This is a genomic window from [Clostridium] polysaccharolyticum (assembly GCF_900111595.1).
Taxonomy (GTDB): Bacteria; Bacillota; Clostridia; order Lachnospirales; family Lachnospiraceae; genus Clostridium_AI; species Clostridium_AI polysaccharolyticum.
Window position 1 is genome coordinate 173,014 of record NZ_FOHN01000005.1, and the last position, 41,604, is coordinate 214,617.

General features: G+C 37.7%; 31 protein-coding genes and 2 tRNA genes (1 of these 33 only partly in view). 2 read left to right on the forward strand and 31 right to left on the reverse strand.

Annotated elements, in window-relative coordinates; genetic code table 11:
• The 27 genes from BMY85_RS04960 to BMY85_RS05090 form a co-directional block, all read right to left on the reverse strand.
• Positions 1-83: the beginning of a D-alanine--D-alanine ligase family protein gene (locus BMY85_RS04960; protein ID WP_092477081.1), read on the reverse strand. It extends 961 nt beyond the left edge of the window; 83 of the gene's 1,044 nt are visible here — the first part of the coding sequence; it begins with the start codon at positions 81-83; its stop codon lies beyond the left edge, outside the window.
• A gap of 212 nt (positions 84-295) precedes the next feature.
• Positions 296-1,108: a hypothetical protein gene (locus BMY85_RS04965; protein ID WP_092477083.1), complete on the reverse strand. Its 813-nt coding sequence runs from the start codon at positions 1,106-1,108 to the stop codon at positions 296-298.
• An 8-nt stretch (positions 1,109-1,116) separates the two neighbouring features.
• Positions 1,117-2,061: an AAA family ATPase gene (locus BMY85_RS04970; RefSeq protein WP_092477085.1), complete on the reverse strand. Its 945-nt coding sequence runs from the start codon at positions 2,059-2,061 to the stop codon at positions 1,117-1,119.
• Complete coding sequence (locus BMY85_RS04975) at positions 2,036-3,145, reverse strand: GmrSD restriction endonuclease domain-containing protein (RefSeq protein WP_177180644.1); 1,110 nt, start codon at positions 3,143-3,145, stop codon at positions 2,036-2,038. The genes BMY85_RS04970 and BMY85_RS04975 overlap by 26 nt, the downstream gene beginning before the upstream one ends.
• 135 nt (positions 3,146-3,280) lie before the next feature.
• Positions 3,281-4,951, reverse strand: coding sequence for a formate--tetrahydrofolate ligase (locus BMY85_RS04980; RefSeq protein ID WP_092477089.1), 1,671 nt, complete (start codon positions 4,949-4,951; stop codon positions 3,281-3,283).
• A gap of 67 nt (positions 4,952-5,018) precedes the next feature.
• A complete protein-coding gene (locus BMY85_RS04985; protein WP_092477091.1) occupies positions 5,019-5,894 on the reverse strand; it encodes an ATP-grasp domain-containing protein in 876 nt (291 codons plus the stop codon).
• Positions 5,895-5,906: 12 nt separating this feature from the next.
• A complete protein-coding gene (locus BMY85_RS04990; RefSeq protein WP_242939677.1) occupies positions 5,907-6,785 on the reverse strand; it encodes an ATP-grasp domain-containing protein in 879 nt (292 codons plus the stop codon).
• Between the two features lie 81 nt (positions 6,786-6,866).
• Positions 6,867-9,890: an FtsK/SpoIIIE family DNA translocase gene (locus BMY85_RS04995; RefSeq protein ID WP_242939678.1), complete on the reverse strand. Its 3,024-nt coding sequence runs from the start codon at positions 9,888-9,890 to the stop codon at positions 6,867-6,869.
• 246 nt (positions 9,891-10,136) lie between these two features.
• A complete protein-coding gene (locus BMY85_RS05000; protein WP_092477093.1) occupies positions 10,137-10,868 on the reverse strand; it encodes a ClpP family protease in 732 nt (243 codons plus the stop codon).
• A 72-nt stretch (positions 10,869-10,940) separates the two neighbouring features.
• Positions 10,941-12,188 carry a M16 family metallopeptidase gene (locus BMY85_RS05005; RefSeq protein WP_092477095.1) on the reverse strand — a complete coding sequence of 416 codons (1,248 nt, stop codon included), beginning with the start codon at positions 12,186-12,188 and terminating at the stop codon, positions 10,941-10,943.
• Positions 12,189-12,282: 94 nt separating this feature from the next.
• Positions 12,283-14,367, reverse strand: coding sequence for a polyribonucleotide nucleotidyltransferase (locus BMY85_RS05010; protein WP_092477097.1), 2,085 nt, complete (start codon positions 14,365-14,367; stop codon positions 12,283-12,285).
• Positions 14,368-14,605: 238 nt separating this feature from the next.
• The gene (gene rpsO, locus BMY85_RS05015; RefSeq protein ID WP_092477099.1) at positions 14,606-14,872 is read right to left on the reverse strand and encodes a 30S ribosomal protein S15; all 267 of its coding nucleotides are present in this window, start codon (positions 14,870-14,872) and stop codon (positions 14,606-14,608) included.
• A gap of 199 nt (positions 14,873-15,071) precedes the next feature.
• Positions 15,072-15,467, reverse strand: coding sequence for a hypothetical protein (locus BMY85_RS05020; protein WP_092477101.1), 396 nt, complete (start codon positions 15,465-15,467; stop codon positions 15,072-15,074).
• A 135-nt stretch (positions 15,468-15,602) separates the two neighbouring features.
• Positions 15,603-15,869: a 30S ribosomal protein S15 gene (gene rpsO, locus BMY85_RS05025; RefSeq protein WP_092477103.1), complete on the reverse strand. Its 267-nt coding sequence runs from the start codon at positions 15,867-15,869 to the stop codon at positions 15,603-15,605.
• Positions 15,870-16,069: 200 nt separating this feature from the next.
• Entirely contained in the window at positions 16,070-18,598 is a 2,529-nt protein-coding gene (locus tag BMY85_RS05030; protein ID WP_092477105.1) for a heavy metal translocating P-type ATPase, read from the reverse strand.
• Positions 18,599-18,607: 9 nt separating this feature from the next.
• Positions 18,608-18,925: a metal-sensing transcriptional repressor gene (locus BMY85_RS05035; protein WP_092477107.1), complete on the reverse strand. Its 318-nt coding sequence runs from the start codon at positions 18,923-18,925 to the stop codon at positions 18,608-18,610.
• A gap of 225 nt (positions 18,926-19,150) precedes the next feature.
• Positions 19,151-22,426 carry a cellulase family glycosylhydrolase gene (locus BMY85_RS05040; protein ID WP_242939679.1) on the reverse strand — a complete coding sequence of 1,092 codons (3,276 nt, stop codon included), beginning with the start codon at positions 22,424-22,426 and terminating at the stop codon, positions 19,151-19,153.
• Between the two features lie 281 nt (positions 22,427-22,707).
• A complete protein-coding gene (locus BMY85_RS05045; RefSeq protein ID WP_092477111.1) occupies positions 22,708-23,625 on the reverse strand; it encodes a bifunctional riboflavin kinase/FAD synthetase in 918 nt (305 codons plus the stop codon).
• A gap of 17 nt (positions 23,626-23,642) precedes the next feature.
• The gene (truB, locus tag BMY85_RS05050; RefSeq protein WP_092477113.1) at positions 23,643-24,539 is read right to left on the reverse strand and encodes a tRNA pseudouridine(55) synthase TruB; all 897 of its coding nucleotides are present in this window, start codon (positions 24,537-24,539) and stop codon (positions 23,643-23,645) included.
• A gap of 1 nt (position 24,540) precedes the next feature.
• Positions 24,541-25,518, reverse strand: a complete 978-nt coding sequence (locus BMY85_RS05055; RefSeq protein ID WP_092477115.1) for a DHH family phosphoesterase — start codon at positions 25,516-25,518, stop codon at positions 24,541-24,543.
• Between the two features lie 16 nt (positions 25,519-25,534).
• Positions 25,535-25,930, reverse strand: a complete 396-nt coding sequence (gene rbfA / locus BMY85_RS05060) for a 30S ribosome-binding factor RbfA (protein ID WP_092477117.1) — start codon at positions 25,928-25,930, stop codon at positions 25,535-25,537.
• Entirely contained in the window at positions 25,930-29,154 is a 3,225-nt protein-coding gene (gene infB / locus BMY85_RS05065; RefSeq protein WP_092477119.1) for a translation initiation factor IF-2, read from the reverse strand. Before infB ends, rbfA begins: the two co-directional genes overlap by 1 nt.
• Positions 29,155-29,166: 12 nt before the next feature.
• The gene (locus BMY85_RS05070; RefSeq protein ID WP_092477121.1) at positions 29,167-29,469 is read right to left on the reverse strand and encodes a L7Ae/L30e/S12e/Gadd45 family ribosomal protein; all 303 of its coding nucleotides are present in this window, start codon (positions 29,467-29,469) and stop codon (positions 29,167-29,169) included.
• Positions 29,456-29,731, reverse strand: coding sequence for an RNase P modulator RnpM (gene rnpM, locus BMY85_RS05075; RefSeq protein WP_092477123.1), 276 nt, complete (start codon positions 29,729-29,731; stop codon positions 29,456-29,458). Before rnpM ends, BMY85_RS05070 begins: the two co-directional genes overlap by 14 nt.
• A 23-nt stretch (positions 29,732-29,754) precedes the next feature.
• A complete protein-coding gene (gene nusA / locus BMY85_RS05080) occupies positions 29,755-30,879 on the reverse strand; it encodes a transcription termination factor NusA (RefSeq protein WP_092477125.1) in 1,125 nt (374 codons plus the stop codon).
• Positions 30,880-30,963: 84 nt separating this feature from the next.
• Positions 30,964-31,455 carry a ribosome maturation factor RimP gene (locus BMY85_RS05085; protein ID WP_092477127.1) on the reverse strand — a complete coding sequence of 164 codons (492 nt, stop codon included), beginning with the start codon at positions 31,453-31,455 and terminating at the stop codon, positions 30,964-30,966.
• Positions 31,456-31,663: 208 nt separating this feature from the next.
• Positions 31,664-32,845 carry an eCIS core domain-containing protein gene (locus tag BMY85_RS05090; RefSeq protein ID WP_242939680.1) on the reverse strand — a complete coding sequence of 394 codons (1,182 nt, stop codon included), beginning with the start codon at positions 32,843-32,845 and terminating at the stop codon, positions 31,664-31,666.
• Positions 32,846-33,100: 255 nt separating this feature from the next.
• On the opposite strand from BMY85_RS05090, the gene BMY85_RS05095 reads away from it, so the two are divergent.
• Positions 33,101-33,172: transfer RNA gene (locus BMY85_RS05095), tRNA-Glu, on the forward strand.
• A 405-nt stretch (positions 33,173-33,577) separates the two neighbouring features.
• Positions 33,578-35,602, forward strand: coding sequence for an endo-1,4-beta-xylanase (locus BMY85_RS05100; RefSeq protein ID WP_092477131.1), 2,025 nt, complete (start codon positions 33,578-33,580; stop codon positions 35,600-35,602).
• Between the two features lie 187 nt (positions 35,603-35,789).
• Here BMY85_RS05100 and BMY85_RS05105 read toward each other — a convergent pair whose 3' ends face one another.
• From BMY85_RS05105 to BMY85_RS05120, 4 genes are all read right to left on the reverse strand, one after another.
• Positions 35,790-37,496 carry a methyl-accepting chemotaxis protein gene (locus BMY85_RS05105; RefSeq protein ID WP_092477133.1) on the reverse strand — a complete coding sequence of 569 codons (1,707 nt, stop codon included), beginning with the start codon at positions 37,494-37,496 and terminating at the stop codon, positions 35,790-35,792.
• A 175-nt stretch (positions 37,497-37,671) separates the two neighbouring features.
• Complete coding sequence (locus BMY85_RS05110; RefSeq protein WP_092477135.1) at positions 37,672-40,053, reverse strand: cellulase family glycosylhydrolase; 2,382 nt, start codon at positions 40,051-40,053, stop codon at positions 37,672-37,674.
• Between the two features lie 237 nt (positions 40,054-40,290).
• Positions 40,291-41,424, reverse strand: a complete 1,134-nt coding sequence (gene fliB, locus BMY85_RS05115) for a flagellin lysine-N-methylase (protein ID WP_092477137.1) — start codon at positions 41,422-41,424, stop codon at positions 40,291-40,293.
• Positions 41,425-41,512: 88 nt separating this feature from the next.
• A tRNA-Val gene (locus BMY85_RS05120) sits at positions 41,513-41,585 on the reverse strand.
• Between the last annotated feature and the right edge of the window lie 19 nt (positions 41,586-41,604).

Sequence of the window (41,604 nt, forward strand, 5' to 3'; positions counted from 1 at the left end):
AATGCCTCATATACTTTGGTTCCTGTGATTAGGGATACATCTCTTTCTGTACTGGTTCCCCCTGCTAAAACTACGATATTCATAGTATGCCTCCTAGTGTTACAATTCAAATTTTTCCTTGAAATATCTTGATTCTGTTATTTCTATATAATATGAAAATGTGTATGGAAATACTACATTTTGTGGGTTTTTATGTGGTTTCGCATTATTTTTGGAATAATACTTTCGCCAAATTTAGATTATAGCACAATAGGTTTTAAAATGCCACTTCATTTTTTGAAGTGGCATGGTGTCGTTATACGATTCTATGTAAAGCCAAATAATTTCTATACAACTCTACGCAATATTCCACTCTATTCTCAGGTTTAATGGTCTCTAATATGTCTATAAATAAATCTACAATATAATTCGCATGGTACTCTCGTTTCTTCAAATATTTTCCTTCTGCGTTTATTGTCTCTTCTAAAAAATGAAATAAAGCCTGTGTTCGCATTCCTTCGTCATTTAACGCAAATTGGTTTATGTGATCGATAATAAACTTCTTCTCATCTTCTGAGTATTCACCATAATCTATACTTGGTTCAAACTCAGCTGTGGATAGATTGTATTGTATTCTTAAATCATGTCCTGTATCTTTCCCTATAACTCCTTGTGGCTGTAGAATAATATGAGCCCTCTTATTACTTAAATATTTATCCCTTAGCTTTTTATAATCTGAACACATACTTTTACATTTTGTTTTCTTACAATCCTTTTTGCTCTCTAACAGCTTACGATCAATTTCAATACACTCTTTCCTCTCTTTTTCACCGATTCTTTTAAACGATATATTACATTTTGAGCAGGCAAGACCAATATTCGGAACGCACTTAGCTAATATAGAATCTTCATTCCCCTTTTCTATTGCGTGTTCTAAATGCCCCTCTGAAATTTCTCGATCATTCTTTAAATTCGTGTAACAATACATACAGTGTTTTTCACTGGTCACTTCTAATAACTTATATAAATTATCATGAGCTGCTTTTGGACTTTTATAACCATATTCTGTATTATCATCGTACTTTGGTCTGAAATCTGGTAACGTCAAGTAATTCTTATTAGTTGCCATAACCTAAATCACCCTTCTATTTGTTTTAACATAAATTTCTGCGTTAATGTTAATTCTCCATTTTTTAATTCATATAACATTTCTTCATCTTCAGACTTCCACACGCCTGACATTTTATTATTTAATAAATTACGAATTAAAATATCGTTCTTTTCCTTAGGTGTTAGCTGATTATCTGAATACGATTTTACGCTAAATAATGAATTGGCATATGAAACACTATTATAATCTCCTGAATCCAATCGTTCCCATGTGTCACCCGATAGCACGATTAAATTACAATTATCTATACTTGCAACCAGATCCGCAGAATGTGTGGTAATCAGAAATCTGATATCCTGAAATGTATTTACAAGAAACTGAAAGAAAGCTGCATTTGTTTTTGGATGCAGATACTCATCTATTTCATCAATAATAACCGTTCTATCCTTAATCTCTTTTGTATAGGTATCAAAGAATACTAATTCCAGCAAAATTCGTATTACAGCCTGATAACCATTGGATAAGGCCATCTCTTCTTCATTAATATATGAAGTCTTAAATATTTCCTGTTTTATGGTCAATTCTATATTCCAAAATTTCTTCAATAGTCTGTTTAATGATTCAGCAAAATACGGATAAATCTCCCCAATGTGATTGGTCGCTTGTCCATTCCAGAAAAATGTATCTTTTAAATTATAATTTTCTTCAAGAATACGGTTTTCATTAATCTTTTCAGAATAGTGTAGCTTAATTATATCCATTTCTTTTAAAGATACTTCACTAATATTAAAGCCTCTATTAACAGAATCAATAAAATAGTACTCATTTTTATCGCACTGTTCCATGACCATTTTCAGAATCTGCGATTTACCACTAGCATTTTCACCAAGCATAATCGTATTTCGATATGGCAGTTCTTTTTTCAAAATCGTTTCTGTGATTGACTCAATCATTCTTTGATAAGAACTCATAAATTTCACCCCATCTTCTAATCATATTATCACGTTGTGCGGTTCTTTTATCTAATGTATCTAAAACTCTGTTCTTTATTGTATTATATGTTTCAAAAGATATCTTTTTGCAGACACTAGTCTTATCCATTACAACAAATATCCCTTCAAAAACTATTAAAGATTCGATTTTTCTATCAAATTCAAACTTATCAATAAAATTCTCTATACTAGTTCTATATTCTTTCACTTTTTGCTCATCAAATTCCATTGAAATTGCTGAAAACTCGTCTAAAAACTTCCGCATTTTACCAGAGTAATTTTCAATATTGAACTTACCATTCTCAAATTTACAGTAATATTTATAAGCACATAATTTTAATAAGCATTCCATATCTTTCTCTTTATTATCTATTTGTTTACCATATAGTTTTCTCCACCTAATGTTATTTGCATTTATATCTTTCAGCATATTATAAAATTTACCCGCAAAAATACCATTTCGTATTTCCTGTGTTTCTAACTTTGTTCCCCCTGCATTTAGATTAGCAAAAATTCTATGAATTGCATCCTCAACGCCATCATCTGAATTTACTTTAATTTCTATAATAGAAATCGTTGTATAATCCACCTTTTTCCTTAACTTAGCTGGCAAAGAACTATAAGATATATCATACTTCTCGCCATTATGTTTCATTTCAAATGCTTTATTTTTCAATGGAAACGTATTCGACAATGCTAATTCAAAATTATCAAACTCTTTAATATCAATTAATCTATAATCAAAACAGCTTTTCTTTTCATTACGAAAATACTTTCCTACATAATACAAAAACAGGCTAATTACCCTTTGCTGCCCATCTATAATCTCCAAATCGCCTGTCATTGTATTTCTCCATACATAAATTGGAGGAATAGGCAATCCTCTAATAAGCGATACAGCAAGTTCCTGAACCTGTTCCCATTTCCATTTATATTTTCTTTGGTACTCTGGAATTATATATAAATAATCATTCACGCCCTCTACTAAGGTTCTAAAACCAATATCCGTTTTATATTGATCAATACTTATATTATTATAGATATCTTCAATATTGTTTCTCACTATAAAATACCTCCAACTTAACACCAGTCATATTCCTATATTATATAATAAACATAACATAACCACAAGAAAAAACGCCCAGCACTTTAGCTGGGCATTTCATTTTCCTACTACATAAACTATATTTTCATTTCACTAAAACAATCCCGTAATAACTCCATCCTCATTTACGTCAATGTTCTCTGCTGCCGGCTTCTTAGGAAGTCCTGGCATCGTCATGATGGTACCTGTAATCGCAACTACGAACCCTGCCCCAGCGGAAACATAAATCTCACGGATGTTAATATTAAAATTCTCTGGTCTTCCAAGAAGTGTCGGATCGTCTGATAAGGAATACTGGTTTTTCGCCATGCAGACAGGCATATTGCCGAATCCTAGCTCTTCTAAACGATTCATAGCTTTTAACGCTAATGGATCGAATGTCACACTAGCAGCTCCATATATCTCTTTTGCAACCGTTTCGATCTTTTCTCTGATTGACAGGGAGTCATCATAAAGCGGCTTGAAATGGCTTTCTTTCTTTTCAAGGGTTTCCATAACCTTATTGGCTAATTGGATACCGCCTTCTCCACCTTTTTCCCAAACCTCAGACAAAGCAAATTCACAGCCTCTGGATTCACAGAATTCTTTTACATATGCAAGTTCCACATCAGAATCTGTCACAAAACGGTTTAAGGTAACCACACAAGGCACTCCATATTTCTGAACATTTTCAATATGTTTTTCTAAGTTCACAATTCCTTTCTTTAACGCATCCAGATTTTCAGCACTTAATTCCGTTTTCGGAATACCGCCATTGTATTTTAAGGCACGTACTGTAGCTACTAATACAACTGCATCTGGTTTCAAACCAGCCATACGGCATTTGATATCAAAGAACTTTTCAGCTCCTAAATCCGCTCCAAAACCGGCTTCTGTAATCGTATAATCTGCAAGCTTTAAGGCAGTCTTTGTAGCACGCACACTGTTACATCCATGTGCAATATTGGCAAATGGACCACCATGTACGATAGCTGGTGTATTTTCCAATGTCTGAATCAAGTTAGGCATAATGGCATCTTTTAAAAGTGCCGCCATAGAACCAACTGCATTCAGTTCTTTTGCTGTGACAGGAGTTCCTTCGTATGTATATGCTACGATAATTCTGCCAAGGCGGGCTTTTAAATCTTCCATATTTTCAGCAAGACAAAGGATTGCCATGATCTCAGAGGCCACCGTAATAATAAAATGATCTTCCCGAACAACACCATCTGTCTTTTTTCCAAGTCCTACTACAATATTTCTTAATACACGATCATTCATATCCAGACATCTTTTCCATACAACCTGATTTGGATCAATGTTCAACGCATTTCCCTGCTGTATATGATTATCTAACATAGCCGCTAATAAGTTATTGGCAGAAGTAATTGCGTGGAAGTCACCTGTAAAATGCAGATTCAGATCTTCCATTGGCACTACCTGTGCATAACCGCCTCCTGCTGCTCCACCCTTAATGCCAAAACAAGGTCCAAGTGATGGCTCTCGCAATGCAATAACTGCTTTCCTGCCAAGCTTGCCAAAGGCCTGTCCTAACCCTACTGTTGTAGTGGTTTTTCCTTCTCCTGCAGGTGTTGGATTAATTGCTGTTACAAGAATTAATTTACCATCCTTATTTGTTTTCACTTTATCCCAAAGTTCATCCGACAACTTTGCTTTGTATTTTCCGTAAAATTCCAAATCTTCCTCTGCAATATGTAACAGCCCTGCAACTTCTTTAATGTGTTTCATATTGGCTTCCTGAGCAATTTGTATATCTGTCTTCATGCTTCGTGTCCTCCCAAATCATAAAATCAATAAACTTAAAATTGATAATATCATAAAAGCCGAGATATTACAACCTCTTGTATAGCTGTTTCTTAATATACTCTAAATATAGTGCCACAATATTTATGTCTGAACAGCTGTATAACATGCGTGATCCTACAACATCTTCTATTTCATTAAATATCAGCGCACCATTATCCCCAATGATAAAATCAATTCCTGCAAGGCCAAAATCAAACAAGTCTATAATACGTTCCACGATTTCTTTTTCTTCGTCCTCTAGTGTATAAAATTCTGCCTTTCCACCAAGAGAAAAATTAGAACGGAATCCATCTGTTCCTGTACGAAGCACAGCTCCTACAATTTCATTTCCAACAATATAAACACGTAAATCCTGTTTTCTAGAGCTTGCGAAAGGCTGAATTACCACATGGTCATCAAGCTTTTCATATATCGGCATAATCTCCTGCCCTTCTTCCACTAAAAACACCTGTGAACCACCATGGCCTGATACAGATTTTACTACAAATGGTCTTGGGACAGAAGAAATCTTAGACAACAGAAAATTCTTGTGGACAAACTGGCTATCTACCATTGCCACCCCCGTCTTTGCCACATACTGATAAGTCTGTGCCTTGTCATTGCAGACAGATGCCACAAACGAACTATTGAAAACCGGAATATCCATCAATTCTAACTGCCTGCTAAGGAGTGGGTAATTCATCCGGACAATTGCAAAATCAGGTTTTTCTAATTCTTTCCCTTCATACAAAAGGTACCATTCCTCATACTGAACACCAAATTCCATATCTTCAATATACATAAGCTCTATGTCAATGCCTAGCTTCTCCCCTTCCACTTTATGAAACTCAATATATCCTTCATTCCTTTTTGCATCCTCTTTGTTATATAAAATCCAGCCATGTAACTTTTTTTCTTCCATGCCATGCTTCTCCTAAACCATTTTCTTAATATATTCCATAATAAAATCTGCTGTATTTACTCCCGTACAATCAAAAATATTTTTGAAATGTGCATTGGAATTTACCTCACATACCATTGGTTCCTCCTGCTTGCCAAACAAAATATCTACACCAGCAAAATCCAAACCGATGGCCTTCACACTTTTTATTGCTAATGCCTCCTGCTTTGCAGTCCATGTATACGGTTTCATCTTTCCACCATTGGAAATGTTGGCACGAAAATCTCCGTTTTCTGAGTACCGGTACATGCCCGCCACCACCTGTTCCCCAACTACCTGCAAGCGAATATCCCTGCCAAAGCTAGAAGAAATGTACTCCTGAAAAATCACATTCCGTCCCATATGTTTTACTGCTTCTTCTCGGTTATGGCATAGATAAACCTGCTGCCCAAATGATCCGAAACATTCTTTTACTACCATTGGATACCCTAAGCATTCTTCTATCCTTTCAAGAAACCCTGCATCAGGATATCCAATATTTTCATAAGTCATAGGACTAAACCATGTTCGTGGCATAGGAACCTGCGCCTTTTCCAATGCAATATGCGTCAAGGCTTTATCATCACATGCCGCAATGGCATCTGATGAATTAAATACCCGATACCCTCTCCCTTCTAGGACTTTCGCTAATTTAATATCTTTGTCCCAGAACAAGACAAAGGAAACCTCTGGTTCTTTGACAGCCCCCGTCCCAAGACAAGTCATCAATTCCACATTTGTTTTAATTATAACCTGGATTCCTATTCGCTGTCCCGCTTCCACAAACCACTGATACAATTCCTCAAACTTCTCTGTTCTTAAAAAATGATTTACAACCAGATATCCTTTCATCCCATCACTAATCCCTTCCAATCTATCTTGTACACCTAAAAGGATTGCCCCATAGACCAAACTTAATCTATGAGGCAACACAGTATTCTACCTTATTGTTCCTTATACGTATTCATCTATATATTCTTCTAACTGTTCCATAGACATAACAACTTTACGTGGCTTTGTTCCTTCTTCTTCTCCTACAACACCTGCCTCATAAAGCTGATCCATAATCCTGGAAGCACGGTTAAAACCGATTTTAAACACCCGCTGCAGCATTCCAATGGAAGCTTTGTCTTTCTCAATAATAAACTTTGCCGCTTCTACAAAATACTCATCTCTATCGTCAGCTGGACCGCCACCCGAAGTCCCAGAAGATTTTGCCTGAGAAGATATTTTCTCCACAATAGAATTATCATAAGTGGCTGCAGCGTCTCTTGTTAAAAACTCCACAACATCGCTAACTTCCTGATCCGATACAAATGCTCCCTGCACACGGATAGGTTTTGCAAAACCTGCAGGATAGAATAACATATCCCCCTTTCCTAACAGTTTTTCCGCACCCGCACTATCAATAATGGTTCTGGAATCCACAGCAGAGGAAACTGAAAATGCAATTCTGGATGGAATGTTGGCTTTAATAACACCTGTAATGACGTTTACAGACGGTCTCTGGGTTGCAATGACAAGGTGAATTCCCGCAGCACGTGCTAACTGTGCTAATCGGCAGATAGATTCTTCCACTTCCCCAGGAGCAACCATCATAAGATCTGCAAGTTCATCTACAATAATAACAATTTGAGGCATTTTCTTAAACTGTTCCTGATTAAGATCGGCCGTTTTTTCTACCTTCGCATTATATCCTTTTAAATCACGAACACCTAACTGTGCAAATTTCTGATAACGCTCTGTCATCTCAATTACCGCCCAGTTTAAAGCACCAGATGCTTTCTTCGGATCCGTAACGACTGGAACCAGCAAATGCGGAATTCCATTGTATACGCTAAGTTCTACCACTTTCGGATCAATCATAATCAGCTTCACATCATCTGGATGGGCTTCATACAAAATACTCATAATCAGGGTATTGATACATACCGATTTGCCAGAACCCGTAGCACCAGCAATTAATAAATGAGGCATTTTTGCAATATCGGAAACAACCGTTTTCCCTGCAATATCCTTTCCGACTGCAAATGCAATATTAGAACTGTGATTCTGGAATTCGCTGCTTTCAATTAATTCCCGAAGCATAACCGCTGTATTTTCCTTGTTAGGCACTTCAATTCCTACTGCTGCCTTTCCTGGAATTGGTGCTTCAATACGGACATCTGCTGCCGCCAGGTTCAGCTTAATATCATCTGCTAAATTGGTAATTTTACTTACCTTTACCCCTTGTTCCGGGTGTAATTCATATCTGGTAACAGATGGCCCACAGCTGATATTGGATATGGTAACCTTAACACCAAAACTTTCTAATGTCTGATGCAGTTTCCATGCAGTTTCTTTTAATTCCTTCTCCGACATTCCTTTTCCCGTATTCTTTGGTTTCTTTAGCAGATCCACAGCCGGTGTCTGATATGGAATTTCTATAAGCTTGTCTGCCTCAATATCAGGCATATCCATATCCGGTTTTCTTTCTGCTTCCCTTTTCTTCTGTTCTGCTTTCTCAGTAACAGGCTTATTTTCAGCCGTTTTTACTGTTTTTTCCATAGAAGACTGCAGACGTTCAAGATCCGAAGAAGACGGTACATCTTCCTGCTCCACTGCATCATAATTAACTGTTTCAACTGAAGACGACTCTAACGTAATCGTACTCGGTATGGTTTCTTCTAGATATGCCTCTGTACTGTTTCGTTTTCCATCCCTAGAAGATCCAAAGGAATCACTGCTCTCAGACTCTGGTGCCATTTCTTTTAAAGCAGTTTCTTCTGGATTAACCTCTATTGAAGAAACTGGAGCAATTTCATCTGGTACTGCTTCTTTTGGCGTTACTTCGATCATGGATGCTTTCTCTACAACAGTTTCTTTCTGCTTCACTGCCATAGCTGGCTTGAAAACTCCAGCTGATTTTTCCTTTCCTTTTTCAGCTTCTAAAGAAACTGCCTTATTGGAACCAGTTTCTTCTTTTCCTTCAGCCAAGTAACTGGAATTCTGAATTGCCTTTGCAAACGAAGAATTAAATTCTTCTAAATCCGTTTCTAATTTTGCATGAACTGGATTAAATTTATTTTTCAATTCTTCTTCATAAACTGGTATGGATTCTTCACTCTTTGCTGTCTTCTGGGAAACATTCATTGCCGGAATGCCTGATGGCGTAATTTCTGCCATATCAACAGATGTTTTCTTTTTCCCCCTCCGACCAGGCTTTTCTTTCTGAAGCACACCATTTTCATTTCCTGCACTTCCATTCCCAGCATTTTCAGAAGGCTTTGAACCTGATGTTTTCTCCTGTTTTTGCACTGGATCTCTCTCAATGGTAAATGTCTTTGCTTTCCTTTTTACAGGAACTTCTTTACATGCAAAGGCATTTCTTTCGTACTCTTCCCTCTGGACACGTCGGTATTCTTTCATTTCTTGCATTTTCTGATATCCACGTTTTCCCATAGGTGCAAAAAACAGTTTTTCGGTTATGAAAATACAAAGAAGCAGCCCAATTCCTATCAGAATTACAACAGAAGCGATTTCATCGAATACAGAACAAAGCATGCCGCTCAAAAAGCCTCCAACCATGCCTCCGCCTAGTCTGCTTTCCGAAGATGCTTCATAATAAGCCGCAATTTGCGTTCCTTTTTCATATGGTGCATATGCAAGCTGTAAAAGTGCCATTAATATAACCATAAGAACAAAGACGCTAATCAATTTACGTTTTGCTTTTCGGCTTCCTTTGTTGGACAGATAAAAAGCCATTCCTATAAATACACCAGCCGGCAGAAAATAATTCATAAAGCCAAATAGTCCAAAAAATAAGTGGCTGACCCAGACTCCAAACACACCACACATATGAAAATTACTTAGTACAAGCAAAATGCACAATACTAAGGTAAATACAATACTGATCTCATCCTGATACGGCTTTAAGCCTTCATCCTTCTCTGCTTTTCTTTTTCGGGCTGCTGGTTTTCTCCCTTTTTGGTTTGCCATAAAACTCTTTCCTCTTCCTATTATATGTACGGCAAAGCCTGTACAATTCATTTATATTCAAATAAAGACATTCCTATAACCAGATTTCTGTGTAACGGAATTTCTTTAAAAAACAAAGTGTGCGTTCCACACTTTCATGGCAGATGTAGTCTTATATAGTGAAAAATAGATTCAAAGTGTCTTCTGTCGCACACCTTGAACCTATTATATTATACAGGGATTAATTTTTAAATGCAAGCAAAACCACTATTTGTCCGAACATTCTTTCGACTTATTGGCAGCAATCATAGAATGAAGCTTTTTCAATGCTTCCTGAATGCCTCCGACTTCATTGATGATACCTTTCTCCACTGCTTCTCTTCCCACAAGTATAGAACCTATATCTTTTGTCAGCTGTGTTGTATCAAGCATAAGAGCCTTAAAATGCAGATAGTCAATATTGGAATGTGCACATACAAAGTTAATGATCCGATCTTGAATTCTTTCCATATATTCAAAAGACTGTGTTACGCCAATTACCATGCCGGTTACACGGACAGGATGAATGATCATGGTTCCTGTTGGAACGATGAAACTATAATGCGTGGAAGTTGCCAATGGCACACCAATAGAATGGCTCCCGCCTAATACAAGTGAAACGGTAGGTTTACTGATAGACGCAATCATTTCAGCAATAGCAAGCCCCGCTTCTACATCTCCACCAACCGTATTTATTAAGATAAGCACACCGTCCACATCTTTACTATCCTCTATGGCAGCAAGCTGTGGCAAAATATGCTCATACTTAGTAGTCTTACGTGTAGGTGCACTGGTTTCATGGCCTTCAATTTCGCCAATAATCGTAATCAGATGTATTTTATAATCCTGCTGGTTACCGTCTAGCATAACTTGGCCATATTCATTAATTTGTTTATTCTCTAAATCCTGAGCTTCTTTTTCATTCTTCTCATTTCCAGGATTCTCATTGTTTTGTCCCATATATTTTCCTCGTCTTTCTACCGCATATTATGAAATTTAGTATTCCAATAACCACGATAAATATACGAAGTTTTAACGAAGAAAGCCTATCTCATCCTCTGAAATATTTCCAACCAGAGAAACTGATTTTTTCTCCCATTTCAAATATTTTCTGGCAAATTCCTGTACATCCTTGCAAGTTGCTTTATAAATCTCCTCAAGCACTTCATCTATGGTTTTGATGTATCCTTTCATTAGATACGTTTTTCCATTATTATGGATTTTGGATTTCGTGCTTTCATTTCCAATAATTAAATCTGTCTTTAAAAGCTGTTTTGCCTGGGCTAATTCTTTTTCCGTAACTCCATTTTCACAAAACTCCTCAATTACATCCTGCATCTGCGATAATACCGTCTTTAATTTCGCAGGGTTTAAGACAGCATCTATATGAAATAAGCCAGCTTCATCATAAATGCTTTCATAAGAGTAAATGGAATACGTCAGTCCCTCTTCTTCTCTTAATCTTTGGAACAGCCTAGAACTGTCTCCGTCCCCAAGGATGATATTAAGCAGATACAAAATGTATTTCTCATCTGACTGATAAGACACACATTCAAACGCTATATTTAAGTGAACCTGTTCCATGTCCTTTTTTCTGCAGAATACAACTGGTGCATATTCAGGTTTTTGAAGCATAAGAGGCTCTTTACTGTTTTGAAAAGAAGAAAAGTGCAGTTCCAGCTGCTTCATAGTCTCGTCAACATCTGCTTTTCCTGCAATAGATAACACCATTCGGTCCGCAGTGTAAGTCTTTTCCTTAAAGGCAATTAATTCTTCACGAGTAAACCCATTTACCACATCTTTTTCTCCTGAAATGATAAATCCAAGGGCTTCCCCTTTCCAAGCCAGCTTCTGAAGCATTTCATGTACCAGATCTTCCGGAGAATCATCGTACATATCTATTTCTTCCAAGACAACTCCCTTTTCCTTTTCTAATTCGTCAGGTAAAAAGGATGCATGGTTTAGCATATCACCAATCAGCTCAATTGCAGCCGGAAGCTGTTCCTCCAATGTAGTTACATAGAAAGAAGTGCTCTCCTTTTCTGTATATGCATTCATATTCCCGCCGATATATGCCATTTCATCTGCTATCTGCTTCGCTGTACGATTCTTCGTGCTTTTAAAAAGCATATGCTCAATTAAATGAGAAATCCCATTGTTCTCTTTCGTCTCAAATGCTGAACCTGCCTTTATATATACTCCAAATGAAACACTTCTTAAATAGGGTATCTCCTCAAATATGACTGGTATCCCATTAGACAAATTCTTAATTACTACCATTCACTTAAAACCTTTCCTTTGTTTTTCTATTAAAACAAAAAAGGCGGCATTTTCACCAAGGTGAAAAGCCACCATTTTATCTATAGCCAGCCTACTATTTTACATCTTTCATGCTGAAACTGATTCTTCCCATCTTGTCTTTTCCTAAGCATACAACTTTTACAACATCGCCTAATGTTAACACATCTTCTACACGATTGATTCTTTCCTTGGAAATCTTAGAAATGTGAACCATTCCTTCTTTTCCAGGAGCAAATTCCAAAAATGCACCAAATTCTTTGATGGCAATTACTTTCCCTTCAAATACCTGTCCTTCTGCAAAATCAGTTGTAATGATTTCGATTAAACGGATTGCTTCCTCTAGTTTTGCAAGGTCTGTTCCACATACAGATACTGCACCTTCATCCGAGATATCAATTTTAACACCTGTCTGCTCAATGACTGCATTAATTGTTTTACCTCTCTGGCCAACAACATCACCAATCTTCTGAGGGTCGATCTGAATCTGACGGATCTTAGGAGCGAAAGTACCAACTTCTGCTCTTGGAGCACCGATACAAGGAATCATGATTTCATTTAAAATATACATTCTAGCTTCTCTTGTACGGGCAATTGCTTCTTCAATAATCTGTTTTGTCAAGCCATGGATTTTAATATCCATCTGGATTGCTGTAATGCCTTTGTCTGTACCAGCTACTTTAAAGTCCATATCTCCAAAGAAATCTTCAAGGCCTTGAATATCCGTTAATACAAGATAATCATCGTCTGTATCGCCTGTTACAAGACCACAGGAAATACCTGCAACCGGTTTGCGAATTGGAACACCTGCTGCCATAAGTGACATTGTTGATGCACAAATAGAAGCCTGTGATGTAGAACCATTAGATTCAAATGTTTCGGATACAGTCCTGATTGCATAAGGGAATTCCGCTTCACTTGGCAGTACCGGAACCAAAGCACGTTCTGCTAATGCACCGTGACCAATTTCACGGCGTCCTGGTCCTCTGGATGGTTTTGTTTCTCCAACAGAGTAGGAAGGGAAATTGTAGTGGTGCATATATCTCTTAGATGTTTCCAATTCATCTAAACCATCAATTCTCTGTGAATCAGATAATGGTGCAAGAGTTGTAATGGTACAGATCTGAGTCTGCCCTCTGGTAAACATAGCAGAACCGTGAACTCTAGGTACGATATCCACTTCTGCCGCTAATGGACGGATCTGAGTGATTTCACGGCCATCTGGACGTTTGTGATCTTTTAAAATCATCTTACGAACGGTTTTCTTTTCATACTGATAAATAGCTTCGCCTAAAACTGCAAGCCATTCTTCCTTTTCAGCAAATGCTTCTTCCAATTTTTCAGTAATCTTTTTGATGTTTTCTTCTCTATCCTGTTTTACATCAGTGAAAACTGCTTCTTCCATTTCTTCCGGCTTAACGATTTCTTTAATCGCATCGAATAATTCCTGAGGAACTGCACAGCTTTCATACTCATGTTTTTCTTTTCCACATTCTGCAACGATCTGGTTTATAAACCCGATTACTTTCTGGTTTAATTCATGTGCTGCAAAAATAGCTTCTAACATTTTTGCTTCTGGAACTTCGTTAGCACCAGCTTCAATCATAATAACTTTTTCGCTAGTTGATGCAACCGTCAGCTGTAAATCAGAAACAGCCTTCTGTGCATTGCTTGGGTTAAAGATAAATTCCCCATTGATTAAGCCAACCTGTGTTGTTGCACATGGGCCATCAAAAGGAATGTCGGAAATTGCAGTTGCAATTGCAGAGCCTAACATGGCTGTTAATTCCGGACTGCATTCCGGATCTACTGCCATAACCATGTTGTTAAGCGTAACATCGTTACGGTAATCTTTTGGGAACAAAGGCCTCATTGGACGGTCGATAACACGGGAGGTTAAAATCGCATTTTCAGACGCTTTTCCTTCTCTTTTATTGAATCCGCCTGGGATTTTGCCTACAGCGTATAATTTTTCTTCATACTCAACACTTAGTGGAAAGAAATCAATTCCTTCCCTAGGCTTGTCTGATGCAGTAGCTGTTGATAATACTACTGTATCGCCATAGTGCATAAATGCTGCACCATTTGCCTGCTTAGCAACACGGTCTACGTCTACACGTAAAGTTCTGCCCGCAAGTTCCATAGTAAATGTTTTATACATAACATATCTCCTTTAATTTTATTCACCCTTCTGGACGTGATTTTGGGGAGATGCCGAAACAACTGAACAGGTCACTCTGTGATAATGAGCTCTTCAGAAGTCTCGGATACGATCTCGCCCACATTAACTATTCTATTATATCACTAGTGGAAATAATTTTCCACAAATAATTTTATTTATTTTGTATAAAGCAAAAAAAGAAAAGACCACCGTATCTCTACGGCAGCCTCTATGAAAATTATTTTCTGATGTTAAGTCTTTTAATTAACTCACGGTATCTTTCGATATCTTTTTTCATTAGGTAGTCAAGAAGACCTCTTCTTTTACCAACCATTTTTAAAAGACCTCTTCTTGAGTGGTGGTCTTTGTGGTTCGCTTGTAAATGTCCTGTCAACTCATTGATTCTGTAAGTTAATAAAGCGATCTGTACTTCTGGCGAACCTGTATCACCAGAAGTCCTAGCATATTCTTTCATAATCTGCTGTTTCTTTTCTGAACGTAACATAATGTAAGCCTCCTATCATTTTATTATGCCCAGACACCAAGGAACGGCCGGAGTTTTCCTGTTTCTTAGCAGCGGATACTAATAGTTTATCCAATAAGCCATCAGGTCATACGATCGTGACCTGTAAAATTGCGAAATCCAACAACAGAATTCATTTACCACTTATCCAAATTTGTTCTATGATAAACAAAAGCATACATTACTTCACAAACACTGTACCAGCAGCAACGTATCCATCCAGTCCTTTTTCTAACACAAGCTGTCCTTTTTTCTCGCCTTGCTTTAACGTAATACTCTTGATTGCTTCGTCAGAAAGTTTAGATGCATTCTCTGTCAAAGCCAGATTAACCACATTTTCTTCTGTTATGGCATAGTCTCCTTTAAAATAATTACTCATGCCAAGATTAAACTGATATGTATTATCTTCCAGAAGCGATAAAGAAACCGGATAAGCTGGATCAGCTGATTCTTCTGCTCTGTATGTCCCTGTATGCTCACTTCGTACATCCTTCTCCTTTTTTTTACATCCTGCCAAAGAACAGCAAAGTGCCATAATACACAATATCGCCACTATTCTCTTTCTTTGTTTTTTCATTTCTGTACACCTCCACATCCCATTATATCTCACTTCTTGCAAGTGTGCAAAGAAGCTTTTGCAGTCTGTATAATAAATCAGAAAAAAACTGCCACAAAGCCAAAAACCTGTGACAGCAAAATAACATCTCCAATATTATTTTCTTAAACCTAATTTTTCAATTAAGGCACGATATCTGTTGATATCTTTTTTCTTTAAATAAGCAAGAAGACCACGTCTTTGACCTACCATTTTAAGAAGACCTCTCCTTGAGTGATGATCTTTGTGATTCTCTTTAAGATGAGCTGTTAATGTGTTGATTCTCTCTGTTAATAAAGCAACCTGTACTTCTGGTGAACCTGTGTCATTAGCACCTCTGCCAAATTCGGCAATAATTTCCTGTTTCTTTTCTGAACTTGTCATATTGTTATATCCTCCTTTATTATATCACCTAATGCTAAGGAAACGGTCGGAGTCTTCCGTAATCTGAGCATTGGTTCTGCTGATTTTATCAACTGTTTTATCATACCATGATTTCCGTAGGTTGTAAAGCAAAAAATACCTGCTTTCTTATACATACTTTTACAATAAGAAGGCAGGCATTTTCTAATTTTTATAAATCCTTAGTGAATTGCGGTTACTTCATAATCCTGATCTTCTACTGTCTTTTTTAATACCTCATCTGCAACTGAAGCATCCAGTTTTATTACTGCTGTTCCAGATTCATGGCTTACAGCCGCTTCTTTTACTTCAGGAAGGGCTTCTAAACATTTTTTCACTCTAGCCTCACAGTGTCCACACATCATACCTTTGATTTCCATTGTCTTTTCCATCTTTTTTTTCTCCTTCTTCCTTTTTGAAATTCCTTTTTTATCTTTTTTTGCATGATATAAGGCAAAGAAATTAAGCCTTAATGCATTGCTTACTACACACACACTGGACAGACTCATAGCAGCTGCACCAAACATCGGATTCAGTTTCCATCCAAACAGCGGATACCAGATACCTGCTGCCAGAGGAATGCCAATTACATTATAAATAAATGCCCAGAAAAGATTTTCACGAATGTTTCTAAGGGTTGCCTGGCTTAAGCGAATAGCAGCTGGCACATCACTTAAGCGGCTCTTCATTAATACTACCTCTGCCGCATCTATTGCTATATCAGTACCTGCACCGATTGCAATTCCTATATCGGCACGGGTAAGAGCTGGTGCATCGTTAATTCCATCCCCTACCATTGTTACATTTCCCTGTTTCTTTAAATCACGGATAACAGATTCTTTTCCATCAGGAAGCACGCCTGCGATAACTTCATCAACTCCCGCTTCCTCTCCCACAGCCTTCGCCGTTTTTTCATTATCTCCAGTCAGCATAATAACACGGATTCCCAGATCCTTTAACTCCTGTATCGCCTTAGAACTGTCTTCTTTTAACACATCGGCAACTGCAATAATGCCCATAAACTGTCCGTCACAGCTAAAATATAAAGGTGTTTTTCCCTGCTTTGCCAGATTTTCTGCCTGTTCTGCATATTGAGGCCCGATCTGGCATTGCTCCATCATAAATTTATAATTTCCACCTGCAAGCTTGCTGCCCTGATAAGTTCCAGTCAACCCATTGCCAGCTACTGCAGCAAAATCTTCCACGGGCTGGATGTCTAATGCCTGTTCTTCTCCAAGAGCAAGAATTGCTCTTGCTAGAGGATGTTCACTTTTTTGTTCTAACACAAATGCAAGTTTTACAAGCTGCTCTTTTGTTACCCCTTCCACTGGATAAATATCGGTTACATGTGGTTCTCCACAAGTAATGGTTCCTGTCTTGTCCAATGCAATAATCTTTGTTTTGCCTGCCTGCTCCAGCGATTCTGCTGTCTTAAACATAATTCCATGTTTCGCACCCATTCCATTGCCAACCATAATTGCCACAGGTGTTGCAAGTCCTAATGCACATGGGCAGCTGATAACCAGTACAGAGATTCCTCTCGCCAATGCAAATCCTATGGTCTGCCCTGCCAAAAGCCATCCCACTATTGTTACCACCGCTATTGCAATTACAGCAGGGACAAATACTCCAGATACTTTGTCCGCAACCTTGGCAATAGGAGCTTTTGTAGAAGCAGCATCACTAACCATTTGAATAATTTGAGACAAAGCAGTATCTTCCCCTACACGTGTCGCTTCGCAAATCAGATATCCCGACTGGTTCAATGTTGCCGCCGACACAGTGTCTCCTGGTTCCTTGTCTACCGGAATGCTTTCCCCTGTCAAAGCCGATTCATTAACAGCACTGCTTCCTTCTAAAACAATACCATCTACAGGAATTGTCTCTCCTGGATGAACTACAAAATGATCGCCCATCCGGACTTCTTCCACTCTGGCCTGTACATTTGCTCCGTCACGAACTAAGGTTGCCGTCTTTGGTGCCAGTTTCATAAGACTTTTTAATGCATCAGTAGTTTTTCCTTTGGAAAGGGCTTCTAGCATTTTTCCAAAAGTGATTAGTGTCAGGATCATAGCTGCCGATTCAAAATAGAATTCGTGCATATAATGCATAACCGCTTCTGCATTTCCCCTCACTTGTGCATCAGTCATGGCAAATAGTGCAAATACACTATATCCATAAGAAGCTCCTGCACCTAACGCCACAAGGGTATCCATATTAGGAGATTTATGCACAAGTCCTCTCCATCCACTTATAAAAAACTTCTGGTTAATGACTAATACTATTGTGGTAAAAAGAAACTGTACAAGTCCCATAGCAATGTGGTTCTCCTTAAAAAATGCAGGCACTGGCCAGTTCCACATCCTATGTCCCATTGAAAAATACATCAGTGGAAGCAAAAAACTTAAAGATGCTATAAGACGTTTTTTCATAACTGGCGTTTCTGTATCTTTAAGAGCATCTTCCTGCTGGTTCTGTCTGCCAGCTTGCGTATTTTGTCCATGGCTTCCTTTTTCTTTTTGGAAAGCACCATACCCCGCCTCTTTTACTGCTTTTATAACTTCATCTGAAGAAACCTCACCTTCTACTCCCATAGAATTAGTAAGCAAGCTGACACTGCAGCTTGTTACCCCTGGAACCTTCAAAACTGCTTTTTCCACTCTGGCACTACATGCTGCACAGCTCATTCCTGTCACATTGTATTGTTCCATAGAGACCTCCTATTTCATTAGTCTTTGTAGCGTATTGACCAATTCATCAATTACTTCATCATTTCCCTGGCGGATATTATCTGCAACACATGTATGAATATGGTTTTCTAACAGTTTTTTATTAAAACTATTAAGGGCGGCACTTACTGCTGCTACTTGAACCATAATGTCGGTACAGTAAGCATCTTTTTCCACCATTCCCTGTATTCCTCGAACTTGTCCTTCTATTCGTTTTAAACGGTTTATTAAATCTTTATATTCTTTCTCCGAACGCAGCTTATGTTTCCTAGTACAACCACATTCCTGCACCTGTTTTTCCTGTTCCATAGTGACCTCCCAATTTGGAATGTTTTATACCCCCTTGGGGTATGTATTTAATATTATACCCTAGAGGGGTATTTGTCAATTTACTTTTTCCGGTATTTTTTATCCGTATATCACTAACATTAAGGAAGGACTCCCAGAGGACTTTCTTATAAAGTAAAAAAGCCCCCTGCCAGTGGATATCTCTAAACCACTGATAGGGGCTTTTCTCTAGAATGTGCGGTATTTTTACCAGCCCATAACTGCTTTCATATAAGCAGATAATTTTGTTGCTGCTTTTGTATTTGTCTTGTCAGATGGATGCCAGTCTACACAGATTCCATCGCTCATCTGCTGTGAATCGAATTCCATTGCAGTTACGTTTTTATCACCAGTCTGTGCTGTGTATTTCGCTACTGCCTGTTCAATCTGTGGATACAAATCATTTCCCATAATACCTAACGTACAGAAAATCGTTGCGTCTGGATTTTTCTCACGGATTTGTTTGATGAAGTCTACATATCCTGCTACAAATTCTAATTCACGAGCTGCATCATGTGCCACATAAGAAGAATCATTGGTTCCTAAATTGATAACAACCGCATCTGGCTGGAATTTAGAGAAATCCCATTCCACTTTTGCCGGGCTCGTCCAGTCACCAAATGCAGCCCATGAGTAAGCTAATTTGTCATAGTATTTTGGCATTACATTTTCATCATTTTTAGAACCAGCTCCTGTGTAGTTGGAGATTACGCCAATACCGCTTACCGATACTACACTGTAATCTGCATCTAACATCTGAGCTGTTTTATAAGCATATGTTTTGCTGCCATCTTCTGTGGAGTTTTTAAATCCACCATTGATGTTCTCATCGTCAATTCCATAACCACATGTAATGGAGTCCCCAATAAACTCGATTTTGTGTGCTTTGGCTTTGGCTGGTGCAATACCATTTTGAGATGTAACGGTAATATCACCGATACCAACTGTTCCTGCCTGTGACTCAGATAATTTAATTACTTTTACAGTTACTTTAGCAACTGCTCCATTATAGAATTCAAATGTTTTGGCTGCTTCATCTAACATTTCATCTGCAAATAATTTATCATTTACATAGATTGCAAATCTTGCCTGATTGTTTGGCTGACTTCCTGTTGCAAGAAAATCCCCAAGAATTGTAATGCTTCCTTTTGAACCTGTGAAAGTAAATTCAATCCCAGATGCTGTATTCGCAAGCCATCTTTCATTTGTACCACTTAAGTAGGTTCTTCCGATTACTTTTACATTGGATTCCGTCGCACGGAATGTTTTCTTTGTTAATGTTCCAGCAGCTGGTGTTTCAGAAACTGCTGGTGCTTTGCTTGGTTCTGCAGAAACCACTGGTGTCTTGGAAACCACTGGTGCTTTACTTGGTTCTTGGCTTGGTGTTTCAGAAACTGCTGGTGCATTTTTTCCTGTTACATAACCAAAAGACTTTACTACTACATTTCCATTTTGTGTCTGTAAATAAATTCTATCTAATAAATTATAAGAGGTACCATAAGAAGCAGTTACTGTCTGATAATCGAAAATAGCTGTATAACTGCCATCTTGGTTTGTATCAATTTTACCTGGTGTTACAATTGCCCATCCGCTGCCACCTGTCCAGCTTTGGAAAATAGCCTGCAGGCAATCCTTTGTTCCTGTGTAAGTAACTGCAAAATAACCATCTTCTGTGATTACAGCAGGATCAAAATTTCCACCATTTTTCTTTGTAGATACTTCTGCTGCTGACTGCCATGCACTCACTTCTTTAGAACCGTTAAAAAATACGATGCCTTCCTTTTCTTGTGCAGGTGCTTTTGAAACTGCTGGTGCTTCAGATACTACAGGTGCCTTAGATTTTACTGGCTCTACAGATACCACTGGTTCTTCGGATATCACTGGTGCCTCAGATTTTACTGGCTCTACAGATACCACCGGTTCTTCGGATATCACTGGTGCCTCAGATTTTACTGGCTCTACAGATACCACCGGTTCTTCGGATATCACTGGTGCCTCAGATTTTACTGGTTCAGCACCACCTGTTACATAATCAAATGATTTCAAAACCATTGCGCCGCCAATTGTTTTTACATATAAACGGTCTAATGCATCGAATTTTTCACCATATGCCAAAACGATATCGTCGTATGTAAAAACTGCTACATAATTGCCAGCTTCATTTACTATGCTGTTGGATGCTTTTACTTCTGCCCATCCTGCCCCGCCTGACCAGCTTTGGAAAATTAATTCGAATTTATCTTTTGTTCCTGTATACTCAGCTGTAAAATAACCATCTTTTGTGATCATGGAAGCATCTAATGTTCCACCATCTTTTTTTGTTGTAAGAGAAATGACATCTGCCCAGTCACTTGCAGATTCAGAACCTTGGAATAAGTTTACAATTCCTTCTGGAGCTTGGGAAACAATTACTGGTTCCTCTGTTACAATTGCAATCGTTGGATTAACCGTAACAGCTGGTTCCTCTATTACTGGTGTATTACCAGAAAATACAGAGCAGACTTTGGACGTTTCTTTTAAGCCATTTGCTCCGTTGACGATTTCATCTCCCCAGTCCGATAATCTGTTACCTGCCCAGTCATTTGCTAAGTCTAAATATTCAACACCGCCACTGTTTCCTTTCCAGGACCATGCCATATATCCGATGCCTTTTTCCTGGCAGTAGCTCATAATCGTTTCTTCTGCAACATCTCCATCGGTATGTTTCCATCCAAATTCACCGATAACCTGGCATAAACCTGTTTTTGCTACAGAGTCAATATTATTCTTTACCATAGAAGCAGAACCACCTGCATACTCATACATATGAGTAGAGAACATGGTGTTTCCTAAAGGATCGGCTGCAAATACAGCTTTTCCATTATCAGCAATTGATTTTGGATACTGTCCCCATCCTGCTGCATCTACCATAATCGTATTTTTGATGCCTGCATTACGCAATTCTTTGATTGCTTCGATATATCCTGATTTCCAAGTGGAAGATTCCCATGGGCCATCCCACTCATTTGCAATGTTTACAATTACATATGCTTCATTTCCAATTAAAGCATCTTTGATTTCCACAAAATAATCTGCTGCCTGCAGCAATTCTTTCGCTGTTTCTTTTCCAGTTGCATCATGTACTTCTAATACCGCAATCATCTTATTCTCTTTACACTGTCTGATTAAGCTTTTAACAGAACTTAAACTGTCTTTGTTCCATTGCACACCGTTGGATAATACAAGTCTTATGGTGTTCGCTCCAGTCTTTGCCATTGCATCAATAGCGGTAACCGACTGGTCTTTGTACCATGTGTGTGCATGATTAATACCACGGATAATAAAAGGATTTCCATTGGCATCTAATAATCTTGATCCGCTTACATGAAATCCATATGTAGAATCGGCTGCTGCTTTTACATTTACATACATATTACTTGGTGCTAATGTAAGAACCATAGCTACAACAAGTATGTAAGCCCATATTTTTTTTATTCCCTTCATGAACATACCTCCATTTTTTTATATTAGAGATAGTATATCACGAAGGGAAGGAAATTTCGCACTTTTCACTCAACATGTAGCACAAAAGCACTTAACATGACCGTTTATATTAATCAAACATTGCCTTTATCGTAAACTTCCTTACCAACTTAATATTTTAGCTATTTTAAGTTAATTATTTTTAATAAGAACTGAACCATCTGTTTGTGCACCAGTTCACTTACATAATATACAGCAGAAAAAAGGACAGCAGTTCCTACTGCTAGTCCTGATTTTTTAACTTATAGTTTAAAATACTCACGTGAAAACTGACAGTCCCGCTCCATCTGGTGTTTCAATTCTTCCAAAGAGCCAAACTTCCGTTCTCCTCGTTCGTATGCAAAAAATTCTATGGTAATTTCCTTATCATAGATAGACTCCTGAAAATCAAAAATGAAAGTCTCCACACCCTTTTCATTTCTGTCTCCAACAGTTGGCTTATATCCAATATTGGTGATGCCATAAAAGATTTTTCCATCTAGTAAAATACGTGTTGCATATACTCCATTAGGTGGTACAAGCTTTTCCTTACTTGGTATTACATTGGCAGTCGGCATACCCAGTGTTCTGCCAATCTGGTTGCCGTAAACCACTTTGCCTGTGATGCTATAAGGCATGCCCAAAAGCTGATTAGCCTTTTCCAGATTGCCAGCCTGTAATTCCTGACGGATCCGTGTACTGCTTACCTCAGCCTCATCCAAAACTACTTTCTCAAATGCATTTACTTCAAACCCGTATTTCTTACCAAGTTCTTTTAGCATTTCCACATTTCCAGCACGGTTCTTTCCAAAGTGATAATCCTTTCCTACCACTACAGCTCTGGCACCCAGTTTTTCAGCCAGAACCGTGCGGACAAACTCTTCTGGTTCTGTATGCATGACTTCTTCGTTAAATGGATAAGAGATGAAATAATCTGATCCTAACTGCTCCACCTTCTTTACCTTTTCCGCTTCTGTATAAATTAAGCGGTTTGCCTGATTGGATACAACATTTCCAGGATGCTGGTAAAAAGAAAACGTAACTGCCTGCAGTCCTTTTTCCTTTAACTGAGTCACATAATGAATTAACAAACAATGTCCTATATGAAACCCATCAAACTTTCCTAATGAAACAGCAGTATTTTGCAAATGAAAATCCGTGGTATTCCAAATGTACTTCATCAAGTCCTGCCTCTCTTCTATAAAAACATTTTCTTTGGCTTTAAAAATCTCCGGTTTTCTGCTTCGAAGATCCCTACAAACCTGTTATTTTCATCGTAAACACGAAATTCCTGATTTTTTGAAGTGGTAACAGGCAAAGTCAAGAACGAAATCTCAATCTTGTTTCCATTATCCACGTATTTCTGATACTTCTTCGAAACGGTTACGGCATCTAGATGTTCAAATAAAGAATCTACTGGAATCAGTTTTTCTTCCACTGTACCTTCTGCCATAAGACGCTCTACTTCTGCTAAAGTGATACTGTCATCAAGCAGAAATGAACTCACCCTGGTACGTTTTAACTGTGCCATAGCACCGCCACAGCCAAGTTTTCCACCTATATCCTGACATAAAGTACGGATATAAGTTCCTTTGGAACATTCCACAGTCATAGTTACTGTTTTCTTTACCATATCAATCTCCAATATAGAAATTTTATGAATCGTAACCTGACGCGGCTTACGCTCCACCACTTTTCCTTCACGGGCAAGTTCATAAAGCTTTTTGCCATTTACCTTTAAGGCAGAATACATAGGTGGAATCTGATCATAAACACCTGTAAACGACATAACTGCTTCTCGAATTTCTTCCTCGCTTGCCGTTACATCCTGCTTATTTAAAATTTTCCCTGACAGATCCTGTGTATCCGTAACCACACCAAGCTGCATAACTGCTTCATAAGTCTTATCTTTATCTGTGAGTAAATCACATACTTTCGTCGCTTTTCCCAGACAGACAGGCAAAACACCTGACGCATCCGGATCTAATGTTCCAGTATGCCCAATTTTCTTTTGCTTTACAATGCCTCTAAGCTTCGCAACTACATCATGTGATGTAAATCCTTTTTCTTTGTATATATTTAAAATACCGTCCATACTAACTCCTAAGCGTATCTAGTTTTTTTAATTGTTCCTCAATATGAACTGTAATATTGTTGATTACATCATAAATGGTTCCATAAACCGTACAGCCAGCCGCTTTTACATGACCGCCGCCACCATATTGTTTTGCTACTGCACTGACATCCACATCATGATTGGACCGCATACTGACCTTATGCACAAGTGGTCCTGTCTCATGAATCAGAATGGCAACCTCTACCCCCTTTGTTACACGTAACTGATCAACCACACCATCTAAATCTTTTGAACCTGCACCATAAAAATCCATTGTTTCTTTCTTTACATAAGAAACAACACATTTTCCCTCTAATACCATGAAACTTTCCAACAGGCAGCGTCCTAAAATCTGGTTTTGCAAATAGGTTTTCTGATAAAATGTTTCATCTATGATCTTAGAAAATGGAACATCGTAGCTGATTAAGACTGCTGCAAGTTCCATTGTATGCCTCGTTGTATTACTATGTTTAAAAACCCCTGTGTCATGTATCATTCCAAGGTATAAGCACGTTGCAAGATCTGTATCCAGCAAATCTCTTTCCAACAGATCCATAAGCACTTCACAAGTAGAACTTGCTTCCGGCTTAATGAAATTGATATCTGCAAATCCCTGATTGGTGATATGATGATCTATATTGACTGTTCTCCCCGCATTATGAAACAGCGGTTCAGAAAAACCGAGCCGATCCAGATCTCCACTGTCCAGTGCAAAAAACAAATCGTAAACTGGTTTTTCTGAACCATCTATAGTTTGTTTTACAAGGCTGGAATTAGGCAGGAATAAAAACTCATCCTGCACATATTCCAGATAAACATCTACTTTTTTGTTGGGATACTTTTTTTTCAGGTAGTAGCAAAGCGCTAAACAAGAGCCAACACAGTCACCATCTGGTCTAACATGGCCGCCAATTCCAATTGCCGCTGCATGTTCCATTGACTCAAATATTGTACGCATGAACATTACTTCCTTCCTATTCTCCAGAATCCTCTTTTTCTGATTCCTCTTCATGACGGATATTCTTTGTTACTTCTTCAATCATTTTAGACATATTTACTCCATATTCAATGGACTGATCCAGAATAAACGTTAATTCTGGTGTATTTCTAAGGTTTAATCTTTTTGCCAGCTGGCTTCTGATAAATGGACCTGCCTTCTTTAATCCTTCCTTTGTTGCCTGCCTGCTTTCCTCATCACCAAGAACACTAATATATGCTTTCGCAAACTTTAAATCGGGTGTTACTTCAACCGATACAACAGAAGTCATAGGATTAATTCTAGGATCCTTTACTTCCATGCTGATAATACGGCTTAATTCTTTTTGTACTTCACCATTGATTCGAGTGTTTTTAATGCTGTTTTTTTTCACTATCTAGGCACCTCTTCCATTACATATAGTTCTATCTGGTCTAATTCATTGATATCGTTGAATTTTTCAAATACCAGACCACATTCATATCCAGATGCAACTTCTTTTACATCATCCTTAAATCTCTTTAAAGATGCTAACTTGCCTTCAAAGATCAACTCGCCTTCTCTTGTAATACGAGCAGAACATCCACGAACAACTTTTCCGTCTAATACATAAGAACCTGCAATTGTTCCAAGTCCAGAAGCTTTAAATACCTGACGTACTTCTACATGGCCAATTACCTTTTCTTCAAAGACAGGATCTAACATACCCTTCATGGCAGCCTGAATATCTTCAATTGCCTGGTAAATGACTTTATATAGTTTTACATCTACTTTTTCACGCTCAGACATTTCTTTTGCTGTATTGTCTGGCCTTACGTTAAATCCAATGATAATTGCGTTAGACGCACTGGCAAGTGTAACGTCGGATTCGTTAATGGCACCAACACCACCATGAATAATGCGGATTGCAACCTCATCGTTGGATAATTTTAATAAGCTTTGTTTTACCGCTTCCACAGAACCTTGAACATCCGCTTTCACAATAATGTTAAGTTCTTTGATATTACCAGCCTGAATCTGGGAGAATAATCCGTCTAAGGATAACTTGGCTTTTGTGTCATCTAATAATTTTTCCCTGCTCTGTTTAATATAAATTTCCGCAATGTTACGAGCTTCTTTTTCATTTTCTGTTGCCATGAAGATTTCACCAGCGTCAGGAACTTCATTTAAACCTAAAATCTCAACTGGCGTAGAAGGTGCAGCTTCTTTTACACGCCTTCCTTTATCATCCATCATGGCTCTTACTTTCCCATAAGCAGAACCAATCGCAATTGGATCTCCAACATGTAATGTTCCTTTTTGCACTAATACCGTTGCAACTGGTCCACGTCCTTTGTCAAGCTGTGCTTCGATTACAATACCTCTTGCAAGGCGGTCTGCATTGGCTTTTAATTCTAATACTTCAGCAGTTAATGAAATCATTTCAAGAAGTTCCGGAATACCTTCTTTTGTATGAGCAGATACCGGTACAAATACCGTATTGCCTCCCCAGTCTTCTGCAACTAATTCATGTTCTACTAATTCCTGTTTTACACGTTCAATATTGGCACTTGGTTTATCAATTTTGTTTACTGCTACAATGATTTCTACTCCTGCTGCCTTTGCATGGCTGATAGCTTCTACTGTCTGTGGCATTACACCATCATCTGCTGCCACAACTAAGATTGCAATATCGGTAGACTGGGCACCTCTCATACGCATAGATGTAAACGCTTCATGTCCTGGTGTATCTAAAAACGTAATTGTCTCGCCACCTCTGTCAACAACATAAGCACCAATATGCTGTGTAATGCCGCCAGCTTCTCTTTCTGTTACGGCTGTATGACGGATTGCATCAAGAAGGGAAGTTTTTCCGTGGTCAACATGCCCCATAACACAGACTACTGGAGGACGTTTGCTCATTAAGCTTTCGTCTTCTTCTTCCTCTTTTAATAATTCTTCGATTACGTCAACTTTTACTTCCTGTTCCGCAATGATATCATACTCTAATGCAATTTCTTCTGCTTCTTCAAATGTAATTTCGCTGTTGATAGAAACCATTTTGCCTGCTAAAAATAATTTTTTAACAATAACAGAAGCGTTTATCTTCATCTTATCAGCTAATTCCTTAATCGTTAATACTTCAGGAATTGTGATTTGCTTGATTTCTTCTTCTACCACTGGTTCTACTGCCTTAGGTTTCTGGAATGCACCTTTTCTGTTTGGATCTTTCTTAGGAGTTTCTGGAATGCCCTTCTTGCTATTACGTTTCCCATTTTTCCCATTTTTTCCGTTTTTCATTAATTCCATTGGATCATTATCGAAGTTTTTCTTCTTATCAAAACGGCTGTCATTCTGGCGTTTGCCTTTATTCTGTGCTCTGTTAGGCTTTTGTGTTTCTTCTGCCTTAGCAATCATCTTATCTAAACTGTCACCTGGTTTTCCGCCACGCCTGTCATTGCCTCCTAGTCTTCCACCATTATCACGGTTTCCGTATGGACGCCCGCCTTCATTTCTCTGTCCACCATTGTTATTGCGGTTAAATGGGCGGTCTCCATTTTCACGTCTCTGATATGGGCGGTCTCCATTATTGTTACGGCTGTAGGATCTGTCTCCATTGTTTGGACGGTCTCCATTTTCACGTCTCTGGTATGGGCGGTCTCCATTATTGTTACGGCTGTAGGATCTGTCTCCATTATTTGGACGGTCTCCATTTTCACGCCTCTGGTATGGGCGGTCTCCGTTACTGTTACGGTTCTGTCCATATCTTCCACCTTCACGGTTTCCATTCTGGCCCTGTCTGTTGTCATTTTTTTCTCTTCCCTGTCCGTTATTACGGAAATCTTTGTTCTGGCCTCTGCTCTGGCCATTGTTATTACGGTTTTGACCTTGGTTAGGTTTACGATCTGATTGTTCTCTTCTATTATCTTCTCTATTTTCCACTTTACTATCTATCCTTTTTTCCTCTTTTTGCGTTTCCTGTTTCTTATCCACACCACTTTGCATTGTCTGGTCCTTATTATTATTTAAACTCTTATTCTCTATAATAGTCACTACTTTCTCTGTTTTTTCTGCTTCATTCTGGACAGTTTCTTTTGCAGGTTCCTTTCTATTAAGAACAGAAGGTTCTGGCTTTTGTTTCTTTTCTAAAGGAATCTCTTGTTTTTTTAAAGCATCCTTATCATAAGTTTCCTCGTTACCAGGCTGCTTTTCTGAAGCTTCTTTCGAATTAGGTTTTTCTTCCTTAGGCTTCATTTGGTCATCCTGTTGTTTCGGATTAACCTTTTTAGGCGATATCTTTTCTTTCGTTACTTTTAATTCCTGATGTGCTTCCTCATTGATAGCAGCTTTATCAGCTGCCTTTAATGTATTATTATCGTCCTTTATGTCAACTTTTATTTCTTTCTTTTTAGAATTTTCGGCTACCTTTTCTAGTTTGTCGGCTTTTTCATTCAAGAAAATACTATCTTCTTCCATCTTCTTGGGTTTAAAGTTTTTTAATACAAACGCAATGGCTTCATCCTCAATATTGCTTTGAGGACTTTTCACGCCGAAGCCATTATTGTTCAGTGCTTTCACTAAATCTGTACTTTTTATATTTAGGCTTTTTGCTATTTCGTATATTCTCATTTTTGCCATACTGCCTACCTCCTATAAAAGTTGTTTTTCGACTGCACGGGCTAATCCCTGGTCAGTGAATGCCAAAGATGCTCTCATTTCCTTTCCCATTGCGTGACCTAGTTCCTCTTTCGTAGCAGTAAAATAAATCGGAACTTTATACCATTCACACATATTGGTAAATTTCTTTTTTGTATTCTGAGATGCATCTTCTGCCACAATGACTAAGTATGCTCTGTTTTCTTTCACAGCCTTTTCTGTTAAGAATTCCCCACAAGCTACATTTCTAGACTTGATTCCTAATCCGACATATGAAAGAATCTTAGTTTTGTTCAACCGCTGTCAGCTCCTTTTCCAATTGGTCATAAATTTCATCCGGGATGGTAGTTTTTAAAGACCTCTCAATAGCTTTTGTTTTTCTGGCTTTCTTCAGGCAATCGAAGGAATTGCATAAATAGGCGCCTCGGCCGTTTTTCTTACCTGTAAAATCAATTACGATTTCTTCTTCCGGTGTTTTTATCACGCGAATGAGTTCCTTTTTTGTCTTCATCTCTTTGCAGCCTGTACATTGCCTCATAGGGATCTTCTTTTTTATCATATGAAAAACCTCCCAACGTGAAATTAAAAATCAAAGCCGTTGTATTCATTCTCTCCGTCATGAAGATCTAGGCTGGGATCTGGCATGTCAGCACTAGCATCTAAAACAGAATGAACTTGTGACTCACTCTTAATGTCAATCTTATATCCTGTCAATCTAGCAGCCAAACGAGCATTTTGCCCTTCTTTTCCAATTGCAAGGGATAATTGATAATCTGGCACTACAACTTCTGCACTCTTTTCCTCTGTATCCACTTCAACTGAAACAACTTTTGCTGGGCTTAATGCATTTTCAATCAATACTTTTGGATCTTCACTCCAGGTAATGATATCAATCTTCTCTCCACGCAGTTCGTTTACGATAGCATTTACTCTCGCACCGTTCATCCCAACGCAGGCACCTACCGGATCAATGTCTGGATGTGAAGTATAAACTGCCATCTTGGTTCTGGAACCAGCTTCACGCGCGATACTTTTTATTTCAACGATTCCTTCACGAATTTCTGTAACTTCAGCTTCAAATAAACGTTTTACCAGTTCTGGATGGGTTCTGGAAACCGTAATTCTAGGTCCCTTTGTTGTATCCTTTACTTCAATAATATAAAGTTTGATACGGTCAGTTGGTCTAAAACGTTCCCCTTTCACTTGTTCGTTTTCTGTAAGAATCGCATCCACCTTACCTAAGTTTACGCTTACGTTGTTTCCAACATAACGCTGTACGATACCTGTTACGATATCTTTTTCTTTCTCATAGTACTGATGGTAAAGAACTTTACGTTCTTCTTCTCTGATTTTCTGAACAACAACCTGTTTTGCTTTCTGTGCAGCAATTCTTCCAAAATTAGCTGGTGTAACTTCTACTTGTACCGTATCCCCAAGGCTTGCTAATGGAAAGTTCAAGATACCTTCTGCTACACTGATTTCCGATGCAGGATCCGTTACTTCCTCTACAATCTTACGTTCTGCATAAACACCGACGGCTCCTGTTTCACGGTTAATATTTACTCGGATGTTGTCTGCTTTGCCAAAATGGTTTTTGCAAGCTGCAACTAGAGAGTTTTCTAATGCTTCTAATAAGATATCTTTGCTAATGTCTTTTTCCTTCTCAATCTGGTTTAATGCTTCGATTAATTCTTTATTTGAGTCCATTTTTATCCTCCTAAACTCGGCTTCTTATTGTTTCTTCTATGATAAGCTTTATTAACCTTTCCTGCTGTCCCATAACGGTACTGTTTAAAAAGGAATTGCTAACCGGATCATTGCAATATCTTTTCTTTGCAGTTCCATTGCTGATTCATCTTCCAGCTCAATTGTGACTGTGCTTTCATCAAATGCCGTTAAGAATCCGGAAAATTCTTTCACGGAAACTTCTTTGTTTTTACGCATCTGTTTGATGCCTTTATAAAGCTTGATTTCTACTTCTTCCCCAATGCTTCTTTTTAAGTCTTTGTCTTTCTTTAACTGACGGCCAAGTCCTGGTGAACTTACTTCCATAATATAAGAATCTTCAATAAAATCTTCTTTATCCAGCAAATCACTAAATTCTCTGCTTACAAGTTCACAGTCATCAACGGTAATACCACCTGGCTTGTCAATGAAAGCTCTTAAAAACCAGTTAGAACCTTCTTTTACATACTCCACATCTACTAGCTCGAATTGGTTTTTTGCAACAATCGGCTCAATCAATGCTTCCGCACGTTTTTCATAATCTTCCTTTTTGCTCATACTTAACTCCTTTGTTAGACGGTACGGAATCAAGTGCCAAATCATGGCATACGTTCTTCACACAAAAATACAAGGAGTGAACTTGCGTCCACTCCTTTCTAAATCGTTCCGTATCGTACTAATGTACTCTTCTAGTAGTTTAACACTTGTTGGTAAGAAATGCAAGAGGTTTTTGAAAATGTTTTGATGACATAGTAGTTTGCTTTATTTATTCCGACACTTTACTTCGTAAAATTCCCTTTTCGTAAACATGATTACCTGTAGAGCCTTTGTATGTATTTATTTCATCTTTAATTTGTTTAATTTGATCTTTATTAAACTCAGCCTCCTCAATATCTTTATTTCCATATATCTCTATAAGTGTTTTTTTCAGATTATTATACCCTAATCCGGCTCCATGGAAATGATCAAATTCTTTTCGATTAAACTTCTGGTCATCTAAGTATTTAGTCTGCATTCGCGGTTTTGATTTATTAGGACCTTTTGATTTATTAGATGCTTCATCTAAAGCAGGTTCTTCATATTTCACAAATGTATCTGTTCCACCATTGAAAATATCATATACTAATCCATCCGACTTTTGATACCCCGCAGCAATCTCATCATGATGATGTCTTATCACATACCCTCCAACATGAAACGTATCTTTTTCTCTTCCTTTTGTTGTATACAGCCACACTTTTGCTTTATCATTAGTACGAAATGCATCGCCATGTTCATTTCCTTGAATTCCTCCTTTTTCCTTTGCCTTTTCTTTACATGCCTCTTCCCCTTCACACAATGCTGCATTAACCCCTTTTACCCAATAAAACCCATTTTCATTTTTAAGAATTTTATTCGCTGTTAGTCCGTTATCATTATGCATTCCGAGTGCCCTCTGCATAACGCCCCCACCACGTCCGCCATCTTTTAATTCTCCTCCAGCACTTTTACACTGCAAAGCCTTTGCTCCCATTACATCCGCTTCCTGTTCTAATCCTGCATTGTCATTGACACTCATCCCATTGACCGTAGTAGTTGGCTTAACTCTCCCCTGTTTCTGCTGCACCACATGCCAAGCCTCATGGGCAAGATGCTTTTCCTGTCCAGGTGCCACATGAATATCCGTTCCGCTTGTATAAGCATGGGCCTGTACCATAGCCGGCTTGGATGAATTAAAATGCACTTTTACATCATCCATACTATACCCAGACATGGACTCAATACCCGACTTTAACTGATCCGAAAGTCCTGTATTGTTTTTCTTTCTCTGTATGTTCTCAATCGGTCTGAAATCACTTGCCTTTAACTGATGTGTTACCATAGAAGTCCTGCCTGCTGCCTGACTTACTTTCCCACTCACGCTTGAATCATGATGTAACAGATTCTTTTTTCTTTCCACTTGATACATTTTTATTCCTCCAACCATTCTATCCAATCGTTCCATGACTTTCTATTACTACCTTATATATAAATAATACTATAAACATGGCAAAAAAGAAAGACTTGCATTTTATGTAAAAATCAAGTAACTTAACCGCCTATCCCACCACAATTTTCATTCTGCTTCCTCAGCAGAAGCAAAAATCCTCACAAAATTTTTAAATTGTTTAAAAAAATACTTGCATTTTCATCCTATATGTTGTATTATTATTTTCGTCGTTAAGGCCTGTTGGTCAAGAGGTTAAGACGTCGCCCTCTCACGGCGAAAACAGGGGTTCGAGTCCCCTACAGGCTGTTTTTTATTTAACATATTATCTAGAATGCTGTTTTGTGATTCTGCTCATGAAACAGTATTTTTTTTGTAGCTTTTATCCCTATTCTTTTTCTCCATTTTTTTCTTTCCTATTCCTTTCTGCAACTTATGCTGTATTTTTTATCAGCTTGATACATTTTTTTATTCATTTTGACGAAAAACATATCTTTCTTAGAATTAATATGGTATAATAGTCCCGAATGAAAGGAGGCATAGGGGAATTTAAATTACATTACGAAAGAGAAAACAGTTGTCTGCATGATTCTTGACTGCATGGATTTATTTACAAGTAATGTTTTACTTGCCATAAGTTTTTGCTAAAGTCTTTCATCCAGCTAACTGCTATTAAAATTGTGCAACTGCATAAAAATTTTAGGAGGGTTAAATATGAAGAAAATTTTAAGTGCATTACTAACATTAGCTTTAGTATGTAGTCTTTTCGCTGGTATGCCTATTGTTAAGGCAGCACCAAGCAATGCAACTTTATTAAACACTTATGCAAGTTTATTTGGCCACACAGGAACATGTGTATATCCAGCCCAGTGGGATAATGGAAGCATCCGTAACTTCATCAAAGGGGAATACAACAGTATTACAATGGAAAATGAAATGAAACCAGATGCTGTCTTAAGAAGCAACACAATGTCTGTTTCCCAAGCTAAAGCTCAAGGTTACAACATCCCAAGCAACTACACAGACAGCAAAGTTCCTACCTTAAACTTCTCTACCATTGACAAAATGATGAAAGCTGCTGCTGAAAACGGTTTACAGATTCGTTACCACGTTTTAGTATGGCATGCTCAGACTCCAGACTGGTTCTTTAGAGCTAACTACTCTTCAGGAAGCGGTTATGTCGGAAAATCTCAGATGAATGCCAGATTAGAGTTCTACATCCGTTCCGTAATGGATCACGTAATGAACAGCCAGTATGCTAACACTGTATATGCATGGGACGTTGTAAATGAATACATGCATGCACAGAACTGCGGATGGTTATCAATCTACGGTGGTGTTAATACAAGACCTGACTTTGTTAAATTAGCATTCCAGATTGCTCATTCCGAATTAGTAAAATTCAACAAACAGAACTCTGTTTCCTTATTCTATAATGACTTTAATACATACATGGATTGTGATAAGATTATCAGCATGATTAACTTCATCAATGCTGAGGGCAAAATCTGTAATGGTATTGGTATGCAGTCCCACTTAAGCTCATCTTTCCCAAGTCCATCTTATTACAAACAGGCATTAGACAAATTCGTAAAACAAGGTTATGAAATTCAGATTACAGAGTTAGATGCAGGCGGTAAAAACGATTCCGATCAGGCTACTTACTACAAACAAATCATGAGTGCTATCCTTTCTGCGAAGAAAGCAGGCGGTAACATTACTGGTATTACATGGTGGGGACTTCATGATGGTGCTTCCTGGAGAGGAAATGACAAACCATTATTATTCTCTAGCTTAGGTGTTAAAAAACCTGCTTATACTGCAGTTTTAGATGCTTACTTTGATGCTGGATACCAGATCGGTTCTAAACCATCTAATCCTTCTACCCCTGTAGTTTCTAAAGCTCCAGTAGTATCTGAAAAATTAGATGACGGCACATATTATATCAAAAACGTTCTTTCTGGAAAATACCTACAAGTTAAAGATAACAAAGGTGCTGATGTTCAGAATGTAGAAATCGGTACAGGTACAGGTGTTCAAGGTCAGAAATGGGTATTAAAGAACAATAGTGACGGAACTGTAACATTAACAAGTGCATTAGGAAACTACAGCTTAGACATCGCGAATGGTGTTGATGAAGATGGTGCTAATGTTCAGATTTACAGCTCCTGGGGTGGAGATGCCCAGAAATTCTATGTAGTAAAAACTGCTACAAATGGTGTTTACGAAATTTCAACAAAAGCAAGTGCTGGTACTAAAGTTCTCGATGTTTACGAACGTCGTACAGACGATGGAACAAACATTATCCAATGGACTTCTAACGGAGGCACAAATCAGCAGTTCGTTTTTGAAAAAGTAAATAGCACTACTACTCCATCCGTTGCTCCATCCACAGCTCCTTCAGTAGCTCCTTCTGCTGCTCCTTCTGCTGCACCAGTTACATCAACAGGTGTTACTTATGACTACAAAGTTGTTAGCGACTGGGGTAATGGATTCCAAGGTCAGGTTGTTGTTACTAACAAATCTGGCAAAGCAATCAACAACTGGACATTAACATTCAATGCTAACTTTAAAGTAGCAAGCTTATGGGGTGCTGATTTTGCTGGACAATCTGGTTCTAAAGTAACAGTAAAAGCTCCATCTTGGGATGGTAACTTAGCAAACGGTGCTTCTGTAACAATCAACTTCGTTGCTGAAGGTTCCGACAAGAGTGCACCTTCCAGCTACACAATCGGTTAATCGATCACTTGATACAATAAACGACATTAGTTAATACCGATTTTAAACCATCTTCTTAATTAGAAAAATCCAGAAGAATTCAGTGTTTTAAGAACCTGATTTTCTTCTGGATTTCTATTTTATATACTCTTTTCTGATGATAGCTGATTACTTCCACACTATACTAAATGATAGCCATTTGCTTTTATTAAACTTTGAATTTTCGTGAATGTTTATGTAAATGATTAGAGAGCTGTAACAAGCCTTCCGTTTCAACCTTACACTGCCTGATGTTTTCATTCAATTCATTTATAGAAGCCGTTGTCTCTTCCGTCCTTGCTGCATTTTCTTCTGCTAATCTAGCTAAATTTACCGCTAATTCTGCCACTCCCGTTACAAGTCCATTTAAAACCTGTATTCTGTCATCAATAGTTCCTGCTGCATTTGCAACTTCTATTATTTCCTGATTCAAATGAATAAACATGTCTTTTGTAACCGTAAGCTTATCGTTTTGAATGTCAACCGTTCTCGTTACTTCTTTCATCGTTGCCACACTTACATTGGAATTTTCAATTAAATGATCCACAATTTCTGCAATTTTTACTGCGGAATCACGTGACTGTTCAGAAAGCTTCCGAATTTCATCTGCTACAACTGCAAACCCTTTTCCATCCTCACCAGCACGTGCCGCCTCAATGGATGCATTAAGAGACAATAAATTTGTCTGATCTGCAATGTCTGCTATCAGCTCCGTGGCAGACTGTATCGCTAACGCAGAATTATTGGTTAAATCTGTCTTCTCATGTACATCTTCCACAGAATTTTTTGTCAGTTTCGCAATTTGTTCCAATTCTAATAATGTCTGTTCCGCTGTATTACTGTATTCCGTCATCTTCTTACAGCTGATATTCAATCCTTTAACATTGTCAGCCGTATTTCCAATGGCACTTACCATGCCAGAAACTTTTTCATTTGCATCTTGTGTCTGTTCCGCCTGAGTTACTGCACTGCTTGCAACATCTTCTACTGCTCTGGATATATCTTCCGTAATATCACTAATATGTCTTAAGGAATCATCAAACACTTCGGCCCCTGCCTTAACTTGATCTGATGCCTCTATAATTTCCACAATCATTTCCTTCATTGCCTGAATCAGTTTATGTACTGCATTTGATATTTTTCCTATTTCATCTTTTCGCTGGCTTAATTTATCATCCAGAACAAAGGCAAGATTGTTGGAAGCTACACTGTCAAGTCCTTCAACCGCATGGGCAAGGCTCCTTAACATTCTCCTTACAAATGCAACCCCTATTCCCACTGCAATTAACAGGATTCCACTTATTATGAAAATTAACCGTCCCGTATTCTTTTTCATTTGTTTATCAACAGCTAATTTAGCTTTTCCTGTAAAAATAATACCGATAATATCATTATTCTGCTGTCTCAAAGGTATGTAATAGCCACAATACTCCGAGTCTGCAATCCACATGTCTGGATTAAAGTACTCTTCTCCATTTAGCACCTTATCCGCAATATCCTCGTCTAACGTTGTTCCCACAATCCGGTTGCCCTCATTATCTAACAATGTAGTAATCATTCTGGTATTTCCCCAGAATACTGTTACATTAATATCTGTTCTTTGTTTTACTTTGTCAATCAAACTGTAATTATCCGTTAATACCTGGTTTCCTTTAAATAATTTTCCGTCACGATATTCGTAATCTCCTTCTGCATATAATTCATACTGATCCAATACAGTGTAGGCCAATGATTTCAATTCTTGAGAAATTAAATCATACGATAATGTCTTTTGCGATGAGTACCCTATACCACAAGCAGCCAGCCCAAATCCCGCCAATGGTATAATTATTAAAAGCATAATTTTTAATGTAATACCTCTACCCTTCTTTTCCATTATACATATGTACCTCCTATTTTATTATCCTTTTTACATTATAACACAGATAATAGAAAGCAACAAGCATCGTAATTTTGCACAAATAATTCAATCTATTTTTAGTCAAATAGTGCCGTTACAACGATTATTAAAGTCGTTATAACGGCACTCACATGAAATATGCCTAATTTAATTATTCGATAACATTAACTACTTTTCCATCATATATAACTTCTACACTGCCTGCTTCAAAATCACTATATGCTGACCAGTCTGCCTGATTGAAACGAATACCTAATGTTAATTGGCCATTTACAATTTTCTGTTCTGTATCGAACGTGATATCTAAGTATCCATTACCAAATGTTCCTTTTACATCTTCTCCGATTGCCTGATAGAATGGTGCCTGGCTTTGCTGAAGCCCAGCAGAATCACACCAGAATTTCTGTTCTTTGCTTCCGTTTTTCTTGTAGTTGTAACGAATAGTTAATTTAGATAAATCAACTGTTCCCTGTTTTGCAATAATATTGTAAACCTGAGAGATTCCTCCACCGATTGTAGTTGCCACTTCTACCTGAGGTGCCAAACTATCACCAGATACAACGGGCTCTTTGCTTGGTTTCACGCTTGGTACCACACTTGGCTCTACCGATGGTTCCACACTTGGCACAATGCTTGGCTCTACCGATGGTTCCACGCTTGGCACAATGCTTGGCTCTACCGATGGTTCCACGCTTGGCACAATGCTTGGCTCTACCGATGGTTCCACGCTTGGTATAACGCTTGGCTCTATGCTTGGTTCTGTAACTGCTCCTACAGATGATTCAACAGATTTTACTTTACCTGTAATAGTGTCACCACTACATGTAATACCATATGTTACTACAGTTCCATCATAGAATCTGAAGATTAAATCAAGGTCTTTTCCGCCAGTAACCTTTAAGTAATTTGGTAACATTTTGATTTCATTCGTAGTATAATCAGCAGTCCACTCTGAATCATACTCTAAGAATCCCCACCACCAGTTGTTGGATACCCAGCCACCAGTAGCTGTCTGAGAAGTAGCTTTTTCTGCAACTGCTCCGTTAAATTCTACAGGAATATTGAACTCTTCTGTTGTTCCTGTAGCAGCTTTTAATTCTGGAGTATTATAGTAAACAATATGTTGTTCCCAATCAGCTCCTGCACTGAATTTCATTGTTAATGTTGCTTTCTTGCCATAATCACCTGTAATGAATGGTGCAATATAACTTCCTTTTAATGTTACTGTTTCATTTGCATATGTATAATCTTTCCCTTCTGTTAATTCTGTGTCGCCATTAAAAAGACCCACAAATTTGTTGCCATTTAACGTTAAAGGCATTTTTACATCTGCATTCTTTGTATTCTCGTTTACAAAAATAGTATCAAGGCCTGTTGTATAAGAAGAACGTCCTTTCATGCAAGCTTCAATCATATTGCCGAATGTTGGGTTCTTCCATTCATATTTATAACGATCCATATGCTGCCCGTTATCCCACAACATTAAGCAGATGCCTTTTTGTTTTGCATAATAATTGATGTATTCTAAGTATTTTAATGTTTCACCGTTCTGCAAACCATAATCGGATTTATCAAATCCTAATAAACCATATTCACCACATACAACACCGATACCCTTAGCAACTAAGTTATCATATACACTATCAAAGGAAGAAACTAAAGAATTTCTTGGTGTGATATCAACACCATCTGTCTGCCATAATACTTCGTCAAATTTTGTTTTTCCTAAATTTGAGCTATATACCCACTGGCTATAATAATGGAAGGTAGCGATAATATTCTCATCATGTAAGCTTGCAATGTAGTCATAAAGACCTTCACAGACAGAAGCTGCATCATTTGTTGTATAAGTAGGGAATACTAACATTCTAGTTGCATTATTTCCACCTGAATTTCTGCAGATATCATATAATGTCTGGTTGATTTCGTTGGTATGTTTCACACCTGTTGGAATGCCCCAATCCATTGTAGCATCATTGTACTGAGGCTCATTAATAGATTCAAACATTAAATGTTCGTCGGCATCTTTAAATGTTTCACATAACTGTTCCCAGATTTTTGTATACTCAATGTATACTGGAGAAAATTCATTTAACTGCCAGTTTTTCATCCAGTTCCAAGAATCATGATGTAAGTTAATCATTACATAGAAACCTTCATCCAATGCCCAATTTACTACTTCTACATATCTGTCTAAGTAATCTTTGTTAATATTGTATTCTTTATCACAACGTCCCATTACTGTAAACGGAATACGAATACTATCAAATCCTCTTTCTTTGATTTCATGGATTAGTTCTTTGGTTACTACTGGATTTCCCCATGATGTTTCACCAGTATCATACTGATAATCACTGTTAAAGCTATCGAAACTGTTTCCTAAATTCCATCCATCTCCCATTGCTTCCACATAAAGCTGGGATTTTGTTTTTGTTGCTGCTTTTACAATTTCCTTGGTAGCAAAAATATCTGATGGCAATAAAGTTGCTACCATTAATAAGCAAAGTAAAAGAGCGGTCACTTTTCTTTTCATTTGTCCACTTTCCTTTCCTATTTTCTTTTTATTCCCTTATTTGCAAATACATTTTATCATCCAGCTTTTTTGTCTTCAATTCTTTTTGCATAAAATAGGGAGATTCTTTACTTAACATGTATTCGACACGTTTCGACACACATTTTCCAAAAAAAGGTGGTAAAAATACCTAAAATATTATAGGCTTTTTACCACACAATTTCGATTATTTCAGCCAAAAAATTCTCTGTTACATATTTAGAAATTGCAGTTACCAATCATCAATGCAAAATATCCCCATTCCCATATGACAGATTGAAAACTATCTTTTAAATACTCATAAATATCTTCCTGATCGTATCCTGTCATTCTTGATATAATTACGATATAATCTCTTATTTCTTCATATGACAATTTTTCACAATCATTTTCCAGCCATTTTAAGAAAAGCGCCTGCCTTATTACTGCATATTCCATTCCAATCCATTGCAGCATTATTATTAAATTTTCCAAATTCGAATCTGGCAGCAGAAATGTATTATATATCTCAATTGTAATATAATTTCTAATAAGAGCCTCATAGCCTGCTAACACTTTTTCAAATCCTTTTAGCTTTTTTTCTAACCAGTTTTCTTCATATCCTTCAAGCAAATCCTCAGCTTTTTTAACTATTGTTTCCAAATAAGCAGTATATAGATTCTGTTTTCTGTAATTATCACAAATATCAAGCAGCAGCTCATTGCACTCATCAAACGTATCTAATTGATGAAATTCCATTTCTCCTATAATCCCTTGTAGTTCATTTAAAATTTCTTGTTTACGATAGACTTTAATAGACTTCTTGTTTAATTTTTTTTCTTCCAGAAAGGAAAGCAGCATATAAAATCCTATCATAAAACCATTTGTAACGGATATCTTTTTCTCTTGCATTATGCCTACTAAATTTCTTCTAATTTCTTCCAATAAACTTATACTTTCTCTATTGCCCTCCTTTATTAAAGTTATCTGCTCTCTTCTTCTAAGACAGTCAACTACTTCTGGGCAACAAGATGTCAGAGAATATTCTTTTCTATCTGAAAATTCATGTACTATCCTAGGAAATACTTTGCATGTTTTAGATATACTCTCTTCTCCAAATTTATTTACTAATTTACATAGTTTCTGTTCCGTCAAATAGGGACATTTTTTATCTTCATCTAATTTCATTATTTTATTTCCATCTCGTTCCTCTACCTTTTCAATTAAGGATTCTTCACACTGTTTTTGAAATGCAGACCACTTTGATAGAGTTTCTTCATCAATTTCTATTTTCCATTCTTGACAACATGTAATAGAACATTCTCCAGCTATACAGGAAAATGTGTCATAAAAATCTATTTTACTTTCCTTCATCTTTAAGTTACCTCTCTAACATTATTTCTATTATAATACAAAAAAACTGACAATTTAATGTCAGTTTCTAATCCTTTCCTATTTAAAATGGGACCTACAGGGCTCGAACCTGTGACCCTCTGCTTGTAAGGCAGATGCTCTCCCAGCTGAGCTAAGATCCCATAGTCACAAAATAAAATT

Excerpts from the sequence above, each read along its gene's own strand:
- BMY85_RS04965 (WP_092477083.1), bottom strand. The coding sequence starts at position 1,108 with ATGGCAACTAATAAGAATTACTTGACGTTACCAGATTTCAGACCAAAG.
- BMY85_RS04970 (WP_092477085.1), bottom strand. The coding sequence starts at position 2,061 with ATGAGTTCTTATCAAAGAATGATTGAGTCAATCACAGAAACGATTTTG.
- BMY85_RS04980 (WP_092477089.1), bottom strand. The coding sequence starts at position 4,951 with ATGAAGACAGATATACAAATTGCTCAGGAAGCCAATATGAAACACATT.
- BMY85_RS04985 (WP_092477091.1), bottom strand. The coding sequence starts at position 5,894 with ATGGAAGAAAAAAAGTTACATGGCTGGATTTTATATAACAAAGAGGAT.
- BMY85_RS04995 (WP_242939678.1), bottom strand. The coding sequence starts at position 9,890 with ATGGCAAACCAAAAAGGGAGAAAACCAGCAGCCCGAAAAAGAAAAGCA.
- BMY85_RS05000 (WP_092477093.1), bottom strand. The coding sequence starts at position 10,868 with ATGGGACAAAACAATGAGAATCCTGGAAATGAGAAGAATGAAAAAGAA.
- BMY85_RS05005 (WP_092477095.1), bottom strand. The coding sequence starts at position 12,188 with ATGGTAGTAATTAAGAATTTGTCTAATGGGATACCAGTCATATTTGAG.
- BMY85_RS05010 (WP_092477097.1), bottom strand. The coding sequence starts at position 14,367 with ATGTATAAAACATTTACTATGGAACTTGCGGGCAGAACTTTACGTGTA.
- rpsO (WP_092477099.1), bottom strand. The coding sequence starts at position 14,872 with ATGTTACGTTCAGAAAAGAAACAGCAGATTATGAAAGAATATGCTAGG.
- BMY85_RS05020 (WP_092477101.1), bottom strand. The coding sequence starts at position 15,467 with ATGAAAAAACAAAGAAAGAGAATAGTGGCGATATTGTGTATTATGGCA.
- rpsO (WP_092477103.1), bottom strand. The coding sequence starts at position 15,869 with ATGACAAGTTCAGAAAAGAAACAGGAAATTATTGCCGAATTTGGCAGA.
- BMY85_RS05030 (WP_092477105.1), bottom strand. The coding sequence starts at position 18,598 with ATGGAACAATACAATGTGACAGGAATGAGCTGTGCAGCATGTAGTGCC.
- BMY85_RS05035 (WP_092477107.1), bottom strand. The coding sequence starts at position 18,925 with ATGGAACAGGAAAAACAGGTGCAGGAATGTGGTTGTACTAGGAAACAT.
- BMY85_RS05040 (WP_242939679.1), bottom strand. The coding sequence starts at position 22,426 with ATGAAGGGAATAAAAAAAATATGGGCTTACATACTTGTTGTAGCTATG.
- BMY85_RS05045 (WP_092477111.1), bottom strand. The coding sequence starts at position 23,625 with ATGAAGTACATTTGGAATACCACGGATTTTCATTTGCAAAATACTGCT.
- truB (WP_092477113.1), bottom strand. The coding sequence starts at position 24,539 with ATGGACGGTATTTTAAATATATACAAAGAAAAAGGATTTACATCACAT.
- BMY85_RS05055 (WP_092477115.1), bottom strand. The coding sequence starts at position 25,518 with ATGCGTACAATATTTGAGTCAATGGAACATGCAGCGGCAATTGGAATT.
- infB (WP_092477119.1), bottom strand. The coding sequence starts at position 29,154 with ATGGCAAAAATGAGAATATACGAAATAGCAAAAAGCCTAAATATAAAA.
- rnpM (WP_092477123.1), bottom strand. The coding sequence starts at position 29,731 with ATGATAAAAAAGAAGATCCCTATGAGGCAATGTACAGGCTGCAAAGAG.
- nusA (WP_092477125.1), bottom strand. The coding sequence starts at position 30,879 with ATGGACTCAAATAAAGAATTAATCGAAGCATTAAACCAGATTGAGAAG.
- BMY85_RS05085 (WP_092477127.1), bottom strand. The coding sequence starts at position 31,455 with ATGAGCAAAAAGGAAGATTATGAAAAACGTGCGGAAGCATTGATTGAG.
- BMY85_RS05090 (WP_242939680.1), bottom strand. The coding sequence starts at position 32,845 with ATGTATCAAGTGGAAAGAAAAAAGAATCTGTTACATCATGATTCAAGC.
- BMY85_RS05100 (WP_092477131.1), top strand. The coding sequence starts at position 33,578 with ATGAAGAAAATTTTAAGTGCATTACTAACATTAGCTTTAGTATGTAGT.
- BMY85_RS05105 (WP_092477133.1), bottom strand. The coding sequence starts at position 37,496 with ATGGAAAAGAAGGGTAGAGGTATTACATTAAAAATTATGCTTTTAATA.
- BMY85_RS05110 (WP_092477135.1), bottom strand. The coding sequence starts at position 40,053 with ATGAAAAGAAAAGTGACCGCTCTTTTACTTTGCTTATTAATGGTAGCA.
- fliB (WP_092477137.1), bottom strand. The coding sequence starts at position 41,424 with ATGAAGGAAAGTAAAATAGATTTTTATGACACATTTTCCTGTATAGCT.